Source organism: Rhizobium sp. 01N447_2, assembly GCF_056399245.1.
Genome location: NZ_JBFTQY010000010.1, coordinates 1 through 56,067, shown reverse-complemented (window position 1 = coordinate 56,067; position 56,067 = coordinate 1). Strand labels below are relative to the sequence as shown.

Sequence of the window (56,067 nt, the reverse complement as noted above, 5' to 3'; positions counted from 1 at the left end):
TCATCGACTATCCCGAGGAGAAGTTCGGCGGCTTCCTCGCCGAAACCGACTATCGCTCCTCGGTCATTGCGGATGAAATCAATGCCAATGGCTGGATGATCTGGCCGCCGATCCGCTATTCCTATCGCTCGGTCAATTCCAACATTCCGCATTCGGCGCCGACTGCCCCCTTCTGGCTGATGACGAAGGAGGAGCGTTGCGCCGGTTATCCGCAAGGGGTGAACGATCCGGACTGCACTCCCGGTAATCTCAACTGGCTCGGCACCGACGACCAGGCGCGCGACGTGTTGGCGCGCGTCATCTACGGTTTCCGCATATCGGTGCTCTTCGGCCTGGTGCTGACCATCTGCTCGGCTGTTATAGGCGTGACGGCGGGTGCGGTGCAGGGTTATTTCGGCGGCTGGACCGACCTGCTGCTGCAGCGCTTCATCGAGATCTGGTCGTCGATGCCCGTACTCTACATCCTGCTGATCATCGCCGCACTCCTGCCGCCCGGCTTCTTCGTGCTGCTCGGCATCATGCTGCTCTTCTCCTGGGTCGGCTTCGTCGGCATCGTGCGCGCCGAATTCCTGCGCGCCCGCAATTTGGAATATGTCCGCGCCGCCCGCGCGCTCGGCGTCAACAATCGCACCATCATGTGGCGCCACCTGCTGCCGAACGCCATGGTCGCGACACTGACCTTCCTGCCTTTCATCCTCTCTGGTTCGATCACGACGCTGACATCGCTCGATTTCCTCGGCTTCGGCATGCCGCCAGGCTCCCCCTCGCTCGGTGAGATGATCGCGCAGGGCAAGACCAATCTGCAGGCGCCATGGCTCGGCCTGACGGCCTTCTTCGCCATGTCGATCATGCTTTCCCTGCTGATCTTCATCGGCGAAGCCGTGCGTGATGCCTTCGATCCGAGGAAGACGTTTCAATGAGTGACATGACAGAACCGCTGCTTTCCGTCCGCGATCTCTCGGTTGCCTTTCATCAGGGTGGCGAAACCTCGCTCGCCGTCGATCACATCTCCTTCGATATCGCCAAAGGCGAGGTCGTGGCGCTCGTCGGCGAATCCGGCTCCGGCAAGTCGGTTTCGGCCAACTCGATCCTTCGGCTTTTGCCTTATCCCTCGGCAAGCCATCCCTCCGGCGAAATCCTGTTCAAGGGTAAGGACCTCTTGAAGGCGTCGGAGCGGGAACTGCGTGAAGTGCGCGGCAACGACATCACCATGATCTTCCAGGAGCCGATGACCTCGCTCAATCCGCTTCATACGATCGAGAAGCAGATCGCCGAGATCCTCGCCCTCCACCAAGGCCTCACCGGCCAGCCGGCGCGTGAGCGCGTGCTGGAATTGCTGAACCAGGTCGGCATCCGCGAGCCGGAGAAGCGGTTGAAAGCCTATCCGCACGAACTCTCCGGCGGCCAGCGCCAGCGCGTCATGATCGCCATGGCGCTCGCCAACCGGCCGGAATTGCTGATCGCCGACGAGCCGACCACCGCCCTCGACGTCACCGTACAGGCGCAGATCCTCGAATTGCTCCGGCAGTTAAAGGCCGTACACGGCATGTCGATGCTGTTCATCACTCATGATCTCGGCATCGTGCGCAAATTCGCCGATCGCGTCTGCGTCATGACCAAGGGCAGGATCGTCGAAACCGGAGCCGTCGAGGACGTCTTCTCCAATCCGAAGCACGATTATACCCGGCACCTTCTTGCCTCCGAACCGCGCGGCGAGCCGCCGCTGGTCGATCCGTCGAAACCGATGGTGATGGAAGGTTCGGATATCCGCGTCTGGTTCCCGATCAAGGCTGGGCTGATGCGTCGCGTCGTCGATCACGTCAAGGCGGTCGACGGCATCGATCTTTCGCTACGCGCCGGCCAGACGCTCGGCGTCGTCGGCGAGTCCGGCTCCGGCAAGACCACGCTCGGCCTGGCGCTTACACGGCTGATTTCCTCGCAAGGACGGATCGCCTTTGTCGGCAAGGATATAGCCGGCTATTCGTTCAGCGAGATGCGGCCGTTGCGCAATCAGCTTCAGGTCGTCTTCCAGGATCCCTATGGCTCGCTGAGCCCCCGCATGTCGGTCGGCGATATCGTCGCCGAAGGGCTGAAGGTGCATGAGCGCTCCCTGACTGCTGAAGAACGCGACCAGCGCGTCTGCTGGGCGTTGGAAGAGGTGGGTCTTGATCCGCTGACCCGCTGGCGTTATCCGCACGAATTCTCCGGCGGCCAGCGCCAGCGCATTGCCATTGCCCGCGCCATGGTGCTGAAGCCGCGCTTCGTCATGCTTGACGAGCCGACCTCCGCACTCGACATGAGCGTCCAGGCCCAGGTGGTCGATTTGCTGCGCGATCTGCAGAAGAAGCACGACCTTGCCTATCTCTTCATCAGCCACGACCTGAAAGTGGTGAAGGCGCTCGCCAACGACGTCATCGTCATGCGTTTCGGCAAGGTGGTGGAACAGGGTCCGTCAGCCGACATCTTCCGCGCGCCGAAGGACGATTACACCAGGGCGCTGATGGCCGCCGCTTTCAACATCGAGGCGGTGCCGACGCCCGCCGTGCAGCAATAAAGAAGATCATGCCCGCAAGCCCTCCCGTTCTCGTCGATATCAAGTTCAATCACGAAGGCGTCGCCCGCGTGCTGAAGACGGCCTTTGCCGACCGCGGCAGCATCAATCTCGCCGATCCGGCCAATCAGGCACGCGATCTCCGCGCGGTCGAATACGCGCTTCTCTGGAAGCCGGATGCTGACCTTTTCGCGCGGGCGCCGAACCTGAAAGTGATCTTTTCGGGTGGCGCCGGCGTTGACCATATCATCGGCATGGCCGGCCTGCCCGAGATCCCGATCGTCCGCTTCGTCGACCGCAGCTTGACGACGCGCATGAGCGAATGGGTGGTCATGCAATGCCTGATGCATCTGCGCGGGCAATACGCCCATGACAGCCACCAGCGCCAGCGTGAGTGGGCCAAGCTGATCGCGCCGGAGGCGGCGGAAGTGACGGTCGGTGTCATGGGCCTCGGCATTCTCGGGCAGGATGCGGTCGCCAAGCTGAGAGTCATGGGTTTCAATGTCATCGGCTGGTCGCGCAGCCGCAAGCAGATCGACGGTATCGAAACCTTCGACGCCAGCGCATTGGACAGCTTTCTCGCAAGGACCGACATCCTCGTCGGCCTGCTGCCGCTGACGCCTGAAACATCGGGATTCTATAACGCCGAGCTGTTTGCGAAGCTGCGTCGTAACGGCGCGCTCGGGCAGCCGGTTTTCATCAATGCCGGCCGCGGTAAGAGCCAGGTCGAGGCCGATATCGCCTCCGCCATTCGTGACGGTACCCTTGGCGGCGCTTCCCTCGATGTCTTCGAGGCGGAGCCGCTTGCATCAGACAACCCATTGTGGGACTTGCAGAACGTCTTCCTTACGCCGCACGACGCGGCCGTTTCCGAAGAAAACGCGCTGTTCCGGCATGTCGAGACGCAGATCGCCCGTTTCGAGCGCGGCGAGCCGCTGCAATTCGTGGTCGACCGCGCCGCCGGCTATTGAGCTTTCGGAACCTTCCAGACAGCCACCCGTTTCCTTTGCGGAAATTCTTCACAGCCGGATCGGCCGGTCAAGACAGCGGAAGGAGACGATGATGGCGCATCAGACGGAAACACGCTGGGAAAAGTCCGATGGCAAGCTTCACAAGGAAGAGATGATCCCGCCGGTGAAGGCAAGGCAGGGACGCACGGGTTATCGCATCCTGACGGTGCTGATCGTTGCGCTGGTGCTTGCCTTCGTGGTCTGGATACCGGTCGAGATTTGGGGCAAGCGCGAGGCGAACGAGGTGGCACCGCAGCAGCCCGGCCAGCAGCTTCAGTCGCAGCAGCCTGCTCCGGCCGCCGCGCCGGCGCTACAGAACGGTACTGCCGTTCCAACCGAAACGCCGAACAGCACGCCGGCCGCTCCGAATGTGGCGCCCGCAACGCCGGCCCAATAATCGTGAGCAAAACCATGTTCCCGTCCCGCCGCCACACTGCGGCGGGACGTTCATTGTTTTGTCTGGACTTTAGCCGCCGATTTTTCGATAAGAAGGCACACGAGCCGGTTTCGTGCGCCGGCTGGGAACTTGGCAGTACCCGGGAATTTGGCAGCACCTGACCGGAGTGGACAGGGGCGGGAGTTTCATGGCCAGGACCGATATCGCAAGACGCGTCTACAATCACGCCTGGAAACTCGATCCGATCATTCGCAGCCTGATCGATACCGACTTCTACAAGCTTTTGATGCTGCAGATGATCTGGAAGCTCTATCCGGACGTGAACGCGTCCTTCACCCTGATTAACCGCACCAAGCGCGTGCGTCTGGCCGACGAGCTCGATGAAGGCGAATTGCGCGAGCAGCTCGATCATGCCCGCACGCTGAGGCTCTCCAAGAAGGAGATGATCTGGCTGGCGGGTAACAGCTTCTATGGTCGCGCCCAGATCTTCGAACCGGAATTCCTCGCCTGGCTTTCCAATTTCCAGCTGCCCGAATACGAGCTGTCGAAGAAGGACGGGCAATATGTGCTGGATTTCCACGGATCGTGGAAGGAAACCACCATGTGGGAAATCCCGGCGCTTGCCATCGTCAACGAGCTGCGGTCGCGCTCGGCGATGAAGGCGCTCGGCCCCTTCACCCTCGATGTGCTCTATGCCCGCGCCAAGGCGAAGATGTGGTCGAAGGTCGAACGGCTAAAGGAATTGCCGGGCCTGCGCATCTCCGATTTCGGCACCCGCCGCCGCCACAGTTTCCTCTGGCAGCGCTGGTGCGTCGAAGCGCTGAAGGAAGGCATCGGCCCGGCCTTTGCCGGTACCAGCAACGTATTGCTGGCGATGGATTCCGATCTCGAGGCCGTCGGCACCAATGCCCACGAGCTGCCGATGGTGGCCGCCGCCCTTGCCGAAACCGACGAGCAGTTGCGCAACGCGCCCTACAAGATCCTGCGCGACTGGAACAAGCTCTATGGCGGCAACCTTCTGATCGTGCTGCCTGACGCCTTCGGCACCGCCGCCTTTCTGCGCGACGCGCCGGAATGGGTCGCCGACTGGACCGGCTTCCGCCCGGACAGTGCCCCGCCGATCGAAGGCGGCGAAAAGATTATCGACTGGTGGAAGAAGATGGGCCGCGATCCGCGCCAGAAGCTGCTGATCTTCTCCGACGGCCTCGATGTCGACGCCATCATCGATACCTACCGGCATTTCGAAGGCCGCGTGCGCATGAGCTTCGGCTGGGGCACGAACCTGACGAATGATTTTTCCGGCTGCGCGCCGATCGAGATCTCCGGCCTCAACCCGATCTCCGTCGTCTGCAAGGTCAGCGACGCCAACGGCCGTCCGGCAGTGAAGCTCTCCGACAATCCGCAGAAGGCGACCGGTGAACCGGCCGAGGTCGAACGCTACCTGAAATTCTTCGGCGCCGAGGACAGGGTCGATCAGACCGTTCTGGTGTAGGTCTGGGGCAAGGCGCCGCCATCCCGGGGCATATTGATGTGCCCCGCCATCGCATCTTCGATCGACCAACCGAAGCGCCAGGCATCGAACATCGAGTACCATTCCTGGAAGTCGGTTATCGGCAGGATATCCGGCTTCGACATCGGATTGTCGGCTAGGCTGCGGCCACGGGCACGGTCCCGTGCGCCACGCTCCTGCATCTCAAGCAGATTCTCGAACATCATGACCCCCGTCTTTATCCCGATTTATGCAATCATGCTAATAAAGCGTTGTCGAGTCCGGATGCGATAATTCGAGTTTTTCACAGGATTAACCCCAATTCGCTAGCCCAGGGATGATCAGGTCGCAACCGGCCCGGGGTCATCTCAATCAGACAAGCAGAGCATGACGGCGTCCGAGAGCCGCTCATGCGCTTCGTCATCACGCTCACCGAGCACCCGTGACGGGGAGGCTCGGCTTCYTGGCTGGGGTCCGCCGCCGAGCCTCCCGGCTGGCCGACCTTGAACAGGCCGCCAGCGCCGACACGTTGCCGCTTTCCGGCAAGGGCGATCCAACCGAGATGATATCGAAGGCTAACAGCCGGTTAATATCCACCGGCCTCGTCCCGATCCCGCACAATCCCGCAATGCGTGCTGTCGCTATCCGCTCGGGTTTTCAGGCTGCCAATCTGCGAAACCGGGTTCTGATCCGGTCGAGATAATAATGGCCGGGAGACGGCGCCACCGTCATCGCATGCGCTTCCGAGGAGGGAACGCCTTCGAACAGACGTTCCTCGCCATTCTTGAAACAAATCCTGAGCCGTCCGTCTTCCTGGCTGAAATAGACGGATTTGATGATCTTCGACGTTACCGAAAGTTCTTCCACCTGTTTTACCTCTGTTTTTTAGTTTGGCAGACGGTAAACCCAAACGTGCAAAGACGCGGTGAAGCCGCATGGTAAAAATTCAGGAATCTTTCGACGTTTAAAACCTCGTAGCGTCATCGGAGCGACGGGTCGAGAGCCTCGAACATACGCTTGCGAGCGGGGCATTTCGTTGCTCCGTCTCGCACACGTCCGCCGCAGCAAAGGCCTGTTTCCGCTATTTGGTCGGGAACTCGAAATAAGATCAAACCCGATCAGATTTCGCCAATCCGGCAGAGAAGGCCGTCAGCAAGGCCTTTCCTGGGATCCAGTCCTCAAGGCCGCTTTGCCCGTTGATATGGCCGAAAGGTCCGATCGCGACAAGACCGCTGCCCCACAGATCCGCTCGCGCATGGGCATGGTCGAGCGTGCCGAAGGGATCATCGGCGCTTGCGATAATCAGAGTGGGGAAGCGTATTTTTTGCGATGGCGGATTTGCGAATGCGGCCGCCTCCTCAGGAAATGAATCGGACTGCGGATCTGGAACCGCCACAAGAAATGCTCCGGCAACGGCAAGCGAAGAAACCTGCTGCCAATGAGCAACCAGCAGACAGGCAAGGCTATGGGCGACCAGCAGGGGAGGGGTCGCCGATGCGCCGACGGCGCGTTCCAGAGCTGAAACCCAGTCTGCCAAGTCGGGCTTTTCCCAACTAGCCGGTTGGAAACGCCGCATGTCCGGGTTCGACCTTTCCCAGCGTGTTTGCCAATGAGTCTCGCCCGAACCACCAATTCCCGGCAATATGATGATGTCCTTCATGTGTTTTCCTTTGATCATCCGCGCAGGTGAAAATGATGCATTTTCATTTGCTTCGGAATGAATGATCATCGGAAAACCGCATCCCTCTCCGATGATATTAAGGTGATCCCATGGCTTTTCAGGAAAACAATCGGGTACTGCTCGATCCAACCGATATCGCCATTATCGAAGCGATGCAGGAAAATGGACGCATTGCGATTTCCGAACTCGGTCGACGGGTCGGGCTCTCTCAGCCGGCAGCATCAGAACGGGTCAAGCGGCTGGAAGATCGCGGCATCATTGTCGGTTACGCCGCCCGGATAGACCCCACCGCTTTGGGAATTGGAATGACGGCTGTGCTTCGCTTGCGCACGACGCATGAGCATATCAAGGCCTGTCTGAAACAGTTCGCGGAGATGCCGCAAGTCATGGAAGTATTGCGCCTCACCGGAGAGGACTGTTTTCTCTTGAAGGTGCTGGTTCCGTCGCCTGGAGAACTGGAAACGATCGTCGACACGATTGCGCGATTTGGGGCTGTGACGACATCTCTGGTATTGCGCAGCGAGAATCCGAAACCGATTGGACGCGCCCTGCTGCAACGCCCTTGAGAATAACAAAGCTTCCGCGTCCCGATCGAGATGCGGTTTGAATCAATATTGAAAAAGAGGGTATGGCGGACAGGGTGGGATTCGAACCCACGGTACGCTTTCACGTACACACGCGTTCCAGGCGTGCGCCTTAAACCACTCGGCCACCTGTCCTTTTTTGGCGTTCGCGCCCGGATAGGAGCAAATCGTCGGAACGGCGCGATATATACCGATGAATTTTTGTCGATCAACCGAAATCTAACAGTTTTTTGACTTCTTCCGATAAAACTCGCCTCGGCCACTCCATTGTGCTTCACCTCATCGACGACTATGTAATTCTCTAAGGTGGAGAATGGCGCGGCCGGCCGGAATTGTCCGGCATATTGAGCGTCGGAGGAATTGATGCGTTTCCTGTTGCGTCTGGCGAGTCTTGTCGCGCTTGCGGCGGCCGTGATTGCCGGGACCATCGATTCGATCCAATCGGTTGCGGCGTCCTCTGTGGTGATGACGCCGATCTCCGATGCCTGGCAGGATGTGAGCCCGACAACCCTGACGTCGCTGCAATCCTCCCTTTCCTATTATATCCACCCGCGTTTCTACACCTTCATCTTCCAGTGGCTGATGCTCCAGCCGGCCTTTGCCGTTTTCCTGGTGATCGCGCTGCTTCTGTGGATGATCGGCTACAAGAAGCCGCCAGTGGCGGGTCGCTTCACCGCATAGCAAGGTGGTTCTGCCAACACGATCCGGCGAGAAATCCGGGTGGGCATCGCCCGCTCTTCTATCTCTATATTTGCCGCCGGATTGGCTAGAAAATCCGCATTCCCATGCGAGGAATGTCCAAAAATCAGCCCCGAAGAGCTGATTTTCGGCAATCGCTGCAAATCTTTACCAGCTGAAAAATTTCTGGTGAATTTTTCTGTGAGCCATGCAAGGATGCGCGCAGCCAGGCCTCCGGGGGGAGGTCGGTGGTTCCGCAGACATGCCCGAAAAGGGCTTGCGGGAGGACCCCTAACGAATAGCAACAACAGGGCTGCACAATGAAAAAATCCCTTCTCACTCTCTTTGCCGTGGCTGCCATGTCGACGACGGCGCTTGCTGCCGATGTCAAGCCGGCGCTGGTTTACGGCACCGGCGGGAAGTTCGATAAGTCCTTCAACGAGGCGGCCTACAACGGTGCCGAGAAGTTCAAGGCCGAGACCGGCATTGCCTATCGCGACTTCGAGCCGACGGGCGACACCCAGGGCGAACAGGCCATCCGCAACTTCGCCAGCCGCGGTTTCAATCCGGTGGTTGCCGTTTCCTTCGCCTGGACTTCGGCCATCGAGAAGGTTGCAGCCGAATTCCCGGATACCAAGTTCATCATCGTTGACTCCGTCGTCGACAAGCCGAACGTCCGCTCGGTTGTCTACAAGGAAGAAGAAGGCTCCTACCTCGTCGGCGTTCTCGCCGGCATGGCGTCGAAGTCAGGCAAGGTCGGCTTCGTCGGCGGCATGGACATTCCGCTGATCCGTAAGTTCGAATGCGGCTACGAGCAGGGCGCACGCTCCGTCAAGGCCGATATCGAAGTCTTCCAGAACATGACCGGCACGACGGGCGCTGCCTGGAACGACCCGGTCCGCGGCGGCGAGCTCACCAAGAACCAGATCGACCAGGGCGCTGACGTCGTTTATGCGGCAGCCGGTGCCACCGGTCTCGGCGTTCTGCAGACGGCCGCTGACAACAAGAAGCTGTCGATCGGCGTCGACTCCAACCAGAATTATCTGCATCCGGGCTCGGTCCTGACCTCGATGGTCAAGCGCGTCGACCTCGCCGTCTACAACGCCTACAACGACACCAAGAACGACAAGTTCACCGGCGGCGTCCAGGCGCTCGGCGTCAAGGAAGACGGTGTTGGCGCCGCGATCGATGAGCACAACAAGTCGCTGATCACGCCGGAAATGCAGGCTGCCGTCGACAAGGCCAAGGCCGACATCATCGCGGGAACCATCAAGGTTCACGATTACACCTCGGACAACGCTTGCCCGAAGTGATCCGCGCCCGAATGTGATCGACGATTGAGATCGGGCGTATGGCGGAGGGGATTTTCGCCATACGCCCTTTTCTTATTTGGAGCCTGCAGTGACAGATAAGCCCGCTATCGAGCTTGTCGGCATCGACAAGAAATTCGGTGCCGTCCACGCCAACAAGGACATCAACCTTACCGTTGCCAGGGGGACGATCCACGGCATCATCGGCGAAAACGGCGCCGGCAAATCGACCTTGATGTCGATCATCTATGGTTTCTACCATGCCGACAGCGGCGAGATCCGCGTCAACGGCAATCCCGTCACCATCCGTGACAGCCAGGCGGCGATCGCCACCGGCATCGGCATGGTGCACCAGCATTTCATGCTGGTCGATAATTTCACGGTGCTCGAAAACATCATGCTTGGCGCCGAAGGCGGCATGCTGCTTGCGAGGGGCGTCGCCTCGGCCCGTGCCGAGCTCAAGCGGCTGGAAACGGAATATGGCCTGGAGGTCGATCCCGACGCGCTGATCGAGGAATTGCCGGTCGGCCTGCAGCAGCGTGTGGAGATCCTGAAAGCCATGTATCGCGGCGCCGAGATCCTGATCCTCGACGAGCCCACAGGCGTTTTGACGCCGGCGGAAGCCGATCACCTTTTCCGCATTCTCAAGGTGCTGCGCGACCAGGGCAAGACGATCATCCTCATCACCCACAAGCTGCGCGAGATCATGGCGATCACCGATACCGTCTCGGTTATGCGCCGCGGCGAAATGGTCGCGACCCGCAAGACGTCGGAGACGACGGTGGAGGAACTCGCCGAACTGATGGTCGGCCGCCGCGTGCTGCTGCGCGTGCAGAAGGGCGAGGCGAACCCTGGGGCCGCCGTGCTGTCCGTCCGCAACCTCACGGTCAAGGACAATCGCGGCGTCACCATGGTCGACAATGTCTCTTTCGACGTGCGCGCCGGTGAGATCGTCGGCATCGCCGGTGTCGCCGGCAATGGCCAGTCCGAATTGCTGGAGGCGATTGCCGGCATCCGCAAGCCGACCTCCGGCGAAATCCTGCTCGACGGCCAGACGATCGACAAAGCCGATCCCGCCCGCCTGCGTGATCTCGGCCTCGCTCATATTCCAGAGGACCGCCACCATATGGGCCTGGTGCTGAAATTCGAGGAATATGAAAATTCCGTGCTCGGTTACCATCGCCACCCGGCCTACAGCAAAGGCCCGCTGCTCGATCTCGAAGCGATCCGCAAGGATGCGATGGAGAAGATCGAGAAATACGACATCCGCCCGCCGAACCCGCGGCTGAAGACGGCGAATTTCTCCGGCGGCAACCAGCAGAAGATCGTCGTCGCCCGCGAGATCGAACGCGATCCGAAGATGCTGATCATCGGCCAGCCGACACGCGGCGTCGATATCGGCGCCATCGAATTCATCCACCGCCGGATCATCGAGATGCGCGACGCAGGCAAGGCGATCCTGCTCGTCTCCGTCGAACTCGATGAGATCCGCTCCCTTTCAGACCGTATCCTTGTCATGTTTGCCGGCCATGTCGTCGGCGAGAAGACGCCCGATGCCGGTGAACAGACCCTCGGCCTGATGATGGCCGGCATTGCCGCATGAGGCCTTTATGAGCACTGCTTCCGTTCCGCTACCAAATTGGATCAATTACGGCCTCATCCCGATTTTGAACCTCATCGTCGCCTTCCTGATCTCCGGCTTCGTCGTCTGGTTGATCGGCGAGAGCCCGCTTGATGCGCTGTCGCTGCTGATCCAGGGCGCGCTCGGCAATGGCGAAGGCATCGGCTTCACGCTGTATTACGCGACGAGCTTCATCTTCACCGGTCTCTCCGTCGCGGTGGCGATCCATGCCGGCCTTTTCAACATCGGCTCGGAAGGCCAGGCCTATGTCGGCGGCCTCGGCTGCGCGCTGGTGGCGCTGGCGCTCGACCGCTACGTGCCGTGGTATGTAACGATGCCGATCGCCGTCGTCGGCGCCGGCCTATTCGGCGCAGCCTGGGCCTTCATCCCGGCCTTCCTGCAGGCAAAACGCGGCAGCCACATCGTCATCACGACGATCATGTTCAACTATATCGGCGCAGCGCTCATGGTGTATCTCCTGGTGCATGTGCTGATCGTGCCGGGCAAAATGGCGCCGGAAACCCGCACCTTCCTCGAAGGCGGCCAATTGCCGAAGCTCGGCTGGGTCATGCAGCTGTTCGGCGCAAAGCTGGGGGCTGCCCCGTTCAACGTCTCCTTCATCATTGCGCTCGTCGTCAGCTACCTCGTCTGGTTGCTCATCTGGCGCACCAAGCTCGGTTTCGAGATGCGCACGCTGGGCGTCAGCCCGACGGCGGCGGCCTATGCCGGCATCCCCTATGCCCGCACGGTGATCATCGCCATGCTGCTCTCCGGCGCGCTCGCCGGCATGATGGCGCTGAACCCTGTCATGGGCTCGTCGGCCCGTCTGCAGGTGGAGTTCGTCGGTGGTGCCGGCTTCGTCGGCATCGCCGTCTCGCTGATGGGCCGCAACCATCCGCTCGGCATCATCGTGGCGGCGATCCTCTTCGGTATTCTCTACCAGGGCGGCGACTGGATTTCCTTCGAAATGCCGAACATCACCCGCGAGATGATCCTCGTCATCCAGGGTCTGGTGATCCTCTTTGCCGGCGCGCTGGAATATATGTTCCGGCCGGCGATGGTGCGCCTCTACCAACAGTTCAAGCGCGGTTAAGGAGCGGGCGATGGATTATTATGACATCTTCATCAGCGTTCTGAGCTCGACCATCCGCCTGTCGATCCCGCTGATCTTCACCGCCCTTGCCGGTCTGTTCTCGGAACGCGCCGGCATCTTCGATATCGGCCTCGAAGGCAAGATGCTGGGCTCGGCCTTCGCCGCCGCCTGCGTTGCCTATCTCACCGATTCGGCCTGGCTCGGCCTCGGTGCCGGCATCCTCTGTTCGGTGGCGCTGAGCCTGGTGCATGGCTTTGCCTCGATCACCAATCGCGGCAACCAGATTGTGTCAGGCGTCGCGATCAACTTCTTCATCGCCGGCATCACCATCGTGCTCGGTCAGGCCTGGTTCGGCCAGGGCGGACGCACGCCGCAGCTGTCGCCGGAGTCGCGCTTCGCGCCGATCATCCTGCCAGGCGCCGATGCCGCCCGCGAGATACCGATCATCGGCCCGATCTATGCCAATGTCATATCGGGCAACAATGTCCTCACCTATCTCGCCTTTCTCGCCGTGCCGTTTTCCTGGTGGGTGCTTTACCGCACACGCTTCGGCCTGCGGCTGCGCGCCGTCGGCGAAAACCCGGGTGCGGTCGATACGGCCGGCATCTCGGTCGCCTGGCTGCGTTACCGCGCCGTCATGTGTGCCGGCATTCTCTGCGGCTTTGCCGGCACCTATCTGGCAATCGCCCAGTCCGCCGCCTTCATCAAGGACATGTCGGCCGGCAAGGGCTATATCGCGCTTGCCGCTCTCGTCTTTGCCAAGTGGAAGCCGGTACCTGTCATGTTTGCCTGCCTGCTCTTCGGCTTCCTCGATGCGCTGGCAAATTTCATGCAGGGAAAGCAGGTGCCGCTGATCGGCGAAGTGCCGGTTCAGGTCTTCCAGGCGCTGCCCTATGTTCTGACCTGTGTCCTGCTTGCCGGCTTCATCGGCGTTGCGACCCCGCCAAAAGCTGGTGGCGTGCCCTATACGAAGGAGCGTTGATATGTCTCACGATCTGTTCGAAGCCGCCCGCGGCGCCATGGCCTTTGCCCATGCGCCCTATTCGAAATTCCCGGTCGGTGCGGCGATCCGCGCCGAGGACGGTAAGGTTTATACCGGCGCCAACGTCGAAAATCTCTCCTTTCCGCAAGGGTGGTGCGCCGAGCCGACGGCGATCGGCGCCATGATCATGGGCGGCGCGAAGAAGATCGTCGAGATGGCCGTCATTGCCGAGAAGCTGCCGCTTTGCCCGCCCTGCGGCGGCTGTCGCCAGAAGATCTCCGAATTCGCCTCCAAGGAGACGAAGATCTACCTCTGCGATGAGGCGGGCGTGAAGAAGACCATGACGATGGAAGAGCTTCTTCCCTTCAGCTTCGAGACTGAACTCGGATGAAGGCGACGGTCAGCCTGCTCGCCGCATTGCTCGGGGGCATCAAGCCGCGCCACGGTATCGTACTCGGCTCCGGTCTCGGCTCCCTCGTCGGGGAGCTGGACGGCGCCGTTCGTGTTCCCTATCGCGACCTGCCGGGCTTTCCCGTCAGCGCCGTMTCCGGACATGCAGGCGAAGTCGTCGCCGGCCGCCTCGGCGGCGTGCCCGTTATCATGCTCTCCGGCCGCGTGCATTATTACGAGAAAGGCGATGCCAACGCCATGCGCCTGCCGATCGAGGTGCTGAAGGCGCTCGGCGTCGAAGCGCTGATCCTGACCAATTCGGCCGGATCGTTGCGTGACGACATGCCGCCCGGTTCGGTGATGCAGATCATCGATCACATCAACTATTCCGGCATGAACCCGCTGATCGGCGAGGAAAGCGATCACCGTTTCGTCGGCATGACCAATGCCTATGATTCAGGCCTTGCCGCGGCGATGCAAAGGGCAGCGGCAAAACTTGAAATCGACCTGGCACAGGGTGTCTATATGTGGTTCTCCGGTCCCAGCTTCGAAACGCCGGCCGAAATCCGCATGGCGCGCATCCTCGGCGCCGATGCCGTCGGCATGTCGACGGTGCCCGAGGTCATCATCGCAAGAATGCTCGGCCTGAGGGTTGCAGCCGCCTCCGTTATCACCAACTATGGGGCAGGCATGACCGGCAATGAGCTCAGCCATGAAGAAACCAAGGACATGGCGCCCATTGGCGGCGCCCGTCTCGCCGCCATATTGAAAGACATGATTGCGGCTGGAACAGGATGATTTTTGGGCCGGGTCGGCCTAAAATCTGAATCCTGTTCTACATTATATAGTGAGAGCATGACGTCGTCCGAAAACCGCTCACATTTTCGGCATCATGCTCTAGAGGAAGCAAAGATGAATGGCCATTCCAACCGGGAAACGGCGGCTGTCGCCCTTTCTCTTCTCGATCTCACCAATTTGAAGGATGATTGCACCGAGGCGCAGATCGACACGCTCTGCGCCCGGGCGCAGACGCCCTACGGCAACAGTGCTGCGATCTGCATCTGGCCGCGGTTCGTCGCCCAGGCTCGCAATATCCTTGGCACCGGGCATGCCGTGCGTATCGCGACCGTCGTCAACCTTCCCTCCGGCGATATGGAAGTGGCCGATGTCGCTGCCGAAGCACGCGAGGCGATTGCCGATGGCGCCGATGAGATCGATCTGGTCATCCCTTACCGCAAGCTGCTCGCCGGCAATGAGAAGGCGGTGACCGACATGGTCAAGGCCGTGCGCGCAGAATGCGCCGGCCCCGTCCTGCTGAAGGTCATCATCGAGACTGGCGAGCTGAAGGATGCGGCATTGATCCGCCATGCCTCCGAACTCGCCATCGATGCCGGCGCCGATTTCATCAAGACCTCCACCGGCAAGGTCGCCGTCAATGCGACGCTCGAAGCCGCCGACATCATGATCCGCGCTATCCGCGAAAGCGGCCGCAAGGTTGGCTTCAAGCCGTCAGGCGGTATCGGCTCGGTGGCCGATGCCGCACTCTATCTGAGCCTTGCCGAAACCATCATGACACCGGACTGGCCGATGCCATCGACGTTCCGCTTCGGCGCTTCCGACCTGCTCGACGATAYCCTGGCGGTTCTGAGCGGAACACAGTCGGCATCGGCTGCGGCGTCGGGCTACTGAAATGATTCCGCAGGAGATCATCCGTCGCAAGCGCGATGGCGACGAACTCGACGCCGCCGATATCAGCTCCTTCATCGCGGCACTCGCTGCCGGCCAATTGTCGGAAGGCCAGATCGGCGCGTTCGCCATGGCTGTTTGGTTCAAGGGCATGTCGCGGGCCGAAATCGTGGCCTTGACGCTGGCGATGGCCGATTCCGGCAACAGGCTGCAATGGACCGATATCGACCGCCCGATCGCCGACAAACATTCGACCGGCGGCGTCGGCGACAATGTTTCGCTGATGCTGGCGCCGATCGCTGCTGCCTGCGGCCTGGCCGTTCCGATGATCTCCGGACGCGGTCTTGGCCACACCGGCGGCACGCTGGATAAGCTCGAATCCATTCCCGGCTATCTAATCACCCCGGATGCTGACCTGTTCCACAAGGTCGTGAAGGAGGCGGGATGCGCCATCATCGGCCAGACCGGGACCTTGGCGCCCGCCGACGGCAGGCTCTATGCCGTGCGCGATGTGACCGCCACCGTCGATTCCATTCCCCTCATCACCGCTTCTATTCTCTCGAAGAAACTTGCGGCCGGGCTCGAGACGCTGGTGCTCGACGTCAAGGTCGGCAACGGCGCTTTCATGGCTGACCGCAGCCAGGCGGAGACCCTGGCGCAGTCGCTGGTCGAGGTGGCCAATGGCGCCGGCGTGAAGACCTCGGCCCTGATCACCGACATGAACCAGCCGCTCGCCGATAGTGCCGGCAACGCCGTCGAGATGCGCAACTGCTTGGACTTCCTGGCGGGCAGAAAAAAGGACACGCGGCTTGAGACCGTCGTTCTCGCCTTCGCCGCCGAAATGCTGGTGAAATCCGGCATTGCCGCTTCGTCTGATGAAGCCGAGACGATGGCGCGTCGAGCCCTGTCATCGGGAAAGGCGGCAGAGGTCTTCGCGCGCATGGTATCGATGCTCGGCGGCCCGGCTGATCTCATCGAAAACCCCGACCGATATCTGGCCAGGGCACCTGTGGAAAAACCTGTCCCGGCCGCCCGGTCCGGCTGGCTTGCCGCCTGCGATGCACGCGGGATCGGCGTCAGTGTCATCGACCTCGGCGGCGGAAGACGCCATCCGGCGGACCGGATCGACCACCGCGTCGGCTTTTCCGAACTCCTGCCGCTCGGCACCCGTGTGACCGCGGGCGAACCGATTGCTCTCGTTCACGCCGCTGACGAGGCCGCAGCGGAGAGGGCGGCTACAGCACTTGCCACGCACTACCGCATCACCGAGGACAGGCCGGAGCTGACACCGGTGATTGCGGGGCTGGTCTAATGCGGTTTACTGCTTGAGGCTGAGCGAGCCGTCGGCGACGGAATAGGAGGCGAGCTTCTGCAGGAAGCTCATGCCGACCAGCGTCGTCGTCAGCGCATCGTCCCTCAGGACGAAGGCTTCGACATCGCGCACGCGAATACCGCCGATTTCGACCCGGTCGAGTGTCACATGCGCGGCCTTCGTCTGACCGTTCGCAGTGTTCACGCCATAACGGAAATCGAGCTGGTTGGCCGTGAAGCCCAGTCGGCGGGCGAGTGTCTCGTTGAGCGCCACATAGGTGGCGCCGGTATCGATCAGGCCCTGCACCGGCTTGCCGTTGATCTTGAAGCTGCCGGTATAGTGGCCCTGCGCATCGGCCTGCAGGCGGATCGCATTGCTGCCGGATACCGGCGCGGGTACTGCGGGCTCATTGCTTTCGGTCGATACGTAATTGGCGGAGAGGGCGTCAGCAGGTTGCTGGCTGGTGCTTCCGAAGAAGGAAGGCACCTGTGTGGCGAGCACCGCGGCGATGCTGGCGAATAGGACGGTACGCACGAGCATGAAACAGAAATCCTTCCTGTATAAACCCCGCTTCATGCGGGGCCTCATGCTTCAGGCTTCCTAAACCTCAAGTGCTGATAAGTTGCTAATATCGACGACAAAAGGCCCGGATTGAACCACCGGGCCCTAAAGTCTTTCGAATTGGTAAAAGAAGGCTGAAATTACTTGGTGCCGTACATGCGGTCGCCGGCATCGCCGAGGCCGGGCATGATGTAGCCCTTCTCGTTGAGATGACTGTCGATCGATGCGGTGAAAACCGGAACATCGGGATGCGCGGCGCGGAAGTTGCGGATGCCTTCCGGGGCGGCAAGCAGGCAGAGGAAGCGGATATTGTGGGCGCCGCGTTCCTTGAGTTTGTCGATCGCCGCGATCGAGGAATTACCGGTCGCAAGCATCGGGTCGACGACGATGATCAGGCGCTCGGCCACGTCCTCCGGCGCCTTGAAATAATATTCGACCGGCTGCAGCGTCTCGTGGTCGCGGTAGACGCCGATATGCGAGACGCGGGCGGAGGGCACGAGATCGAGCATGCCTTCGAGCAGCCCGTTGCCGGCACGCAGGATCGAGGCGAAGACCAGCTTCTTGCCCTCAAGGATCGGCGATTCCATCGTCTGCAGCGGCGTCTCGATCGTTTCCATCGTCAATTCGAGATCGCGGGTCACCTCGTAGCAGAGCAGGGTCGAGATTTCGCGCAGCAAGCGCCGGAAACTTCCCGTCGATGTCTCCTTGCGCCGCATGATGGTGAGCTTGTGCTGCACAAGCGGATGATCGATGACCGTGACGCCGTCCATGGGGAAGCCTTTCATTCTTTCTATCGGATGTTTCTTTCACGGAAATCGGCCTGACCGCAAGAGTGGCGGTCAATTTGCGTCGATCTTCCCCAGTCTCTCGAGTCTTTTAAAGCCGGGCGAGCAAAGTCTTTCGTGTCTCATCGTCGACGAAGGCGGCCTCGATCGCAGTGCGCGTTATGGCGTCGATCTCCGCGTCGCCGAAGCCGAAAGCCCCGGCGGCAAGCTCATATTCTCGCTTGAGCGAGGTATGGAAGAAGGGCGGATCGTCTGAGCTGATCGTCACCCGCACGCCTGCTTCCTTCAGATGACGCAGCGGATGGGAGGCGAAATCGGGAAAGACCCCGAGCGCGATATTGGAGCCCGGGCAGATCTCGAGCACGGTGCCGAGATCAGCAAGCCGCTTCACCAGATCGAGATCCTCGATGGCGCGCACCCCATGGCCGATGCGCGAGGGGCGCACCGCGTCGAGCGCGTCGGCGACGCTGAAGGCACCGCAGACCTCGCCGGCGTGGATCGTGAGCCCGAGGCCGGCGTCGCGGGCGATATCGAAGGCGCGGGCATAGTCGGCGACGCGGCCCATGCGCTCCTCGCCGGCAAGGTTGAAGCCGGTAATCAAAGGATTGCCAGCCTTTGCCGCATATTCGGCAGCACCAATGACGCTCTCAGGACCGAAATGCCGCTCGCCGGTGACGATCAGCCGGGCCTCGATGCCGTTCTTTTCCTTGGCCCGCCGGATGCCTTCGCAGACACCGGATATATAGGCATCGGCGCCCAGCCCGATGCGCTTGCCGTGATCGGGCGAAACGATGAGCTCGCTGTAGATCGTATCGATGCGGGCCAGTTCGTCGAGATAGGTTTCGGTCAGAAGCGCATAGTCCTCCTCGGTCCTGTAGACCTCGGAAACCTTGTCGTAACATTCGAGGAAGCTTGCGAAATCATGCCAGACATAGGCTCCGTCGCGAAGCTCGGCGCTGATGTCGACCCCATACTTCCGCGCCTGCGCCGCGGTCAGAGCTGGAGGTGCCGCACCCTCCAGATGGCAGTGCAGCTCGACCTTTTTCAGATGCGACGTCACAGAAAACTCCTTCCATGCGGTCCGGCCGGGATGCCGAGATGCCGGGCGATGCTCTCGCCGATATCGGCATAGCTGCGGCGCAGGCCGATCGAACGCGACCGGATACCGGGGCCATAGGCGATAACAGGCACGCGCTCGCGCGTATGATCCGTACCGCGCCAGGTCGGATCGCAGCCATGATCGGCGGTGAGCACGACGAGATCGCCGGGCTTCAGTTTCTTGTGGACTTCGGGCAGGCGCGCATCGAAGGCTTCGAGTGCCGCGGCATAACCCGGCACATCGCGGCGATGGCCGTAGATCATGTCGAAATCGACGAAATTGGTGAAGACGAGATCGCCATCCTCAGCCTCGTCGATCGCCGAGAGCGACGCATCCATCAGCGCCTCGTTGCCGTTCGCCTTGATGACCCTCGAAATGCCCTGATGCGCGAAGATGTCGCCGATCTTTCCCACAGTATGCACGTGCCGGCCATGCTCGATCAGCCGGTCGAGCAGCGTTGGCTCCGGCGGCAGCACGGAAAAGTCGCGCCGGTTTCCGGTGCGCTGGAAGGAAGAGGTAGACTGGCCGATAAAGGGCCGGGCGATGACGCGGCCGATATTGTAGGAATCGAGCAGTCCCCGGGCCAAACGGCAGAAGGCGAGCAGACGATCGAGGCCGAAATGCACCTCGTGCGCCGCGACCTGGAAGACCGAATCCGAGGAGGTATAGCAGATCGGCTTGCCGGTGCGGATATGGTCCTCGCCGAGCCGGGCGATGATCTCCGTTCCCGAGGCATGGCAGTTGCCGAGAATGCCGGGCACATCAGCCTCCCTGCATAATGTCTCGATGAATTCTGGAGGAAAGGCGTCGCCCTCCGTCGGGAAATAGCCCCAATCGAAACTGACAGGTGTTCCCGCGATCTCCCAATGGCCCGACGGCGTATCCTTGCCGCGGGAGATTTCGGTGGCCGCGCCATAAATACCGTAGACCTTCTCCGGGACGGGCATGCCGGCCGGAAACCGGCCAGAGGCCGACCGCGCAATGTGCATCAGCCCAAGTTCCGACATGTTGGGCAGGGAAAGCGGCCCTTCGCGCAACCCGGCGCGGTCCCCGGCTCCGGCTGCGCAGAACTCGGCGATATGGCCGAGCGTATCAGCGCCTTCGTCGCCATAGGCAGCCGCATCTGGTGCTCCGCCAACGCCGAAAGAATCCAGAACGAAAAGAAAGGCACGCGCCATTTTACACCCGAGAGAGCCGATCGCTGGCCTCTGGAATGTCGGAGGCCGCTGAGATCCAGCCATATAATGCCGCGGCCGGCTTGGCAAATTACAGCGCCGCGCGTCTTTTCCAGGGATGCTGTAACACCTTGAATTGCTGCATGACGCCGTAAATCCATTTCGTTCTAGGGCGTTATGCAGCAGAGAGGAGCGGGAAGGGGCCGTCAGCAGTCGCCGCAGGGAATCGAGTCGCCTTGTCGCTGGCGGTAGAAATAACTGCGGCCGATGGTGATCGTGCGCATGCCGTCCGGCATGAAGTTCGGGGCAAACAGGAACATCGTATAGGGGATGCTGAGCTCGGTGCGAACCAAGAAACTGTTCGCCGTCTTCATGTCCGCTGGCACGTTGCTCACTGTGGCGTTCTTGGCATAGGGCACCGTCCCGTCCTGCGCCCAGGACCAGAGCACCTTCGCATTGGCGCCGGCATCGATGGTAACCCCGGTGATCTTCAGCGTCAGCGCCGTCGAATTGTAGGGCACGAAGATCGCCGTTGCCACCGAAGGCATCTGCGCGAGCGCGCTCTTCGTGACGGATTGCTGCTGGGTGATGAGGTCGGCCACCGTTCCTGCGGCGCGTGTCACGCGCTTGCTGACGCTGAGGCCGATCGTGATCTCGAAAGCGCCAATATAGAGCATGATGAGCACGGGAAAGAGGATCGCGAATTCGATCGCTCCGGCGCCCTTGCGATCTCGGATGAGCCGCCGCGCCGTCAGGACCAGTCTTGTGAACGGATTGCGCAACGCCATTATGGATACTGCTCGTTCTGGAAGGCCGCGGTGGCGACGATCAGATATTGGCTCGGCATCGAACCGTCGGAGGGACGTATCGTGGTGATGTAGGGCCGGACCAGATCCGTAATGATTTCCCAGCGATAATAGGCACGGACCATGTTGATCGTGCCGGCGCCGCCCGGCGTATATTTGAAGACCGCCGTATTGATGTCGGCATATTTGTCGGTGGAAAGCTTGGGGATCGTCGTCGGAATGGCCGAAAACGTGCTGAACGTCTGCACATCCAGGTAGAGCTTGCTCGGCGTGGCGACTTCACTCGCCGAGCAACGGATCAGGATCGATATCTCATCGCAGAAAGCCTGGCGGAATTGCGCCTGGTCCATATCGGTCGTGCGGCCGAGATTATAGGTGACCTGCCCGGTTCGCATCCGGCGGCTCATCGTATCAACGCCGTTGGAAACGAGTTCCTCGGCGGCGAAGGCGACGAAAGTTTCGAGAATTGCGAAAATCACCAGGAAATAGGGAATGGCAAGCAGCGCGAACTCGATCGCCGCTGCGCCGTCGCGCGAGCGGGCGAGAGCGCGAAACCGTAAGAAACGGAATGGCATAAAGGCACGCGCCTTATCCGTCTTCTGATCAATTACCGTCATTGCCTGGACCTAAGCGACATTCTCCGTCCGTCACACTAGGATCCGTTCGTTGATTTTCCGTTTCAACCTGACACGATGATTTTAACGAATGGTCGAGGAAGCTGCGAGACATGCTCAGGGTGAGGCGGTCGCGGTGGCCGCTTGCTGCGCATGCTGCTCGCAATTCGGCGTGCAGGACAGCACGGAGCGCTCGGTCTGCCGGTAGACGCGCACCGTATTGCCCTCATCGATCGACACCAGGATGCGTTCGTCGAGGATCGCATTGCCGTCGGCATCGAGAAGCACCAGATTGGTGGTGCCGAAACTGCGTCCTGTCAGCACGATGGTCTTGGCGTCGGCAACCGTCGCATCGGCGACCTTGGCATTGCCGACGATCACCTTGCTGACGGGGCGGTCAAGCTTCAATACGCGCGCGTGATCCATGTAGACGCGCAGCATGTCATCGTCTGCGGCCGCGGAAACTCCCGAAATACCGAAAACGGCGATCATGCCGGCAAAGAAAATGGTTTTGCCGCTTGATGACATTTGGTCCTCTTTCACGATCACAGCGCAATATGCGCATAGAATGGAAAAAAATGGTGAACGAAGCCTTAAGCCGACCGCTCTGTTCCAGGATGAAGCGTAATGCTCCGATCTGGCACGGTTTCGGGGCGGCGCACGCCCCGGTTGGAGACGCAATTTGTGCTATTTCCGGATGAATGCAGCAGTTATTCCCGGAATATTGTTAAATATTGAGGGAAGTGCGTAAGAAAATACTGACTCTACAAAGGCCTGTTGTCTCGTTCAGATGTCGTTAACTCTTTTCCTTAAGCCGATGGAAACGGCCATTCGCTAGGTTGCAGTCATCCGATCAACGGCAAACAGTTGGCGGACGTGCTGAACATCAACTGGAGTTAGGAGTTATCATGACCAAGCTTTTTAGCCGTTTTCTGAAGGACGAATCCGGCGCGACCGCAATCGAATACGGCCTGATCGCCGCCCTCATTTCCGTAGCGCTCATCACCGGCGCAACGACCCTCGGCGGCAAGATCGGCGATACGTTCAACAACTTGGGCACCAAGATGAATACTGCGGCCACTGCGAGCGGCAGCTAAGCAGCAGCATCTGCATAATGCCGGCCGGATTTGCTCCGGCCGAGAACTATTCGAGCGGGCTCACAGGCTGAACGGCCGTGAGCCTTTTCGCATCATGTCATGATCGGGTATACGCATGTTCGCAGCTGCAGTTTTCCTAATACTGCCACTCTGCCTAGCCATGGCGGCCTTCTCGGATCTGTTGACCATGACGATCCCGAACCGTATTTCCTTGATCCTTGTTGCCTCTTTCCTTCTCCTCGCGCCATTCTCCGGCCTGGGCCTGGAAATGATCGGCATGCATCTCGCCGCTGCTGCCATCGTCTTTGGCGCCTGCTTTGCCCTTTTTGCCTTTAATGTGATGGGCGGCGGCGACGCCAAGCTGTTGACCGCGACCGCGCTCTGGTTCGGTCTGAACCAATCCCTTGCGTTCCTCATGACCGACGTTGCCATGATCGGCGGCCTCATCACCCTGTTGATCCTGCTGGTGAGAGCGCAATCGGACACCATCCTCGCCATCGGTTTGCCGGTGCCGAACTCGATCCTGCTCGCCAAGAAGATCCCCTATGGCATCGCGATCGCGATCGGCGGTTTCATGGCCTTTCCTTCCTCGCCGCTCTTTCTCGTCGCGCTGGAAAGCCTGAAATAACGGTATTTTAAATGCCCGTTAACTTAAAATGTAAGCGTTCCATTAACCATAATTATACCAATTGCTGAGCATTCTACAGGGCGAACATATCGTGCCCTGAGGAATGATCGATGAAACCGGCCCGCCTTATAATCCTAGCTGTCGCCGTGGTGGCAGCCGGCCTCGCCGGCCTCCTGGCAATGCGCATGGCTGGCAGTGGCGGTGTCGTCACCCAGGTTCAGTCGGTCATCGAGAAGGAACCGACCGTCAACGTCCTCGTTTCAAGCGCCAATCTGCCGGTCGGCGCAAGGCTGGACGACAAGTTGGTGCACTGGATGGCCTGGCCGCAGGGCGGCGTCGTCCAGGGCCTCATCACCGAAGCCGACAAGCCGGATGCGATCAAGGATCTGCAGGGCGCCGTCGTGCGCCTGCCGATCTTCGAAGGCGAACCGATCCGGCCGGAAAAGATCGCCGATTCCAGCAGCCGCATCCTCTCCTCGCTGTTGCCGGCCGGCAAGCGCGCCGTCGCGACCGAGATATCGGTGGCAACAGGTGCCGGCGGTTTCATCCTGCCGAACGACCGCGTCGATGTCATCATGGTCCGCAAAGGCACCGAAGCCGACAAGCTCATCACCGAAACCGTGCTGAGCAATGTCCGCGTCCTCGCCATCGACCAGCAGATCCAGGAAAAGGACGACGGCTCGAAATCGGTGGTCGGTACGACCGCGACGCTCGAACTCACCCCTGATCAAACGAAGGTTCTCGCTGTCGCCCAGCAGATGGCGGACCGGCTGTCGCTCGCGCTGCGCTCGGTCGCCGATGCGCAGGAGCAGGATACCAGTGCCGCCGACTATCTCCTGAGCGGTGACAACGGCAGTGCGATCATCCAGGTCATCAAGTCGGGCGCCATCGTCACGGATGCCAGCGCAGCGCCGAAGGCGGAGTAAAAGGACGTGCAAATGGGCAATTCAACGCGGCGCGCCGGACCTCTCCTGACAGGCTGCCTTTCGCTGGCAATAGGCGTCTCCGGTATAGTGCCGACCTCTTTCTCCCCGTTTCTCGGCGCCGGCGAGGCGCACGCCGATTCCGATAGCCTGGTCCGGATCTCTCAGACCGGCCCCAATGCCCATCGCCGGCTGAAGCTCGGGCTCAACAAGGCCGTCGTCGTCGATCTGCCGGACGACGCGCACGATATCCTCGTCTCCGATCCGACCATGGCCGATGCCGTGACCCGCACCTCGCGGCGCATCTACCTGTTCGGCAAGAAGGTCGGCCAGACCAATATCTTCGTCTTCGGTGCCGGTGGGCAGGAGATCGTCAATCTCGACATCGAGATTGAACGCGACGTCTCCGGCCTCGAAGTCAATCTCCGCCGCTTCATTCCCGACTCCAACATCAACGTCGAAATCGTCTCCGACAACATCGTGCTGACCGGCACCGTGCGCACGCCGCAAGATGCCACGCAGGCGGCCGATCTGGCGCAGGTCTTCCTGAAGGGCGGCGAGGCGACGACCAGAACCGAGACCGCATCCGGCACCGGCGGCGATAGCTCGGTGGCGYTCTTTGCCGAAAACCGTCAGGCCTCGCAGGTCGTCAATCTTCTGCAGATCGAGGGCGAGGACCAGGTCACTCTCAAGGTGACGATCGCCGAGGTCCGCCGCGAAGTGTTGAAGCAGCTTGGCTTCGACAACCTCGTTTCCAGTTCCTCCGGCATGACGGTCGCCCAGCTCGGCAGTCCCACCGCCGACAGTGCCACATCGACGGTTGGCGGCGGTCTGGCGGCGCTCTTCAAGAGCTCGATCGGCAAATACGACATTTCGACGTATCTCAACGCGCTGGAGCAGGCCAAGGTCGTCAAGACGCTCGCCGAGCCGACGCTGACGGCGATATCGGGTCAGGCCGCGACCTTCAATTCCGGCGGTCAGCAGCTCTATTCGACGACCGACAGCAACGGCAACGTCACCGTCACGCCGTTTAACTATGGTATCAACCTCGCCTTCAAGCCGGTCGTGCTGTCATCGGGACGCATCAGCCTGCAGATCAAGACCAATGTCTCCGAACCGGTGGCCGGCAGCGGCAACGCCACCTATCAGCGCCGTTCGGCGGAGACCTCGGTGGAGCTGCCCTCGGGCGGCTCGATCGCACTCGCCGGCCTTATCCGCGATAACATTTCCCAGACGATGGGCGGCACGCCAGGCGTCTCGAAGATCCCGCTGCTCGGCACRCTCTTCCGCCAGAAGGGTTTCGAGCGTCAGGAAACCGAGCTCGTCATCATCGCAACGCCCTATCTGGTGCGTCCGGTGGCGCGCAATCAGCTCAACCGGCCGGACGACAATTTTAGCCCTGAGAACGATGGTGCAACCTTCTTCCTCAACCGTGTCAACAAGGTCTATGGCCGCCGCGAGGCGCCCGTCGCCGACGCGCAGTTCCACGGCTCGATCGGGTTCATCTACAAATGAGCGGGACACGATCGGCAGCAATGGCACAGAACAGAGATCAGGCGATGGCCCACATGAATTCGACGACACCCCGCTTCGGAATCTCGAAGGCGTTTTTTGCGACGGCTGCCATTTCGGTGGCCGTCCTTTCCGGATGCGCCGGCCCGCACGACCAGCTGACGACCGGCGGCATTCCGGACGATTACCGCGCCCGCCACCCGATCATCGTGACGGAGGCGGAGCAGACGGTTGATATACCCGTCGCCTCCACCGATCGCCGCCTGACCATCGCCCAGCGCGATCTGATCCGCGGTTTTGCCGCAAACTACATCTCGCGCGCCTCAGGCCCTGTTTACGTGCTGTCGCCGCAAGGTTCGCCGAATTCGGCGGCAGCCTATCAACTGCGCAATCAGGTCCGTGCCGAGTTGGCGTCGCGGGGGATCGCAAGTTCGAAAATCGTCAACACTTCCTATGCCGCGGCCGGCCCCGGTGATGCGGCGCCGATCCGGCTGAGCTTTACCGGCACCACCGCGATCACCACGCAATGCGGCCAGTGGCCGAAGGATATCTCGAACGATCTCACCAACCAGAATTACTATAATTTCGGCTGTGCCTCGCAGAACAACCTTGCTGCCCAGATCGCCAATCCGGAGGATCTGGTGGCGCCCCGCGGCATGACCCCGATCGACGCACAGCGGCGCAACAATGCCATCCAGGAATACCGGACGACGACGACGACGATCGAAGATGTCGGCAGCGACAGCAGCTTCTGAGGCGGAACGAGACGATGAGCGCGATCGAATACGAAATCAGGAATCCCAGCGAGCTTCGCAACGCCGAGGAGGCGGTGCGCATGGCGGATCTGGAAAACATGCGGCCGCTGCCGCGCATCTCCGTCCACGCCTTCTGCGAGAGCGAGGCCCTGCAGCATGTCATGGAACGCTGCGCCAATGATCGGCGCGTGGCGAAGGTCAGCATGCGCATCACCAGCGGCGGCACCGCCGCTGCCGCCAACATGTTTTCCGGCGCCCCGACACCGAACCTCATCATCCTTGAGACCAAGGCGAATGCCGCGAACCTGCTCGCCGAACTCGCGCCGCTCGCTGCGGTCTGCGATCCGACGACCAAAGTCGTCATTATCGGATATTACAACGATATCGGGCTTTATCGCGAGCTCATCCGCAACGGCATTTCCGAATATATGGTCCAGCCCGTCGCCATGCCCGATATCCTTGCGGCGATGGCCTCGATTTTCGTCGATCCGGACGCCGAGCCGCTCGGTCGCAGCATCGCCTTCATCGGCTCGAAGGGCGGCACCGGCGCCTCGACCATTGCGCATAATTGCGCTTTCGGCATTTCCAATCTCTTCTCCACCGAGACGATTCTCGCCGATCTCGACCTGCCCTATGGTACGGCGAACATCGATTTCGACCAGGATCCGGCCCAGGGCATCGCCGAAGCGGTCTTCGCGCCCGATCGTCTCGACGAGGTCTTCCTCGACCGCCTGCTGACGAAATGCTCCGAGCATCTGTCGCTGCTTGCGGCACCCTCGCTGCTCGACCGTGCCTATGATTTCGACGGCCAGGCTTTCCAGCCGGTGCTCGATGTCTTGCAGCGCAGCGCGCCCGTCACCGTGCTCGATGTTCCGCATGCATGGTCGGAATGGACGCGCTCGGTGCTGTCGAGCGTCGACGAAGTGGTCATCGCAGCCGTTCCCGACCTCGCCAACCTGCGCAATGCCAAGAACATGCTGGATGCACTGCGCAAGATGCGGCCGAACGACAGGCCGCCGCATCTCATCCTCAATCAGGTCGGCATGCCGAAACGTCCGGAGATTTCGCCGTCGGATTTTTGTGAGCCGCTGGAGATTGATCCGATCGCGATCATTCCCTTCGACATCAATCTTTTCGGCAACGCCGCCAATAGCGGCCGGATGATCTCGGAAGTCGACCCGAAGTCGCCGACGGCGGAGACCTTTTCGCAGATATCGCACATCGTCACCGGCCGTGTCGCGATCAAGAAGGCGAAGAAGGGCGGCCTGATGGGCCTCCTGAAGCGCAAGTAGATGATGAGCAATTCCAGCAAAACTGTGCAGCGGTTTTGCGTCAGGAATTGCATGAAAACAAAAAGATAGAGCATTTCCGTGACTCGGAGAGATCGGGAAATGCTCTAGAATGAGCAGATTGGATCGACTGGCATGTTTGGAAAACGCGGAAACGAAGGTTCCGGAAAGGTCGGAGGAGCGATTGCGCCCCCGCCGCCGGCTCCGGCCGCCGCCCCTGCGGTCTCTTCCCCCTCCATTCTGGTCGAACCTTCGCGCGAGTCCGCACGCCAGCAGGTGACGCCACCGCCGATGCAGACGCCGCAACGCAAGCGCCCGGCCCGCACCGATGAATATTACGACACCAAGGCGCAGGTCTTTTCCGCGCTGATCGATACGATCGATCTCTCGCAGCTTTCCAAGCTCGACGGCGAAAGCGCCCGCGAGGAAATCCGCGACATCGTCAACGACATCATCACCATCAAGAACTTTGCGATGTCGATCTCCGAGCAGGAAGAGCTGCTCGAGGATATCTGCAACGACGTCCTCGGTTACGGCCCGCTGGAGCCGTTGCTCGCGCGCGACGATATTGCCGACATCATGGTCAACGGCGCCGGACAGACGTTCATCGAAGTCGGCGGCAAGACGATCGAATCGGAGATCCGCTTCCGCGATAACGCGCAGCTTCTCTCGATCTGCCAACGCATCGTCAGCCAGGTCGGCCGCCGTGTCGACGAATCGAGCCCGATCTGCGACGCCCGCCTGCCGGATGGCTCGCGCGTCAACGTCATCGCGCCGCCGCTGTCGATCGACGGGCCGGCGCTCACCATCCGCAAGTTCAAGAAGGACAAGCTGACGCTCGATCAGCTCGTCCGTTTCGGCGCGATCACGCCGGAAGGCGCAACCGTGCTGCAGATCATCGGACGTGTGCGCTGCAATGTCGTCATTTCAGGCGGCACCGGCTCGGGTAAAACCACGCTTCTGAACTGCCTCACCAATTATATCGACAGGGACGAGCGCGTCATCACCTGCGAGGATACGGCCGAACTGCAGCTGCAGCAGCCGCATGTCGTCCGTCTCGAAACGCGCCCGCCGAATATCGAAGGCGAGGGCGAGATCACCATGCGCGATCTCGTCAAGAACTGCCTGCGTATGCGTCCCGAGCGCATCATCGTCGGCGAAGTGCGCGGACCGGAGGTTTTCGACCTGCTGCAGGCGATGAACACCGGTCACGACGGCTCGATGGGCACGATCCACGCCAACACGCCGCGCGAATGCCTGAGCCGTATCGAATCGATGATCGCCATGGGCGGCTTTACCCTGCCGGCAAAGACGGTGCGCGAGATCATTTCCAGCTCGGTCGACGTCGTCATTCAGGCGGCACGCCTTCGTGACGGTTCGCGCCGCATCACCCAGATCACCGAGGTGATCGGCATGGAAGGCGACGTCATCATCACCCAGGATCTGATGCGCTACGAGATCGAAGGCGAGGATGCAAACGGCCGCCTGATCGGCCGGCACATGTCGACCGGCGTTGGCAAGCCGCATTTCTGGGATCGCGCCCGCTACTTCAACGAGGAAAAACGTCTTGCCGCTGCTCTCGACGCGATGGAAGCGAAAACGAAGGAATAGGTGAGATGTTCGGGTTCGATCCGGTAGTGTTGRCAATCATCATCCTCGCCGCCGTCTCCGCGGCGGCGGTCGCCTATGCCCTGTTGTTTTCGAAGATCGAGGCCGACAAGAAATCGGCAAGCCGCATCAACCGCGTCAAATCGGCCGAAAGCGACCGGGTCAAGGTCAAGGCTGCCCGTGACCGGGTGCAGGAGCTGTCGAAGCGCCGCAAATCGGTGCAGGACAATCTGAAGGATCTGGAAAAGCGCCAGCATGAAAAGACCAAGAAGACCTTGTCGATGAAATCCCGGCTGGTGCAGGCCGGCCTGACGATCACACCGGCGAAATTCTATCTCATCAGCGCCATCTTCGCCTCCGTGCTGCTGTTCGTCGCCCTCGTCGTCGGTGTGTCGTTGATGGTCATGGTCGGTATCGCCGTCGTCGCCGGTCTCGGCCTGCCGCGCTGGGTCCTCGGCTTTCTGATCAAGCGGCGCCAGACCAAGTTCCTCAACGAACTCCCCAATGCACTTGACGTCATCACGCGCTCGATCAAATCGGGTCTGCCGCTCAACGATGCCATCCGCCTTATCGCCACCGAAGGCACCGACCCGGTGAAGAGCGAATTCCGGCGCGTAATCGAGGCGCAACAGGTGGGTCTCAGCATCCCCGACGCCTGCGCCCGCATGACGATCCATATGCCGCTCCAAGAGGTCAACTTCTTCGCCATCGTCATCGCCATCCAGTCGCAGGCCGGCGGCAATCTGTCGGAAGCGATCGGCAATCTCTCCAAGGTACTGCGCGAGCGCAGGAAGATGAAGGCCAAGGTCCAGGCGCTGTCAATGGAAGCCAAGGCATCGGCCGTCATCATCGGGGCTCTGCCGTTCATCGTCGCGACCCTCGTCTATCTCACCTCGCCGAATTACATGATGATCCTTTTCACCGATCCGCGCGGCCATTTCATCATGGGTTTCTCGGCGATCTGGATGTCGATCGGCATCTTCGTCATGCGCAACATGGTCAATTTTGACATCTAGCCGGAAGGAAGCACCATGTCGCAGGACCTTGCCGCAACGCTGACCAATTCGAGCATGCTGATCGCCGTCTTCGTTGCGATCGCGGTTTTCGCCACCTTTTACACGATCGCCATTCCCTTCTTCGAGCGCGGCGATCTCAACAAGCGCATGAAAGCGGTTTCGACCGAGCGCGAGCAGATCCGTGCCCGCGAACGCGCCCGCATGAACATGGAAACCGGCGCCAACAAGGCCTCGCTCCGGAACCAGAACAATCGCTCGGTCCGCCAGATCGTCGAGCGCTTCAACCTGCGCAAGGCGCTCGTCGACGACAATACGGTCAACAAGCTGCGTGCCGCTGGTTTCCGCTCGGAGAATGCGCTGAATACCTTTCTCGTGGCGCGTTTCCTGTTGCCCTTCCTTTTTCTGACGCTTGCCGCCGTCTGGGTCTTCGGGCTCGGCAATCTCGCCGGAAGAGGCATGCCCATCCGTCTCTTCGCCGTCATCGGCGTCGGTTATCTCGGCTTCTACGCGCCGAATATCTATATCTCGAACCGCATGGGCAAGCGCCAGCACTCGATCAAGCGCGCCTGGCCGGATGCGCTGGACCTGATGTTGATCTGCGTCGAATCCGGCATCTCGATCGAGGCTGCGATGCGTCGTGTGTCCGAAGAACTCGGCGAGCAGTCGCCGGCACTCGCCGAGGAGATGGTGCTGACCACGGCCGAGCTCTCCTTCCTGCCGGATCGCCGCGTGGCGCTCGAAAATCTTGCCACGCGCACCCAGATCGAGTTGGTACGTTCGGTGACTCAGGCGCTGATCCAAGCCGATCGCTACGGTACGCCGGTCGCGCAGGCGCTGCGCGTTCTCGCCCAGGAAGGACGCGACGAACGCATGAACGAAGCGGAAAAGAAGGCGGCTGCCCTGCCGCCGAAGCTGACGGTGCCGATGATCCTGTTCTTCCTGCCGGTGCTGATCGCCGTCATTCTCGGTCCGGCTGGCATCCAGGTGTCAGACAAGTTCTGACGGTTGAGCCGGAAAGAGGCGACCGCTTTCGGCAGAAGACGACGATGTGCATCAAGGACCATCGGTCCGATCCGCAGCCTTAAACGCGCGTGACCGCCGCCTGTAGAGCTGATAAATGGGATGGACGACCATCGGCAAGCGCAGGCGCGCCCCGCGGCGCCCCTGACGTTCGTTCAATCCAAAAGAGAGGTTTCCGATGTCTTCTGCGGGCATTTTCATCAGCATCATGGCAGCCTTGGCCGTCGGCGCGATGAGCCCCGGCCCGAGTTTCGTCGTCGTCTCCAGGATCGCCATCTCGCGTTCGAGGCTGGATGGCCTTGCGGCCGCACTTGGCATGGGCGCCGGCGGTGTCGTTTTTGCCGTGCTGGCGCTTGCCGGGCTGACGGCGCTGCTGTCTCAGTTCGAATGGCTCTATGTCCTGCTGAAGGTCGCGGGAGGCGCCTATCTCGTCTATATCGCCGTCAATATCTGGAGGAGCGCCGGTCAGCCGCTCGAGGTCTCCGACACTGTCAACGGCAATCGTGCGCCGAGGCTGAGCTTCATGACCGCGCTGCTGACCCAACTCAGCAACCCGAAGACCATCATCGTCTATGCCAGCATCTTTGCCGCACTTTTACCGAGGACGGTGCCGCTCAGTCTCATCGTCGCGCTGCCGCTCGGCGTCTTCGTCGTGGAGGCGGGGTGGTATTCGATCGTCGCCTTCGCTTTTTCGGCCCGCCACCCGCGGCGGCTCTATCTTGCAGCCAAGAGCTGGATCGACCGCACTGCGGGTGTCGTCATGGCCGGCCTCGGCCTCCGGCTCATTCTCGCGGGCGTAAGTGATCGATAGGCTGTCGCACGTGACTTCGGACCGCTCTCAAGCACAGAGGAGATCCGGTCAGTTGGTATTGCTGCTGTCCGCTGTGCCCGGCGTCTTGTCCTTGGCGGCGAGTTTCTGCCAGGAATTCTGCTGTGAGAGCATGCCTCTGAGATAGGCGACATTGGCATCGGCCTGTTGCGGCGAAAGTTCGCGCCGGGCGATCTGCTCGGCTTCCGGGAAACGTCCTTGCAGACCGACGACGAGGGCAAGGTTCTGCCTGACGCGGCTGTCGGCCGTCGGCTGGCTGGCGGCGGAGCGCAGATAGGTTTCGGCCGTGCGCAGATCGCCGGTCAGCACGTAGGACATGCCGAGGTTGGAAAGGATGGAGGGCTCGTTCGGCTGGATGTCGAGCGCGTCGCGGTAGCGCTGCCTGGCATCGCTTGCCCGGCCCATCTGGTCGAGAATCGCGCCTTGGGCCGAGATCAGCTTCCAGTCCGGACGGTCGGGTGTCTGGGCGCGACCGATCGTGTCGAGCGCCTGCTGGAACTGGCCGGCCGCCGCCTGCGCCTTGCCGTAGGCGGCCAGCACGTTGCGGTCGCCGGGATTGGCGATCGCCACCTGCTGCATGACGGCGAGCGCCTGTGTGTCGCGGCCGTTCATGCGCAGCAGATTAGCATAATTGACGCCGGTGACGGGATCACGCGGGTTTTTTTCATAGGCCTGGCCGAGCCGGTCCGTCGCCGAGCGCAGCTCGGTCGCGTCCATCTCTTCGACCGGCTTGGTGAGCTTCGGCACCGAGCCGGTTGTCATCCGATCCTTGGTCGTCGAGCAGCCGGCAAGCGCCAGGACGATCAGCGAGGCCGCAGCGCCCTGCAGGATACGATTCGTGAATATGGTGGTGAGCGAGGCAGGCATGACGCGTTCCTGGATTCCGAAATCGGCGCCTGACCTCGAAGCGGAACAGGGAAAGGTTTGACGCAATCTTCGCTCCAGCAATAGTCTGTTAACCCTAACAGACCGTTAAGGAACGATTCCTTACGACCGCCGAAGGACAATCATGGCCCCCTACCAGTTCATCGAGAGACCGACTCCTTTCAACACGAAGGGCGGTTCGACGCTGCCGATCTTTGCCGTCACGCCTGCCCATATCGAGACCGGCACGATCGATCCGATCGCGCTCGATTGGGCGCGCAGAGCAGGCTACAAGGCCGAAAGCGGGTCGCTGCTGCTGATTCCGACGGCTGAAGGCCATCTCGGCGGCGCGCTTTACGGCCTCGGCACCAATCCATCCGAGCAGCCTTACATCACCGGCAGGCTCGCCCGCGCTCTGCCGGCCGGCGACTGGCACATCGAGACCGCGCCGCTGACGGCAAATCGCCTGGCCCTCGGCTTTGGGCTCGGCAGCTACCGTTTCGACCGTTACAAATCCGAAAAATCGCCGGCGGCGACGCTGATGATCCCCCGCGATGCCGACGCCGCCGACATCAAGCGCCAACTGGCCGGCGTTTTTCTCGCCCGTGACCTCATCAATACGCCGACGAATGATATGGGGCCGGTGCAGCTCGAGGCCGTTTTCCGTAGCTTGGCCGAACATTACAAGGCGGAGATATCGGTGATTACGGGCGACGACCTGCTCACGCAAAACTTCCCGCTGGTCCATACCGTCGGCCGCGCCAGCGCCGATGCGCCGCGCCTTCTCGAGCTGCGCTGGGGCAAGAAGGGCCATCGCAAGGTGACGCTCGTCGGCAAGGGCGTCTGCTTCGACACCGGCGGTCTCGACATCAAGCCTGCCGCCTCCATGCTGCTGATGAAGAAAGACATGGGCGGCGCGGCGAATGTCATGGGGCTTGCCCTGATGATCATGGACGCCAAGTTGAAAGTCGACCTGCGCGTTATCGTCCCGGTCGTCGAAAACGCGATCTCGTCCAATGCCTTCCGCCCCGGCGACATCTATCGGAGCCGCAAGGGCCTGACCGTCCAGATCGACAATACCGACGCCGAGGGCCGTCTGATCCTTGCCGATGCGCTTGCCTATGCCGACGAGGAAGAGCCCGAGCTCTTGATCGACATGGCGACACTGACCGGCGCTGCCCGCGTTGCCCTCGGTCCGGACCTCCCGCCCTTCTTCACCGATGACGCCAATCTGGCGCATGACCTCACCGAAGCGAGCCTGGAAACCGACGATCCGATCTGGCGTCTGCCACTCTATTCCGGCTACGAAAAGGATATCCGCACAAAGTTCGCCGACCTTACCAACGCGCCCGCCGGCGGCATGGCGGGGGCGATCACTGCGGCCCTCTTCCTCAAGCGCTTCGTCAGCAAGGCGAAGAGCTGGGCGCATTTCGACATTTACGGCTGGGCCCAGGCCGAACGACCACATTCGCCGGGCGGCGGCGAGGCACAGGCGATCCGCGCGCTCTTTCATCATATCCGTGAGAGCCTGCGCTGACGCCATACTAAAGCGCGTCGCTGAGGCGCATCGCATGATCCCTGTTCACGCGCTGCGCCTCGCTACCGATCGTTAAAATTTTATTCACCTTGCCGGGCGGCAATTTCCAGCGCCCCTTGCATGTGCATGGCAACTGCCGGAAAATGAAACGTTAGCGTAACGATCTTCCGGAGGGGCCGTGCCGATCGAACTGACCGCCTCGCAGGCGCTGGGGCTCTGGCATGGCGCGGCGCTCGATCAGGTCCGCCACGATGACCGCGATTTGACGTTGCGCCAGATGGCGATCCTGCTGCATATTTATCTGGTGCCGCCACCGCACACGGTGCGCGGGCTTGCCGCCACGCTTGATGTCACCAAGCCGGTCATTACCCGCGCCTTGGATACGATGGGCGAGATGGGCCTGGTCGATCGTGTGCGTGACGATGCCGACCGGCGCAACGTGATCATCAAGCGCACCGTCGGCGGCGCGCTCTACCTGGAAAAGCTCGGCGATCTCATACGAGATCAGGCCCGCCGGCTGCCGATCTGAAAGGAATGCGAATGACGATGCTCGACCGCCGCCTGCATGCCTACAGACCTGATCTCGCGGAAGCGAGGCTTGAAGGCAAGGTCGAGGCGTCGCGCTTTGTGGAAGGCGCGCCGGCGCGTGTTGCCGTTCCCGTCGTGGGTTTGCGCCCTGAACCGGTCCTTGCGCGCGGCATCGATACCGAGTTGCTTCTCGGCGAGGACGTGACGGTTTTCGATCGCGCCGATGGTTGGTGCTGGGTGAAAGCCGTCTCTGACGGCTATGTCGGTTATGTGGCGGCAGACGCGCTCTTGGAAGGCAAGCCGGCGCCGACCCATATCGTCACCGTGCAGCGCAGCTTCGTCTATCCGGAACCGGAACTGCGCAAGCCCCACCAGGCCACGGTGTCGATGGGAAGCCGCGTTCATGTCGCCGGCGAAGCGGAAGCGCGGGGCAACCGCTACGTCGTGCTCGAGGACGGAACGGCGATCTTCGCCAAGCACGTCCAGCCGATCGGCGCTCTCGATGGCGCCGATTACGTTGGCATCGCAGCCCGTTTCCTGGAAACGCCCTATCTCTGGGGCGGACGCTCCGGCCTCGGCATCGATTGCTCCGGCCTCGTCCAGTTGGCGATGCTGATGGCGGGCAGAGCTGCGCCGCGCGATACCGACCTGCAGGCGGCAGGCCTCGGCCAGCCGATCGATCGCTCCGAAGTCCGCCGTGGCGACCTCGTATTCTGGAAGGGCCATGTCGCCATCTTCGAGGATCCGGAAACCATCCTCCATGCCAATGGCCACAGCATGACGGTGGCGCGCGAGAATTTCGCGGCCGCGGTCGAGCGCATCGGCTGGCTCTACCAGCAACCGACCGGCTATCGCCGCCCGATCAACTGATCAGCTGATCGGAGGCCGCGGCCAGGATCTCACCCCGCCCGTCCAGTCCTCGAAGGCTTTCGACAGCCTCAGCACCCGCATGTCGTCGAAACGCGGCCCGACGATCTGCAGGCCGATCGGCATGCCCGATCGGGAGAAACCGCAATTGATCGAAGCGGCCGGCTGCTCCGACATGTTCCAAGGCACCGTGAAACCGATATGCTCGAAGGGCAGGGCCGGATCGTTGGTCGGCGATGCCCATTCGGCCGGATAGGAGATGATCGGWTTGGTCGGCGAAAGCAGAGCGTCGATCTCGGTAAACAGCCGTCCGCAGCTCTTGCGCATCTCGATCGTCTGGTTGAAGCCCCTGACCGCATCGACGCCGCTGATATCGGCGCCGCCCATCGCCCAATCCCTGATATAGGGCAGGATGCTGTCGCGCCTGTTATCGTCGAGCTCGGCGATATCGCCCCAGAACCGGGACCGCCAGAAATTGTCGAGGCCATCCAGCATCGCGCGCGTCAGCACCGGCTGGACTGATACAATGGTCGCGCCGGCCTTCTCGAAATGTTGCGCCGCCGCTTCGACCGCGACCCTGATCTCATCCTCCACCGCAAGCCCGCAGCCGGCATCGAGCATCAGCCCGATCTTCATGCCCGACACGTCGATATCGAGATCCATCCAGTTGAAATCGTTCGGCGGCAGGCTAGTGCCGTCGCGCCAGTCCGGGCGTGACAGCGTCGCCATCGAAAAGGCCGCATCCTCGACCGTGCGCGCCATCGGCCCGACGCAGCGCCCGACATAATAGGGATCGGCTGGAATGCGCCCATGGCTCGGCTTGAAGCCGAAGATGCCGGTCCAACCGGCGGGAAGGCGCACCGAGCCGCCGATATCGGTGCCGATATGCAGTGGTCCGTAGCCGGCGGCCGCCGCTGCGGAAGCCCCGGCGCTCGATCCGCCGGGATTTTGCGTGGTGTTCCAGGGATTGCGGCTGAGAGGATGAAAGCTCGAAAGCCCGGAGGAAAGCATGCCGTAATCGGGGCAGGTGGTCTTGGCGAAGATCACCGCGCCGTCTTCCCGCAGTCGGGCGGCCGCCGGTGCGTCGGCCTCTGCCGGCTTCAGTTCCACGGCCCTCGTGCCTGATGGCACCGGCTGGCCCTTCGTGGCGATCAGCTCTTTCAGCGTCACCGGGATGCCGTCCAGGGCGCCGAGCGTTTCTCCCTTCGCCCAGCGCTCCGTCGATGCTTTCGCCTGCGCGCGCGCCGATTCCGGATCGTAGAGGTAGAGTGCCGAAATCGAAGGCTCCCAGGCCGCGATATGGTCTTCGAGGGAAAGCCAGTATTCGAGGGGGGAGAGGCTTTTATCAGCGAAGCGCTGCCTGAGTTCGCGAATGGTAAGGTCGGTTTCGGTCATGGCATGGTCTTTCGGGCTTTTCGTCTTGGGAGGACATCAGCGGCGCGGATCGAGCAGATCGCGCAAACCGTCGCCGAGCATGTTGAAGCCGAAGACGGTGAGCGCGATGGCAAGGCCGGGCAGGATCGCTAGCCAGGGGGCGAGCGCTAGATAGGTTTGCGCATCGGCAAGCATCCGGCCCCAGGTCGGCGCCGGCGGCGCCATGCCGAGTCCGAGGAAACTGAGACCCGCTTCGGTGAGGATCGCCAGCCCCAGCTGGATCGCGCCATGCACGATGATCTGGCTCATGATATTCGGCAGCACATGGCGCAGCGAAATGGTCAGTCGCGTATTGCCGATGGCGCGCGCCGCCGTCACATAGTCGCGGCTCCAGGCCTGCAGCGAGGTCGCGAGTGTGACGCGGGCAAAGACCGGGATCATGAAGACGGCAATCGCGGTGATCGCGGTGAACCGCCCTGGCCCGAGAAAGGCGCCGAGCATCATGGCGGACAGGATCGGCGGCAAGGCAAAGATGACGTCGCAGATGCGCATCAGCAGCGCTTCGAAGGGACCGCGGATCGCCGCGGCTGAAATACCTGATATCGAACCCAGCGTCCCGCCGATCATAACCGCTGTGATGGCGATCGACAGTGAATTCCAGCAGCCTGCCATCAGCATCGAAAGCACGTCGCGGCCGAACTGGTCCGTGCCGAGCAGGCCGAAGGCAAGCGGCGGCTGCAGCTTGTGGATGATCTGCATTTTCGCCGGCGGCAGCGGCGTCCAGACGAGCGACAGCAGCGCAACCGCGACCAGCAGGCCGATGATGACAGTCCCAGCAATCAGGTTCATTCGCCGGCTAAGTCTAAAGACTCGATGGCGGCTGGCGATCGCGGGGGATGCAATCGGTACCATGTTTCAGGCCGCCTTTCTCATCCTGGGATCGATCGCCAGATAGGAGAGATCGACAATGAAATTCATCACGATGACGAGGCCTGCGAAGAACAGCACGACATCCTGCATGACGATGACGTCGCGCTGGGAGAGCGCCTGCAGTGCGAGCCGCCCGAGGCCGGGCAGGTTGAAGACGTTTTCAACCAGCACCGCGCCGGCGACGAGAAAGGTGAATTGCAGCCCGATCATCGTCAGGATCGGGATCATCGCATTCGGCACGATATGGCGCCACAGCACCGCACGGTGTGACAACCCCTTGGCCACCGCGGTGCGGGCAAAATCCTCATGCATCGTGTCGAGCACCGCCGAGCGCGCCACCCGCGTCAACACGCCCGCCTGCGGCATCGCCAGCGCGACGGCGGGCATAACCAGCGCCTGCAGCGCCGGCAGCAGGCCGGCACTCCAGCCCGGGAAGCCGCCAGCCGGCATCAGCCCGAGCATCGTCGAAAACAGAATGATCAACAGCAGCGCCACCCAGAAGGCGGGCACCGCAATGCTGATCTGCGAAAACAGGGTTGCGATGATGTCGAAGATGCCGCCGCGGCGCGAGGCGGCCAGCACGCCGAGCGGCAAGGCAATCGCCACCGAAAGCATAATCGCCATCAGCGCCAACGGCAGCGTCACGGTCAGCCGCTCGACGATCAATCCTGCGACCGGTACGCCATAGGTTAGCGAATTGCCGAGATTGCCGGATAGCACGCCGGTCAACCATTGCCCGTAACGCAGCAGCAGCGGCTGATCGAGCCCGAGATCGTGGCGTAGCGCGGCAAGCGTTTCCGGTGTCGCCGAGGTGCCGAGCAGGATCGAGGCGGGATCGCCGGGCAGAAGGTCCATGATGGTGAAGATCAGCAGCGAGACGATGACGAGCGTGACCAGGAGACCAGTGAAGCGGCGGGCGAGGAGCGGGATCATGCGTGCCACACTTTTGATGTGGAACGGCGAAGGCTGCGACCGGCATTGAACGGCTCGCTATGCGGCTTCCCCTCGCTCATCGTGCCTCTCAATCCGCCTTAACTGTTCGCTCACTCGTCCCAGGAGACGCCGGAGAGCACGTTGGAGGGGATTGGCTCGTTCTCCCACAGCCCTTTCAGGTGTCTGTCCCAGACGCCGAGTTTCGGCATGACGAAGAGGTAGAGCGCCGGCACGTCCTCGGCGAGGATCTTCTGCGCTTCGCCATAGATCGTATTCTGCGCGACCGGATCGGTCGTCTCCTGGACCTTCTTCATCAGCGCGTTGAAAGCGGGGTTCTTATAATTGAAATAATAGGGATCGCGCCCATAGATGTCGATGTCGAGAGGTTCGGCATGGGCAACGATCGTCATGTCGAAGTTGCGGTCCTTCATGATGTCCTGGACCCATTTCGCCGGAAATTCGGTCGGCTCGATATTCATCGTCACGCCGATTTCGGCAAACATTGCCTGCATCACCTGGGCACTGCGCGGCGCATAGGCCATCTGCGGCGATTTGATCGTAAAGGTAAAGCCGTTGGGGTAGCCGGCTTCGGCGAGCAGCGCCTTCGCCTTTTCGACGTCATAGGGCAGCACATTGGTCATGTCCCGATAGCCCGGATCGTTCGGCGTGTAGTGACTGCCGATCGGAGTGCCGAGGCCGGACCAGGCGCCGTCGATCACCGTCTTGCGGTCGATCGCCATCATCAGCGCCTGGCGGACGCGTTTGTCGTCGAAAGGCTTCTTGGCATTGTTCATGCCGGCAACGACCTTGAGCTCGGTATTGCCGATCCTGGTGACGAGCCGCGCATCGCCGTCGAAGGAACTCATCAGTTCGGGTGCGGCAAATTCCGGAAAGGCATCGAGATCGCCGGATTTCAGCGCAGCCGCCTGCGCCTGCGGATCGGCGATGAAGCGGAAGGTCACCTTGTCGAGCTTGGCGGCCGCATCCTTGTTCCAATAATCGGCATTCCTGGTGAGTTCGACCTTGTCGCCCTTCGCCCAGCTGGCGAATTTGAACGGACCGGTGCCCACTGGCGTCGTCTTGTCGTCGGCAGCCGTCTTCGGTGCGACCATCACCGAGGCCGGCCAGCCGAGCCAGTAGATCAGGCTGCCGGTCGGTGCCGAGAGATGCAGCACCAGCGTTTCGGCATCGGGCGTGTCGATCGAGGCGATCGAGGCGAAGAAGCGCTTCTGTGGATTGACCGAATCGGCGCCGCGGGCGCGATCCAGCGAAAACTTGGCGCTCGCGGCATCGAAGGCCTCGCCGTCATGGAATTTGACGCCGGTCTGCAGCTTGAACGTATAGGTCAGGCCATCGGGCGAGATTTCCCAGCTTTTCGCCAGCTGCGGCTGGATCTTGCCGGCCTGGTCGATCGTCACCAGTCCCTCGAACATGTTTTGCCAGGTCACCTGGCCGATCGCGACCGGTGCTGCGATCGTCGGGTCGAGACCGGCCGGCTCGACGCTCATGCCGAGATTGAGGGTAGTCTTTGCCGCCTCGGCCGGCGTCATCGCCGTCATCACCAGGCCGGCCGAAAGTGCGGCACCGAGCGAAAGCCGCCGGGCGAAACGCGCTGAAGGCGCAAACGAAAGCTTGATCATCATGTTCCCTTGTCCGGCCACGCTGCGATGGCAGGCCCTTTTGCGAATAGAATGGCACTATGCCAGTGCACACACAATGACGATTTTGTGTGCTCAGTGTAGCCGAAAAAGCTACACCGCAAATCCGCGGGCAATGCAAGCTCGAAGCGTCAGTCTTTCGTCTCGGCCCGGCGGCTCGTGCGCTCGCGCATGAATCTCTCGATGAAGTCGAGCAGTTTCGTCGCAGCGAAGGACAGCTGCCGGTCCGGCGCGACGCAGAGATCGACATGGGTGCGGATGCCGGTCTTGCCGGCGAGCGGAATAGCAAGGAGCTGACCCGCTTCGATCTCACGGCGAACAGTCAGCGCCGGCAGCAGCGTGACCGCAGCCCCACTGAGCACGAGCTCCTTCAGCATTTCGAGCGAGCTGGTGACGAAGACCGGATCGAGGCTCAGCCCCTCCTTCTCGAACAGCGCGTCGAAGGCCTGGCGGAAGCCGAAGGATTGATCCGGCAGCGCCAGTGCATAGTCGGCGAGCTCCCGGACGGCGATCTCGGCATGCGCTGCCGCAGGATGCTGCGGCGCGGTGATCAGATCATAGACGATCTCGGAACGCAGCCGTACCTTGGTGCCGGACATAGGAGGCGCAAACAGCGTCACCGCGATATCCGCCTCGGCGCTGTTGACGGCGTCGACCGCCTGCCGCGCGCTGGTGATCGTCACGGCAAAGCGCAGCTTCGGATATTTCAGGCTGAATTCGGCGAGCGCCGGCGCCAGCAGATTGGCGACAGTCGCGCCATTGGCATAGATGCTGACGCGGCCGCGTTGCAGGCCCTTCAGGTCTTCGATCAGCTGCTGGACGTGATCGAGTTCGCGCAACGTCCGGCCGGCGCGGGCGGCAAGCAGCTCGCCGGCGGCCGTCAGCTTGACGCCGCGGGCGCTGCGTTCGACGAGCGGCGCACCGAAATGATATTCGAGGTTCTCGATCTGCCGGCTGATCGCCGTCGGCGCGACATTGAGATTCTCGGCCGCCTGGCGCATCGAATTGGTCCTGACCAGCTCGTCGAAATACATCAGCGCCCGGATCTGCATTCACGTCTCTCCGCCATTCGGCATATTAGATCTGTAGAGAGTCTGACCCTATTCAATCAGCCGCTGCTCGCATAGCGGTCGCGCCAGGCCTTTTGAGCGCCCTCGACCGGCAGCGCGGTCGCAGCGTAGACGCCACGGGCGATCGCCCGCGCCATGACGATGGTCGCAAGGTGGCAAAGCTCCATCAGGCTCGCCATGTCGTCTCTTCGATGCTTGGCCGTCGAAGCGGCAAAGACAGTATCGCCGTCGAGCGGCAGGTGCGCCGGCAGCAGTGCCCGGGCGAGGCCGTCATGGCCGGCGAGCGAAAGCCGGTGCGCCTCGGCCTTCGTCAGCTGCGCATCGGTCACCACCGCGCCGATCGTCGTCGCAGGCGTGTTCATGCCCTTGAGCCGCATGCGGTGGTCAGCCACATCAGGCATGCCGAGCCCACCGAATTCCGCATCTTTTTCGAAAGGCGCCGCCCAGAAATGAGGCCCGTCGCCGATCGTTGCGGAGCCGAGCGCATTGACTGCGACGATCGCCGCGATGCGATGCCCGGTGCTGCTGACGGCGCTGGCCGAGCCGAGCCCGCCCTTGACGGTGGCCGTCGTCGCCCCTGTGCCGGCACCTGTCGTGCCGAGTGCGAATGTGCCCTTGGCAGCCGCCTTCAACGCCGCATAACCCATGTCGCGGTAGGGAGAATGAAGGCCCCAATCCTTGGCGCCGCCGTTCAGCAGGTCCATCAGGATCGCCTGTGGCACGATTGGAATGCGCACTGGCCCGACGGCAAAGCCGCGGCCGAGTTCGCGCAGGCCCGCCTGCACGCCGCCGGCGGCATCCAGCCCGAAGGCAGAGCCGCCGGAGAGCACGAAGGCATCCACGGCATTGACGGTCATTGACGGATCGAGCAGGCCGGTGTCGCGCCCGCCGGGCGCACCGCCGAGCACGGTGCCGGATGCGACGGCCGGCTCGTCGAAGACGATGACCGTGACGCCGGAACCGAGCGCAAGGTCGGTCGCATGGCCGACGGAAACGCCTTCGATGTCGGTGATAAGGTTGAGAAGATCGGGCAAGGGCAGATCCTTATGCGGAAAGGCGGCCGATAGGACTGTACTGCATAATTCCTTAAATCGGAATCCATTTAAGGATAAAATTATGCAGCAATTCAAAGTGTTACAGCGTCCCTTGCGCGTCTGACAAAGACGCGCGGCGCTGTAATGCCCTCAAAAAACAAGACCGGCCCCATTTGGCGGGACCGGTCGGACATCGGGAAAAGCCGCGAATGCTAATCGCGGCCTCATGCCCTCAGGCATGAAGCGGCTTCGGATGACGGCGGGTCATCAGGTCATGGATGGCCAGCCGCACCTCATCGGGCGAGCCGAAACGCTGCTCGTCGAGGTCGTGGACATGAAATTTCACGGCGATGAACTTCAGCCGATCTTCGTCGGGAATGACGATCCCGACGGGAACGCCTGCATATTCGATAACTTGCTTCTTCATAGATAGAACTCCTGCCGCACAACATGCGCAGCCATGGCGAATTGACTTGTCTGGTACCGTTGAAAGGAGGACGAACGTCACATTCGACAGTTCGGGCGGGAGAGGGCGCCCGGACGGTCATTGCCAAGCACAGATCGCCCAAGGAGATCGGCGAGAATATCGATGTCTATCATGCTCGTTCCCTATGTTGGCGTTGCACTTGAGGGGTCCCGGTAGAGCCCGGGGCCGGTGATGCTGTCTTTGATAATCTACTAACTTGGTAGAGATTACCCCATAGCCTGTCAGAAACATATTCCGAAACATGTCAAAATATCGACGATCCGAAAAAATTCATTCCGTCGTAGCCCGAACTTACAGAAAGAAACATATCAGTCCTTCGTTAAATTCGCATGACAGAATCGGAAGTTCGATCGATCACCGCGGCAGACATAGGAAGCCTTGCTGTATCCGGCAATGGTCGTTTCATTAAAAATCGACATGCCTCGAAATGACCGATTTGGTTAATGCTGGAAGCCCTGGATCACCAGCCTTCTTCGAGCACCTTCTCCAGCATGTCCGCGAAAAAATCCGCGCTGTCGATGCTGAGGCAGAGCGGCGGTTTGATCTTCAGCACATTTTGGTGATCGCCGGTCGGCTGCATGATGACGCCGAGTTCGAGAAGCCGGTCGCAGATTGCAGCCGTCTCTTCCGTCGCCGGCTCCAGCGTCGTTCTGTCGCGGACGAATTCGAGGCCGAGATAGAGGCCCATGCCGTGCACGGCGCCCGCAATCGGATGGCGGTCGATCAGCGCGGCGAGCCGCGCCTTCAGATGATCGCCGACCGTCCGGGCATTTTCCTGCAGCTTTTCCTCGGCCATGATGTCGAGCACCGTCATGCCGGCGATGCAGCTGACGGGGCTACCGCCGGTAGAGGAAAAGAAAGTGCCCTCCTTCTCCAGCGATTGCGCAATCTCCCGCGTGGTGATGACGGCGCCGAGCGGATGGCCGTTGCCCATGCCCTTGGCGACGGTGATGATATCAGGCACGACCCCTTGCTGCTCGAAGCCCCAGAAATAATGTCCGAGCCTGGAATAACCGACCTGCACCTCATCGGCGATGCAGAGGCCGCCGCGGGCGCGCACCTGCGCGTAGAGCTCTTTGAGATAGCCTTCCGGCAATGGAATGCCGCCGGCATTGCCGTAGACCGATTCGGCGATGAAGCCCGCAAGGCCTTCGCCCGCAGCATCAATTGCCTCAAGCACCGGTGTCGCCATGCCGAGATAATCCGCTGCCGTATCGGGACCACGGAAGTCGCCGCGATAGGTGTTCGGCGAAACGACGGTATGCACCCAGTCCGGCCGGGTGGTCGGTGCCTGCGGATTGTCGGCGATCGAGGTGGAGACGGCGTCGCTCGCCGCTGACCAGCCATGATAGGCTTCGAGCAGGCAGAGCATGTTGCGCGCGCCGCTATGGGCTTGCGCCAGCCGAAGCGCCAGATCGTTCGCCTCCGAGCCGCTGTTGACCAGGAAGACCGCGTCGAGCCCGTCCGGCGACAGGGCGGCGAGGCGTTCGGAAAATTCCGTGATCGCGGCATAGTGGAAGCGCGAATTCGTGTTGAGCCGCAGCCATTGGGCGTGGATTGCTGCCGCGAACCTGGGGTGGCCATGGCCGAGAATGGTGACGTTGTTGACCATGTCGAGATAGGCGCGGCCCTCGACATCGAACAAATGCTCTCGCCAGCCGCGCTCGATCTGCGGCGCCGCCGCGTAATAGTTCTTCTGCGGCCTTGCGAGATGCGCCTGCCGCCTGGCGAAGAGCGCGGCGGTATCAGGTTTCGGTGCATCTGCTTGCGGGCTGAGAAGCAGTGAGGGCGAAGGGCAGAGCACCGACCAGGCCGCCGCCGCGCGCGGTGTGGCAAAGAGTGGCGGTTCGAGACCTGCGACGTTGCAAAGCTGGACGCGCAGCCCGCCGAGCGACGAAGCCTCTCCGATAACCGTGCCGAGCGGATCGCCGCTGGCAACCTCGGCTCCATCCTCGACCGAGAGATCGAGCCCATCGAGATGCAGGGTCATGCTGTCGCTGGCAAGCGTCAGATGCTGGTCCTTCCAGCCGATGCGGCCGGCAAAGGGTGCTGCAATCGCGCTGCCTGCCGCGAGACATATGTCGATATGCAGGGCACAGGTCGCCTGTCCCGTCGCATTTCCCAGGCTCGCGCGGGAAAGCCGATATTCGCCGTAGCGTGTCGCTGCCGTGCCGTTTTCGGTTGCCACGCGGGCAAGCAGCCGCCAGTCCATGTCGGTATTCAGCCAGTTGCCGGCGGAAAAATGCGGGCTCCGCACCCCAAGATCGACATAGGCGATCCCGGCGGGATCGATGTTGGGCAGCAACGGTAGCCATCCCGATGCTTCCGGGGCGGCGACATTTGCGCCGGCCGCCTTGAGGATCGCGGCTTCCATGAGTTCGAAGGGAACGGACATCGCCGTATCGAAGATCGTCCGCTCGTGCTCGAGATTGCCGCGGACATAGTCATTATCGGGATCGACCGAAATCTGCTGCTCGCTGCTGGCAACTAGAATGACCGCGCGTGCGACGGTCAACGGCCAGAGCGCCTTCAGCTCCTCCCCGGTCAGTGGATAGATCGCCTGGTAGGCGGTGACGGCTGGCAGGATATGAAAAGGGTCGCCATCCGCCTGATGCAGCAGCGAAGCGCATGTGACGGCGAGGTCGCCGACCAGCCAGCCGCGGATGATGTCGCCGAAATCGATCACCCCGTCGGGGATCGTATGGCCACGGGCGTCGCGGTGGCCGACGACATTGTCGCCGGTGACGTCATGATGCACGGCCTGCAGCCGAAGCGATGGCGCCAACGGCTGGATGCGGCGAATGGCCATGACCATGGTCTTGGCGATCCGGTCGCGCGCCGCACTGTCGGTGATCGCGGACAGCAGCTGCACCGCGACCGGCCCGGCGCGCCTGAGATCCCATTGCAGGCTGCGGTCGAGACCGGGATGGTTGAAATCGGCAAGCGCCAGCGCCAGCCTGGCGCAGAGCGCGCCGAGGGCTGCAACGGAAGCCGGCGCCAGATAGGTCAGCTCCGTCAGCCCCTGGCCCTCCAGATATTCCAGCAGCCGGACCTGATAGCCCCGCCCGCGCACGGTCAGGACGACGATCTCCCGCCCCTCATTGGTGGGGATCACCTGCGGAACGCGCGGCGCATCCTGCCGGCTTTTGAGGTGATGGATCGCCGCATTCTGCGCTTCGAGCTCGCGGATCTCGTAGGCTGCATGGCAGATCTTCAGGACGTAGCGGCCACGATCGCTATCGACGCGATAGTTTCGATCCTGCTGGCTGCCGAGTTCGGTTAGCGTGCCGGAGAGGCTGTAATGAGCAAGGAGGATCTCTTCCGCGTCGCTGGCGGTGACGTCGGGACGCGGCAGCGCCATGCGATCAACAAGCGCCTCGTCGGTCATGACACCCCTCCCGCTGTATGATTCGATTACCTATTGAACGAGATAATCGAGTACTTGCCGTTGGCAGGCAACGGGAGATTGTCATTCGCCAGCAAAAGAGATGCAGGGTCTAGGCGACGCTCAACCCATGCGTTCGGAGGCGTAACCGCCGGGGCTTGCCGGGAAGACCACGGTGCGGTTGCCGTTCAGGAAGGTGCGGTGGTGGATATGGGCGTGGATGGCACGCGCCAGCACCTGGCTTTCGACGTCGCGGCCGATCGAGACATAGTCGTCGGGCGACTGCGCATGGGTGATGCGCGCCGTGTCCTGCTCGATGATCGGACCTTCGTCGAGATCGGCAGTGACGTAATGCGCCGTCGCCCCGATCAGCTTCACGCCGCGTTGATAGGCCTGCTTATAAGGATTGGCGCCCTTGAAGCTCGGCAGGAAGGAATGGTGGATATTGATGATCCGGCCGGACATTTTCTGGCACATCGCATCCGAAAGCACCTGCATGTAGCGGGCCAGCACGATCAGCTCCGTGCCGGTCTGTTCGACGATATCCATGATCTGGCCTTCGGCCTGCAGCTTGTTCTCCTTCGTCACCTTGATGTGGTGGAAGGGGATGTCGTGGTTGACCACGACCTTCTGGTAGTCGAAATGATTGGAGACGACGCCGACGATATCGATCGGCAGCGCGCCGATCTTCCAGCGGTAGAGCAGGTCGTTGAGGCAATGGCCGAAGCGCGACACCGTCAAGAGCACCTTCATGCGGGCGTTGCCGTCATGGATCTCGGCATCCATGGCGAACCGCTTGCAGATCGGCTCGAAGCCTTCCTTGAGTTCGGCAAGCGGCACGCCTTCCTCGGAGATGAAGCTCACCCGCGTGAAGAACCTGCCGGTATCGAGATCGTCGAACTGGGAACTGTCGACGATGTTGCAGCCCTTGTCGGCCAGATAGCTCGAAATCGCCGCCACGATGCCGCGCGTCGACTTGCAGGATACCGTCAATACGTAACTTGTCATGTCTTTCCCTCTTCCCTCTCCAAGGCCGCCGCTGTGCTTAGATCAAAGCCCGGGCCGCGAATAGGCCGGCGCACTTTCATTCATGCGACAAATTGCAAGAGAAACCATCACGTTTGCGCAAGTTCTCTCATTGCTCAGTCTGAAGCTTAGGAGAAGTTGCGCGAAAAACTGTACCGTCAGCGCCGCTTGGATGCGTATTCTCGCCTTCGGTGCTGAAGTTGGGCATGTCCGCAAAAATGTGCGGCGGTTTTGCGATCGTGACATGCGGAAACAACGAGCTAAAGCGCGGCAAGAGAATCTGATGCGACGCGCTTTAGGCCGGCGGACGGCTCGCCACCGCAACCTTGCGGCGCGGCGTGGTGATCTCATGGATGATCGCGCCGCCGATCGACGAGAGCACCAGCGAGAGGATCACGAAGAGCACCGGCTGCTGCAGGATGCCGATTGGCAGGCGATCGGCGGCGACCCTGAGAAAAGCCAGCGTGAAGGCGTGGGTGATATAGATGCTGTAGGAGCAGTCGCCGAGATAGTTCAGCCATCCGATCAGCGGCAGCCTGGAAAAATCGATGGAGATCGCGCCGTAGACGATGAAGATCGCCGGGATTCCCCAGGCATAGAACCGGCTTTCCGGCGGCATCAGCGCCTCGTTGATGAAGAGAAAGGCAAAGCCCAAGGCCGTTTCCGGCAGCAGCCGGCAGGCAATCAGGATGACGGCAAAGACGGCAAACATCGCCGGGATGCGGCGAGCTTCCTGCAGCGGCAATAGCAGCGCAAAGACGAAGTAGAAGAACATTTCGTAATTCAGCGTCCAGCCCGGAACGACCACCGGCGTGATCGTGCTGGGATCGGCGGGGTTGCTCCATGGCAGGAAGAACAGCGAGGCTGCGAGATGCGGCAGGTCGAACACCGTCGATTTCAGCAATGACGGGGCCACCAGCGCCACCGTCGCCGAAAACAGCGTCGCCAGCCAGTAGAGCGGCACGATCCTCCTGATGCGTCGGCGGGCGAAATCGACCGGGCTCATGGCGCGTCCGCTCGTTGTCAGCCACATCACGAAGCCGCTCAGGACGAAGAAGATGTCGACGCCGGTTTCGCCATAGATGACGGCGGTGGCGTCGACCGCGGGATTGACTTTGGCGAGCTGCAATATCGCGTGGAAATAGACGACCATCAGCGCCGCGATGGCGCGCAGATACTGAAGCTGGACAAGCATCGAGCGTCTTGCTCCCTCGAGCATGATGCCGAAAAGTGTGGGCGGTTTTCGGACGACATCATGCTCTATTTCTTTGATTTAGAACAGGATTCAGATTTTAGGCCGATCCGGCCTAAAATCATCCTGTTCTAGGCTCGCGCGGGCCTCGGTCTCAGCCGTGCCGCTGCGGTCAACTCAATACATCTGCCGGACGACCCTGCCGGATGCGCGGGCTGTCGTGGAAGCGCATATATCCGACGACGAACCACAGGAGACCGGCGATCTTCATCGAGAAGACCGCGGTTCCCCCGATCATCATATTCAGAAAAATGAAAAGAGAAAGTGAATGGGCGCAGCGCCGCTGCGCCGCCGTGCGCCCGGCGGGAAAGAGGCAGACGAACAGCCATAAGGCGATGACGCCGAAGATCGTCGCCGCGTAGATCAGGTAGACATAGCCGCTGTCGGCGAATTCGGCCACCCGGTCGACCGAAAGCCCAAGGATGGCGAGCGGATCGAGCTCCATGATCTTCTTCATCGTCAGATTGATGCGGCCGGTGAAATTGTCGCCGGTCGCATTGGGTTTCAGCACGTAGACGAGGAAGCCGGCGGCGACGATCAGCGGCATCAGCGCCAGATTGAAATTCTTCGGGATCTTCGGAAAGACGAAGTAGCCGACGATGCAGGCAAAGCAGAAGATCAGCATCGTGCGCGTGTCGTTCGTCACCAGGATCAGCACGGCCGTGCCGATCATCAGCAACCGGTCCCAGCGGCCAAGCTTCTCCCACATCGAAATCAGGTAGACCGCGATCACGCCGCAGAAATTGGCCAGCGACACCTGTTCGAGGAAGATCGAGGAGGAACGATGGTCGATGATCCCGAAGGAGAAGCGCTCGGGAAAGCCGAGCGCGTTCTGAAAGAGGCCCGTCGTGTTGTAGCTCAGCGGCAGCAGCCCGCGTGTATTGGCGAAATAGTCGGACGGGTGGACGATGCTGACGTAGAACGGCACGCTGACGATCTCGAAGATCAGGAAGATCATGACGGCAAAACTTGCCCAGCGAAAGGCGAGCTTCATCGTTTTCTCGTTGCTCCAGCCGCCGAGCCCGGTAAAGCAGAAGATAATCAGCACGTTGCGGAAGTGATCGATGAACAGCATGCGGTTGAGCACGCTGACATAGATGGTCACGATGAGCGTGAACAGCAGGAACAGGAAGGCCGGAAGGTCGGTCTCGTAGATCCCCTTGTGCAGGATGTAGATGATGGCGCTCGCCATGATCAGGCCTTCGCTGGCGGCGACATGCGTTATCGACAGCGGCACGATGTTGTGGTTGATGAAGGCGAGAATGCCGTTGTAGAGCACGGAGAGCAGGCCGAGCCAGAGCACCGTATGATCGGTGCGTGATGTCTCGCGGGCAGCATCGAGCCGGTTGCCGGCTACAATGCCGGCTACAGTGAATGTCGCTGTCCTGTGATCGACGACTGCCATGCTCATTTCCCCGCAGGCTTGACGGCCGAGCAAGTGCCGGCATCGGCTTTTGCCGCCTCGGCAAGAAGCCGCATCTGCGGCCGCTCGATGCCCTTGCGCGGCTGGACGTTGAACGGCTCGTCCGCCGGCCACCATTCGCCCGCCGCCCAGTAGGACCAGCCGAGCCAGACATCGCTATTCCCGGACATGGTGGCGTAGATCTCGGTCAGCCCGCTCATGCAATCCTTGTCGGCGGAGGCGCCGAATTCGCCGAGAAAGCCGCGTTTGTGGTTCTGCTTCAGCCAGGCAGTGACGCCGTTGATCGCCGCGACTGCGGCGCCTGCACCTTCGCAGGTCGGATGGGTTCCGGAGGAATCGGCGTCGAGATACTGGTGGACCTCATAGGCGTAGAAGTCGAGCGGATCGCGCACGCCGAGCATCACCGTGCCGTTGGCGCCGCCGATCACATCCTTTTCCCAGCTGCCCGCGCCGCTCCATGCCGTGCCCGGCACCAGGATGAGGTTGCGCGCGCCGACGGCGCGGATGCTGCGGATCGCCGCATTGGCGGCATCCAGCCAGTCCGTTGCCTTGATGTCGTGCGGTTCGTTCATCAGGCCGAAGAGAACGCCGTCCTGATTGGCAAATTCGACGGCAAGCCTTGCCCAGAAATCCCCGAAGGCGGCATCCGTCGCCGGCGCCGTGCCGACCTGGGTCTTGTCGTAATAGCCGAAATTATGCGGGTCGAGCAGAACCGTCATGTCGTGCTTGCGGATCAGACCGATCGTATCTTTGATCCGCTTGAGCTCATCCTCGTCGAGCCGTCCGCCGAGCGCCGGCTGCAGCCGCTCCCAGCGGAAGGGCAGCCGGATGATGGTCATGCCCTTCTTGGCGAAATAGCCGATCGTGTCTTCGCCGGGATAGGTATAGTTGGTGCCGTAGATGCCGCCGCGTTCGCCATATTCACCGCCGGACAAATTAACGCCGCGATAACAGGGAGCCTCGGTCGCAAAGGTCGGCGACGGGATCAGAGCGGCCGCAAGCAGCAGCGCTGTCAGATGTCGTGTCGTCCTCATGGCATCCTCGCAATCGCGGCAAATCGCAACATCGGCGTCGCTGAAGTTATTTTAACGGTCCGTTAGCTAAGAATTTCTAAAGTATCTGCACCTCGGCTTCAGTCTTTCACGCTGGGCGGGACACGAGTGCGCGTATGAACCAGCATGACAGGAACAGGGTAAGCCGGCTCCCTGGCTGGCGCAGTTTTGAGCCGTCTCAGACTGCGCCGGAAGGCGTGCGCATGCGCAGTCCTGTCGTCCGTCCGGATGATTTCGTCCGGCCATCGCCCGAACCCGCCCCGCCACCCGTCGTGCCGCCGGCAAGCATTGCCGAAAGCCGCCAAAATGAGCGTCCGGCGCCTCCTCCAAAACAGCCTGTCGTCGACGCGCCGTTGAATGCAGCGTCGGCACCTGCCGCCCCGCTTCTCGACCTCCGCTCCAGTATCGCCGCGATCTGGAGCCGGCGGTTGGTCGTGCTGGGGCTGGGCCTTCTCGGAGCTGTGGCCGGCGGGGCGGTGGCGCCGCTGATCGCCCAGAAATTCACCGCTGTCAGCAGCCTCTATTTCGACCCACGCCAGATCGGCCTTGCCGACGCCAGCGCGCAATCCTCGGGCCCCTCGCCGGAAATGATCTCGGCGCTGATCGACAGCCAGGTGCAGATCCTGACTTCGGGCAATGTGCTGCGCCGCGTCGCCGAAGCCATGAAGCTCGGCCAGGATCCCGAATTCACCGGCGGTCGGACGGATGGCGCCGCCGTGATCGGCACTCTGCAGAAGGCGCTGGTCATCACCCGCGAGGCCAGCACCTATGTCGTCTCGCTTGCTGCCAYGACCAACGATCCCGAAAAATCCGCAAGGCTTGCCAACCAGGTCGTCACCTCCTTCACCGAGGAGGAGAACAGCGCTTCGAACGGCATCTACGAAAACACCTCGTCGACACTTGATGGACGGCTCAACGACCTGCGCCAGAAGGTGCTGGAAGCCGAGCAGGCTGTCGAAACCTTCCGCGCCGACAATGACATGGCCGCGACCGAGGGCAACCTGATCTCCGACCAGCGGCTCGTCTCGCTGAACACGATGCTGGTGACGGCACAGGAAAAGACCATCCAGGCGAAGGCGCGCGCCGATGCCGTCGCCAATCTCCGCGTCGAGGACATTGTCGCCGGCAACCAGGCGGAGGGCGGCGTCACCTCGCCGCTCGTCAGCCTGCGTCAGCAATATGCCACCCAGGCCGCCGCCGTCGGCAGCCTCGAAAGCCAGATGGGCACGCGTCATCCGCGCCTGCAGGCGGCCCGCTCCTCGCTGCAAAGCATTGGCGGCGAAATCAAGGGCGAATTGCAGCGTCTCGCCACCTCGGCAAGGGGCGAATACGAGCAGGCAAAGGCGGCCGAGGACAGCATCGCCAAGGAGCTTGCCGTGCAGAAGGCGCTACAGGCGAGTTCGTCGGACAAGCAGGTGGAACTGAACGAATTGCAGCGCAAGGCGACGGCGGCGCGCGATATTTACGAGACGGTGCTGAAACGCTCCAGCCAGACGAGTGAAGAGCAGAATTTCAACCAGAGTAACATTCGCGTCATCTCGCCGGCCGAGCCGCCGGTCAAGGCCGATGGTCCGGGAAAGAAAATCCTGCTGGTCGCCGGCATTATCGGCGGTTTTCTTGCCGGTTTCGTCGTCGGCGCGGGTTTTGCGATCCTTGCCGGTCTCTTCGGCCATCCCGTCATCAGAAGTTATTTCAGGAAGTCGCCCGCTGCGGCCGCTTGATGACGGTCGTCGGTTTTCCTACATCGGAAGAACGGCCTATTGCCGGCAGGAGAGTTCCCATGCGGCTGTTGATGATGCTTCTGATATCGCTCGTTGCCGTGCCGAGCCTCGCCCCGGCGTCCGCCTTTGCCGTCGACTGGACGAAATCCGTCGATTCGGGCGTTCAACCCCTCTATCCCTACAAGGGTCTTCCCGGCGTCAAGGCGCAGCCGGACAAGAAAGAGGAGGAATCCTACAATTGCCGCACCGAAACCGTGCAGATCCGCCGTCGTTATGACGAAATCTTCCGTTCCGGCGGCATGCCGACGCTGATGTATGTCTGCGAACGCGACGGCTTCGTTACCACGGGTGGCAAAGTTCCGCTCCGCGGCCACTATCAGCCGGTGCGGTGAGGGGCTTCAGGCGGTCAGCAAAGCCGCTGGATGCGCCTGCCGGAAACGTCCGATCGGAAGCTCCATCCTCAGATAGTCGAAGCCGGCATTTGCTTCCGATCGATCGACGACCGAATATTTGACCATGCCCTCTTCCTCCGTGCGCCGCAGCGGCAGGCTTTCGGCCGCCGCAAAGCCCAGCCGCTTGTAAAGGCCGATCGCTTTTTCATTGTGGGAGAAGACATGCAGCTCGGCGGTTTCGACTCCGAGCCCGGAAAACATCCACTCCAGCAGTGCCCTGCCGCAATGGAACATCAGGTTTCGCATATCGCTCGCCCGGCCGCGGATGACGTTGTCGAATTCGGCCGAACCGGGCCGGATGTTGCAGATGCCGAAATTGCCGAACCGGTTTCCGCCGGGATCGCAAATGACGAATAGGATTCGGTCGGCGGCGGGCAGGGAGATGGTTTCGAGCCACTGCCGCGTGCGTTCCTGGGTGGCGTTAAACTGGCTGAGGAAAAACGGCATCGACTGGTTGCGCCACGTCGTCAGGTCGTCGATCAGGCCGGGCTCGTCGAGCATCGACCTGTCGATGCATTGCAGGTCGCCCACGTGCCTGCCGCTATCGTCCCTGATCGCAAGTCGGAGCCGTCTGGCCGGATCCGCATTGTCCTTGAGGCTGACGATATCGACCTGCGCCATGAACGACTATCCCTGAGTGTCCGCTCACGCCTTGCGGCAGATGCAGTAGCCGCCCGGCGAGGAAGACAGCACCAGCTTGCCGTTCAGAACCGGATCGACTTCGAAGCGGTCGGTTTCCGCCAGATAATCGGTGACGGCCTTCAGCGGCTCGTTGCCGCGCAGCCAGACCTTGGAGCGTTTTGTGAAGGCCTGCTCCTCCGTCAGGTGGCCGATGAGCGTGTCGGCGACGACGAGGTAGCAGCCTTCCGTCACCAGTGGACCGTAGGCGCGGCATTCCGCCAGGACATGCTCGTAGGAATGGTCGCTGTCGAGTACCACCATCACGCGGGCGCCCGGCGGGATCTCGGCCTTCACGGCGGCAAGCACGTCGTCGTCGACTGAACCGCCCTGGATCATCTTGATCCGGTTCGACATCGGATGGGATTCGATCGACTCGCGATTATGGGCGCGGATGTCGATGTCGACGCCGACAACCTTGGCCTTGTCGTTGCCCATGGCGGCGAGGATCGACGCCATGAAGATCAGCGAGCCGCCGCGCGCAATGCCGGTTTCGATGATGACATCGGGCTTGGTCGCCCAGATGACTTCCTGGGTCGCCAGGATATCGACCGGAAGCTGGATGATCGGCACGCCCATCCATGACCAGAGATAGAAATAGTCGAACTTGTCGAGCCCGATGAGTGTGTTCAGCGATTGTTGAAAACTTGCCTCATCCTTGCCGAGCGCAAGCGACATTTCCCGCTTGTGGGCTTCGAATTCGAGACGATCGTCCTTCGTGGTCATGACTGTTCTTTGTCCTTCGCTGTAGGGCTGTCTTAAACCGACTGCCGCAATGCCGTGCTGTTGTGGTAGATCCGCCCGGCCGCCATATCGAGCAGCGTTACCGCTACCCGGTCGATATCGGCTTCGCTCATGTCATGATAGCTCGGCAGGTTGATCGCGCGACCCGGAATGCTCCAGGCGTTCACGTTCTGGGGCCGATCTTCGAACATGGAGAGGCTGGAGAGGGGATAAAAGAAGACGCGCGCATCGATATTGGCGGTCTCGAAGGTCTGCTGCATCATCTCGCGGGTAATGCCCGTCGACGGATGGAAGACGGCGGTCGGCATCCACGCGCCGTTGATCGTGCCGGTGTATTCCGGGTTCATCGTGATGCCGGGCAGCGCCGAAAGCCGGATCATGTAGGAGGCCAGAATTTCGCGCTTGCGGTTGACGAGTTCCTCGATGCGCTCGAGTTGGGCGCATCCGATGGCCGCCTGGATGTTGGACATCTTGTATTTGAAGCCGATCGCATCTGGCCAGAACTGCTTCGTCTGTCCCCGAGCCCGGCCGTGATTGCTGAGCGTCAGCAC

56 protein-coding genes and 1 tRNA gene (1 of these 57 only partly in view) are annotated in these 56,067 nt (G+C 61.5%); 30 read left to right on the top strand and 27 right to left on the bottom strand.

Annotation, left to right across the window (positions count from 1 at the left end):
• The 5 genes from AC1ECN_RS08250 to pncB form a co-directional block, all read left to right on the top strand.
• Positions 1–920, top strand: the 3' portion of a protein-coding gene (locus tag AC1ECN_RS08250; protein WP_130673369.1) for an ABC transporter permease. The gene continues 229 nt to the left of window position 1, outside the view; the window shows 920 of its 1,149 coding nt (coding positions 230–1,149); its start codon lies off the left edge, out of view; its stop codon occupies positions 918–920.
• Entirely contained in the window at positions 917–2,554 is a 1,638-nt protein-coding gene (locus AC1ECN_RS08245; protein WP_130673370.1) for an ABC transporter ATP-binding protein, read from the top strand. Before AC1ECN_RS08250 ends, AC1ECN_RS08245 begins: the two co-directional genes overlap by 4 nt.
• A gap of 8 nt (positions 2,555–2,562) precedes the next feature.
• Positions 2,563–3,522, top strand: coding sequence for a 2-hydroxyacid dehydrogenase (locus AC1ECN_RS08240; RefSeq protein WP_130725926.1), 960 nt, complete (start codon positions 2,563–2,565; stop codon positions 3,520–3,522).
• 88 nt (positions 3,523–3,610) lie between these two features.
• Positions 3,611–3,958, top strand: a complete 348-nt coding sequence (locus tag AC1ECN_RS08235; protein WP_018070339.1) for a hypothetical protein — start codon at positions 3,611–3,613, stop codon at positions 3,956–3,958.
• Between the two features lie 187 nt (positions 3,959–4,145).
• Positions 4,146–5,450: a nicotinate phosphoribosyltransferase gene (gene pncB, locus AC1ECN_RS08230; RefSeq protein WP_024323203.1), complete on the top strand. Its 1,305-nt coding sequence runs from the start codon at positions 4,146–4,148 to the stop codon at positions 5,448–5,450.
• Here pncB and AC1ECN_RS08225 read toward each other — a convergent pair.
• The 3 genes from AC1ECN_RS08225 to AC1ECN_RS08215 form a co-directional block, all read right to left on the bottom strand.
• On the bottom strand, positions 5,432–5,671 hold the full coding sequence (locus AC1ECN_RS08225) for a CrpP-related protein (protein ID WP_024323204.1): 240 nt from the start codon (positions 5,669–5,671) through the stop codon (positions 5,432–5,434). The two genes, pncB and AC1ECN_RS08225, sit on opposite strands and share 19 nt — an antisense overlap.
• Before the next feature lie 433 nt (positions 5,672–6,104).
• Positions 6,105–6,314, bottom strand: coding sequence for a KTSC domain-containing protein (locus tag AC1ECN_RS08220; protein ID WP_018070336.1), 210 nt, complete (start codon positions 6,312–6,314; stop codon positions 6,105–6,107).
• 241 nt (positions 6,315–6,555) lie between these two features.
• On the bottom strand, positions 6,556–7,176 hold the full coding sequence (locus AC1ECN_RS08215) for an RBBP9/YdeN family alpha/beta hydrolase (RefSeq protein WP_130673373.1): 621 nt from the start codon (positions 7,174–7,176) through the stop codon (positions 6,556–6,558).
• A 41-nt stretch (positions 7,177–7,217) separates the two neighbouring features.
• Between AC1ECN_RS08215 and AC1ECN_RS08210 the strand changes: the two genes are divergently transcribed.
• Complete coding sequence (locus AC1ECN_RS08210) at positions 7,218–7,694, top strand: Lrp/AsnC family transcriptional regulator (RefSeq protein WP_130673374.1); 477 nt, start codon at positions 7,218–7,220, stop codon at positions 7,692–7,694.
• Positions 7,695–7,757: 63 nt separating this feature from the next.
• On the opposite strand, the gene AC1ECN_RS08205 is transcribed toward AC1ECN_RS08210, so the two are convergent.
• Positions 7,758–7,847 (bottom strand) — tRNA-Ser (locus AC1ECN_RS08205).
• 228 nt (positions 7,848–8,075) lie between these two features.
• Between AC1ECN_RS08205 and AC1ECN_RS08200 the strand changes: the two genes are divergently transcribed.
• From AC1ECN_RS08200 to deoA, 9 genes are all read left to right on the top strand, one after another.
• A complete protein-coding gene (locus AC1ECN_RS08200; RefSeq protein WP_018070333.1) occupies positions 8,076–8,393 on the top strand; it encodes a hypothetical protein in 318 nt (105 codons plus the stop codon).
• Positions 8,394–8,710: 317 nt separating this feature from the next.
• Entirely contained in the window at positions 8,711–9,703 is a 993-nt protein-coding gene (locus tag AC1ECN_RS08195; RefSeq protein WP_018070332.1) for a BMP family lipoprotein, read from the top strand.
• A gap of 88 nt (positions 9,704–9,791) precedes the next feature.
• On the top strand, positions 9,792–11,303 hold the full coding sequence (locus AC1ECN_RS08190) for an ABC transporter ATP-binding protein (RefSeq protein ID WP_024323206.1): 1,512 nt from the start codon (positions 9,792–9,794) through the stop codon (positions 11,301–11,303).
• A 7-nt stretch (positions 11,304–11,310) separates the two neighbouring features.
• Positions 11,311–12,414 (top strand): ABC transporter permease, encoded by a 1,104-nt coding sequence (locus AC1ECN_RS08185; protein WP_130673375.1) that lies wholly within the window; start codon positions 11,311–11,313, stop codon positions 12,412–12,414.
• 10 nt (positions 12,415–12,424) lie between these two features.
• Positions 12,425–13,396 carry an ABC transporter permease gene (locus tag AC1ECN_RS08180; protein ID WP_018070329.1) on the top strand — a complete coding sequence of 324 codons (972 nt, stop codon included), beginning with the start codon at positions 12,425–12,427 and terminating at the stop codon, positions 13,394–13,396.
• A gap of 1 nt (position 13,397) precedes the next feature.
• Positions 13,398–13,787, top strand: coding sequence for a cytidine deaminase (locus AC1ECN_RS08175; RefSeq protein ID WP_130656747.1), 390 nt, complete (start codon positions 13,398–13,400; stop codon positions 13,785–13,787).
• A complete protein-coding gene (locus AC1ECN_RS08170) occupies positions 13,784–14,584 on the top strand; it encodes a purine-nucleoside phosphorylase (RefSeq protein ID WP_130673376.1) in 801 nt (266 codons plus the stop codon). Before AC1ECN_RS08175 ends, AC1ECN_RS08170 begins: the two co-directional genes overlap by 4 nt.
• A 114-nt stretch (positions 14,585–14,698) precedes the next feature.
• Positions 14,699–15,475 (top strand): deoxyribose-phosphate aldolase, encoded by a 777-nt coding sequence (gene deoC, locus AC1ECN_RS08165; RefSeq protein WP_477952686.1) that lies wholly within the window; start codon positions 14,699–14,701, stop codon positions 15,473–15,475.
• Between the two features lies 1 nt (position 15,476).
• Entirely contained in the window at positions 15,477–16,784 is a 1,308-nt protein-coding gene (deoA, locus tag AC1ECN_RS08160; protein ID WP_130673377.1) for a thymidine phosphorylase, read from the top strand.
• Positions 16,785–16,790: 6 nt separating this feature from the next.
• On the opposite strand, the gene AC1ECN_RS08155 is transcribed toward deoA, so the two are convergent.
• From AC1ECN_RS08155 to AC1ECN_RS08125, 7 genes are all read right to left on the bottom strand, one after another.
• A complete protein-coding gene (locus AC1ECN_RS08155) occupies positions 16,791–17,360 on the bottom strand; it encodes a TIGR02281 family clan AA aspartic protease (RefSeq protein ID WP_130673378.1) in 570 nt (189 codons plus the stop codon).
• A gap of 125 nt (positions 17,361–17,485) precedes the next feature.
• The gene (gene upp / locus AC1ECN_RS08150; protein ID WP_003544477.1) at positions 17,486–18,115 is read right to left on the bottom strand and encodes a uracil phosphoribosyltransferase; all 630 of its coding nucleotides are present in this window, start codon (positions 18,113–18,115) and stop codon (positions 17,486–17,488) included.
• 106 nt (positions 18,116–18,221) lie between these two features.
• Positions 18,222–19,190 carry an adenosine deaminase gene (locus AC1ECN_RS08145; protein ID WP_130673379.1) on the bottom strand — a complete coding sequence of 323 codons (969 nt, stop codon included), beginning with the start codon at positions 19,188–19,190 and terminating at the stop codon, positions 18,222–18,224.
• Positions 19,187–20,407 carry a phosphopentomutase gene (locus tag AC1ECN_RS08140; protein WP_130673380.1) on the bottom strand — a complete coding sequence of 407 codons (1,221 nt, stop codon included), beginning with the start codon at positions 20,405–20,407 and terminating at the stop codon, positions 19,187–19,189. The genes AC1ECN_RS08145 and AC1ECN_RS08140 overlap by 4 nt, the downstream gene beginning before the upstream one ends.
• A 203-nt stretch (positions 20,408–20,610) precedes the next feature.
• Positions 20,611–21,192 (bottom strand): TadE/TadG family type IV pilus assembly protein, encoded by a 582-nt coding sequence (locus AC1ECN_RS08135; protein ID WP_130673381.1) that lies wholly within the window; start codon positions 21,190–21,192, stop codon positions 20,611–20,613.
• Positions 21,192–21,827, bottom strand: a complete 636-nt coding sequence (locus AC1ECN_RS08130; RefSeq protein ID WP_130673382.1) for a TadE/TadG family type IV pilus assembly protein — start codon at positions 21,825–21,827, stop codon at positions 21,192–21,194. Before AC1ECN_RS08130 ends, AC1ECN_RS08135 begins: the two co-directional genes overlap by 1 nt.
• A 114-nt stretch (positions 21,828–21,941) precedes the next feature.
• A complete protein-coding gene (locus AC1ECN_RS08125; RefSeq protein WP_024323514.1) occupies positions 21,942–22,352 on the bottom strand; it encodes a pilus assembly protein N-terminal domain-containing protein in 411 nt (136 codons plus the stop codon).
• A gap of 380 nt (positions 22,353–22,732) precedes the next feature.
• Here AC1ECN_RS08125 and AC1ECN_RS08120 point away from each other — a divergent pair, with 380 nt between their 5' ends.
• From AC1ECN_RS08120 to AC1ECN_RS08075, 10 genes are all read left to right on the top strand, one after another.
• Positions 22,733–22,921 carry a Flp family type IVb pilin gene (locus AC1ECN_RS08120; protein WP_018070319.1) on the top strand — a complete coding sequence of 63 codons (189 nt, stop codon included), beginning with the start codon at positions 22,733–22,735 and terminating at the stop codon, positions 22,919–22,921.
• 115 nt (positions 22,922–23,036) lie between these two features.
• Entirely contained in the window at positions 23,037–23,549 is a 513-nt protein-coding gene (locus AC1ECN_RS08115; RefSeq protein WP_018070318.1) for an A24 family peptidase, read from the top strand.
• 110 nt (positions 23,550–23,659) lie between these two features.
• Positions 23,660–24,475, top strand: a complete 816-nt coding sequence (gene cpaB / locus AC1ECN_RS08110) for a Flp pilus assembly protein CpaB (protein ID WP_018070317.1) — start codon at positions 23,660–23,662, stop codon at positions 24,473–24,475.
• Positions 24,476–24,487: 12 nt separating this feature from the next.
• Positions 24,488–25,987, top strand: a complete 1,500-nt coding sequence (locus AC1ECN_RS08105) for a type II and III secretion system protein family protein (protein WP_477952682.1) — start codon at positions 24,488–24,490, stop codon at positions 25,985–25,987.
• A complete protein-coding gene (locus AC1ECN_RS08100) occupies positions 25,984–26,739 on the top strand; it encodes a CpaD family pilus assembly protein (RefSeq protein WP_130673384.1) in 756 nt (251 codons plus the stop codon). Before AC1ECN_RS08105 ends, AC1ECN_RS08100 begins: the two co-directional genes overlap by 4 nt.
• A 14-nt stretch (positions 26,740–26,753) precedes the next feature.
• A complete protein-coding gene (locus AC1ECN_RS08095; protein ID WP_130673385.1) occupies positions 26,754–28,031 on the top strand; it encodes a CpaE/TadZ family protein in 1,278 nt (425 codons plus the stop codon).
• Positions 28,032–28,163: 132 nt separating this feature from the next.
• Positions 28,164–29,639: a TadA family conjugal transfer-associated ATPase gene (locus AC1ECN_RS08090; protein ID WP_130673386.1), complete on the top strand. Its 1,476-nt coding sequence runs from the start codon at positions 28,164–28,166 to the stop codon at positions 29,637–29,639.
• Positions 29,640–29,644: 5 nt separating this feature from the next.
• On the top strand, positions 29,645–30,652 hold the full coding sequence (locus tag AC1ECN_RS08085; RefSeq protein WP_477952679.1) for a type II secretion system F family protein: 1,008 nt from the start codon (positions 29,645–29,647) through the stop codon (positions 30,650–30,652).
• Between the two features lie 15 nt (positions 30,653–30,667).
• Positions 30,668–31,654, top strand: a complete 987-nt coding sequence (locus AC1ECN_RS08080) for a type II secretion system F family protein (RefSeq protein ID WP_130673388.1) — start codon at positions 30,668–30,670, stop codon at positions 31,652–31,654.
• A gap of 196 nt (positions 31,655–31,850) precedes the next feature.
• On the top strand, positions 31,851–32,483 hold the full coding sequence (locus AC1ECN_RS08075) for a LysE family translocator (protein WP_130673389.1): 633 nt from the start codon (positions 31,851–31,853) through the stop codon (positions 32,481–32,483).
• A 48-nt stretch (positions 32,484–32,531) separates the two neighbouring features.
• Here the strand turns inward: AC1ECN_RS08075 and AC1ECN_RS08070 are convergent, their stop codons facing one another.
• A complete protein-coding gene (locus tag AC1ECN_RS08070) occupies positions 32,532–33,368 on the bottom strand; it encodes a tetratricopeptide repeat protein (protein WP_130673390.1) in 837 nt (278 codons plus the stop codon).
• 142 nt (positions 33,369–33,510) lie between these two features.
• On the opposite strand from AC1ECN_RS08070, the gene AC1ECN_RS08065 reads away from it, so the two are divergent.
• From AC1ECN_RS08065 to AC1ECN_RS08055, 3 genes are all read left to right on the top strand, one after another.
• A complete protein-coding gene (locus AC1ECN_RS08065) occupies positions 33,511–34,902 on the top strand; it encodes a leucyl aminopeptidase family protein (protein ID WP_130673391.1) in 1,392 nt (463 codons plus the stop codon).
• 178 nt (positions 34,903–35,080) lie between these two features.
• On the top strand, positions 35,081–35,431 hold the full coding sequence (locus tag AC1ECN_RS08060; RefSeq protein WP_003544522.1) for a MarR family transcriptional regulator: 351 nt from the start codon (positions 35,081–35,083) through the stop codon (positions 35,429–35,431).
• An 11-nt stretch (positions 35,432–35,442) separates the two neighbouring features.
• Complete coding sequence (locus AC1ECN_RS08055) at positions 35,443–36,300, top strand: C40 family peptidase (protein ID WP_130673392.1); 858 nt, start codon at positions 35,443–35,445, stop codon at positions 36,298–36,300.
• On the opposite strand, the gene AC1ECN_RS08050 is transcribed toward AC1ECN_RS08055, so the two are convergent.
• The 12 genes from AC1ECN_RS08050 to AC1ECN_RS07995 form a co-directional block, all read right to left on the bottom strand.
• Positions 36,301–37,692, bottom strand: coding sequence for an amidase (locus tag AC1ECN_RS08050; RefSeq protein ID WP_477952677.1), 1,392 nt, complete (start codon positions 37,690–37,692; stop codon positions 36,301–36,303).
• Between the two features lie 36 nt (positions 37,693–37,728).
• Entirely contained in the window at positions 37,729–38,583 is an 855-nt protein-coding gene (locus AC1ECN_RS08045) for an ABC transporter permease (protein WP_130673394.1), read from the bottom strand.
• Between the two features lie 3 nt (positions 38,584–38,586).
• Positions 38,587–39,534 (bottom strand): ABC transporter permease, encoded by a 948-nt coding sequence (locus tag AC1ECN_RS08040; protein ID WP_130673395.1) that lies wholly within the window; start codon positions 39,532–39,534, stop codon positions 38,587–38,589.
• 110 nt (positions 39,535–39,644) lie between these two features.
• The gene (locus tag AC1ECN_RS08035; RefSeq protein WP_197727430.1) at positions 39,645–41,174 is read right to left on the bottom strand and encodes an ABC transporter substrate-binding protein; all 1,530 of its coding nucleotides are present in this window, start codon (positions 41,172–41,174) and stop codon (positions 39,645–39,647) included.
• A gap of 149 nt (positions 41,175–41,323) precedes the next feature.
• Positions 41,324–42,244, bottom strand: coding sequence for a LysR substrate-binding domain-containing protein (locus AC1ECN_RS08030; RefSeq protein WP_130673397.1), 921 nt, complete (start codon positions 42,242–42,244; stop codon positions 41,324–41,326).
• Between the two features lie 56 nt (positions 42,245–42,300).
• A complete protein-coding gene (locus AC1ECN_RS08025) occupies positions 42,301–43,296 on the bottom strand; it encodes a P1 family peptidase (protein ID WP_130673398.1) in 996 nt (331 codons plus the stop codon).
• Between the two features lie 232 nt (positions 43,297–43,528).
• Complete coding sequence (locus tag AC1ECN_RS08020) at positions 43,529–43,723, bottom strand: hypothetical protein (protein ID WP_003544544.1); 195 nt, start codon at positions 43,721–43,723, stop codon at positions 43,529–43,531.
• Between the two features lie 520 nt (positions 43,724–44,243).
• On the bottom strand, positions 44,244–47,171 hold the full coding sequence (locus AC1ECN_RS08015) for an aminotransferase (RefSeq protein ID WP_130673399.1): 2,928 nt from the start codon (positions 47,169–47,171) through the stop codon (positions 44,244–44,246).
• Positions 47,172–47,291: 120 nt separating this feature from the next.
• The gene (gene purU / locus AC1ECN_RS08010; RefSeq protein ID WP_130673400.1) at positions 47,292–48,176 is read right to left on the bottom strand and encodes a formyltetrahydrofolate deformylase; all 885 of its coding nucleotides are present in this window, start codon (positions 48,174–48,176) and stop codon (positions 47,292–47,294) included.
• Positions 48,177–48,489: 313 nt separating this feature from the next.
• Positions 48,490–49,389, bottom strand: coding sequence for an acyltransferase family protein (locus tag AC1ECN_RS08005; RefSeq protein WP_477952673.1), 900 nt, complete (start codon positions 49,387–49,389; stop codon positions 48,490–48,492).
• A 169-nt stretch (positions 49,390–49,558) separates the two neighbouring features.
• Positions 49,559–50,851 carry a hypothetical protein gene (locus tag AC1ECN_RS08000; protein WP_130673402.1) on the bottom strand — a complete coding sequence of 431 codons (1,293 nt, stop codon included), beginning with the start codon at positions 50,849–50,851 and terminating at the stop codon, positions 49,559–49,561.
• Between the two features lie 2 nt (positions 50,852–50,853).
• Complete coding sequence (locus AC1ECN_RS07995; protein ID WP_130656760.1) at positions 50,854–51,903, bottom strand: glycoside hydrolase family 5 protein; 1,050 nt, start codon at positions 51,901–51,903, stop codon at positions 50,854–50,856.
• Between the two features lie 134 nt (positions 51,904–52,037).
• On the opposite strand from AC1ECN_RS07995, the gene AC1ECN_RS07990 reads away from it, so the two are divergent.
• Entirely contained in the window at positions 52,038–53,642 is a 1,605-nt protein-coding gene (locus tag AC1ECN_RS07990; RefSeq protein ID WP_477952671.1) for a GumC family protein, read from the top strand.
• A gap of 59 nt (positions 53,643–53,701) precedes the next feature.
• On the top strand, positions 53,702–54,034 hold the full coding sequence (locus AC1ECN_RS07985) for a hypothetical protein (RefSeq protein WP_018070294.1): 333 nt from the start codon (positions 53,702–53,704) through the stop codon (positions 54,032–54,034).
• Between the two features lie 6 nt (positions 54,035–54,040).
• Here AC1ECN_RS07985 and AC1ECN_RS07980 read toward each other — a convergent pair whose 3' ends face one another.
• From AC1ECN_RS07980 to AC1ECN_RS07970, 3 genes are all read right to left on the bottom strand, one after another.
• A complete protein-coding gene (locus AC1ECN_RS07980) occupies positions 54,041–54,715 on the bottom strand; it encodes a GNAT family N-acetyltransferase (RefSeq protein ID WP_018070293.1) in 675 nt (224 codons plus the stop codon).
• 24 nt (positions 54,716–54,739) lie between these two features.
• A complete protein-coding gene (locus tag AC1ECN_RS07975) occupies positions 54,740–55,498 on the bottom strand; it encodes a cephalosporin hydroxylase family protein (RefSeq protein WP_017962832.1) in 759 nt (252 codons plus the stop codon).
• 32 nt (positions 55,499–55,530) lie between these two features.
• Positions 55,531–56,067 (bottom strand): DegT/DnrJ/EryC1/StrS family aminotransferase (locus tag AC1ECN_RS07970; protein WP_477952668.1); only part of this gene is annotated, 537 nt, incomplete at its 5' end.

What these genes read in the sequence shown, in the direction of transcription:
- AC1ECN_RS08245 (WP_130673370.1), top strand. Translation starts at nt 917, where the DNA reads ATGAGTGACATGACAGAACCGCTGCTTTCCGTCCGCGATCTCTCGGTT.
- AC1ECN_RS08240 (WP_130725926.1), top strand. Translation starts at nt 2,563, where the DNA reads ATGCCCGCAAGCCCTCCCGTTCTCGTCGATATCAAGTTCAATCACGAA.
- AC1ECN_RS08235 (WP_018070339.1), top strand. Translation starts at nt 3,611, where the DNA reads ATGATGGCGCATCAGACGGAAACACGCTGGGAAAAGTCCGATGGCAAG.
- pncB (WP_024323203.1), top strand. Translation starts at nt 4,146, where the DNA reads ATGGCCAGGACCGATATCGCAAGACGCGTCTACAATCACGCCTGGAAA.
- AC1ECN_RS08225 (WP_024323204.1), bottom strand. Translation starts at nt 5,671, where the DNA reads ATGTTCGAGAATCTGCTTGAGATGCAGGAGCGTGGCGCACGGGACCGT.
- AC1ECN_RS08215 (WP_130673373.1), bottom strand. Translation starts at nt 7,176, where the DNA reads ATGATCATTCATTCCGAAGCAAATGAAAATGCATCATTTTCACCTGCG.
- AC1ECN_RS08210 (WP_130673374.1), top strand. Translation starts at nt 7,218, where the DNA reads ATGGCTTTTCAGGAAAACAATCGGGTACTGCTCGATCCAACCGATATC.
- AC1ECN_RS08200 (WP_018070333.1), top strand. Translation starts at nt 8,076, where the DNA reads ATGCGTTTCCTGTTGCGTCTGGCGAGTCTTGTCGCGCTTGCGGCGGCC.
- AC1ECN_RS08195 (WP_018070332.1), top strand. Translation starts at nt 8,711, where the DNA reads ATGAAAAAATCCCTTCTCACTCTCTTTGCCGTGGCTGCCATGTCGACG.
- AC1ECN_RS08185 (WP_130673375.1), top strand. Translation starts at nt 11,311, where the DNA reads ATGAGCACTGCTTCCGTTCCGCTACCAAATTGGATCAATTACGGCCTC.
- AC1ECN_RS08180 (WP_018070329.1), top strand. Translation starts at nt 12,425, where the DNA reads ATGGATTATTATGACATCTTCATCAGCGTTCTGAGCTCGACCATCCGC.
- AC1ECN_RS08175 (WP_130656747.1), top strand. Translation starts at nt 13,398, where the DNA reads ATGTCTCACGATCTGTTCGAAGCCGCCCGCGGCGCCATGGCCTTTGCC.
- deoA (WP_130673377.1), top strand. Translation starts at nt 15,477, where the DNA reads ATGATTCCGCAGGAGATCATCCGTCGCAAGCGCGATGGCGACGAACTC.
- AC1ECN_RS08155 (WP_130673378.1), bottom strand. Translation starts at nt 17,360, where the DNA reads ATGAAGCGGGGTTTATACAGGAAGGATTTCTGTTTCATGCTCGTGCGT.
- upp (WP_003544477.1), bottom strand. Translation starts at nt 18,115, where the DNA reads ATGGACGGCGTCACGGTCATCGATCATCCGCTTGTGCAGCACAAGCTC.
- AC1ECN_RS08140 (WP_130673380.1), bottom strand. Translation starts at nt 20,407, where the DNA reads ATGGCGCGTGCCTTTCTTTTCGTTCTGGATTCTTTCGGCGTTGGCGGA.
- AC1ECN_RS08135 (WP_130673381.1), bottom strand. Translation starts at nt 21,192, where the DNA reads ATGGCGTTGCGCAATCCGTTCACAAGACTGGTCCTGACGGCGCGGCGG.
- AC1ECN_RS08130 (WP_130673382.1), bottom strand. Translation starts at nt 21,827, where the DNA reads ATGACGGTAATTGATCAGAAGACGGATAAGGCGCGTGCCTTTATGCCA.
- AC1ECN_RS08125 (WP_024323514.1), bottom strand. Translation starts at nt 22,352, where the DNA reads ATGTCATCAAGCGGCAAAACCATTTTCTTTGCCGGCATGATCGCCGTT.
- AC1ECN_RS08120 (WP_018070319.1), top strand. Translation starts at nt 22,733, where the DNA reads ATGACCAAGCTTTTTAGCCGTTTTCTGAAGGACGAATCCGGCGCGACC.
- AC1ECN_RS08115 (WP_018070318.1), top strand. Translation starts at nt 23,037, where the DNA reads ATGTTCGCAGCTGCAGTTTTCCTAATACTGCCACTCTGCCTAGCCATG.
- cpaB (WP_018070317.1), top strand. Translation starts at nt 23,660, where the DNA reads ATGAAACCGGCCCGCCTTATAATCCTAGCTGTCGCCGTGGTGGCAGCC.
- AC1ECN_RS08100 (WP_130673384.1), top strand. Translation starts at nt 25,984, where the DNA reads ATGAGCGGGACACGATCGGCAGCAATGGCACAGAACAGAGATCAGGCG.
- AC1ECN_RS08095 (WP_130673385.1), top strand. Translation starts at nt 26,754, where the DNA reads ATGAGCGCGATCGAATACGAAATCAGGAATCCCAGCGAGCTTCGCAAC.
- AC1ECN_RS08090 (WP_130673386.1), top strand. Translation starts at nt 28,164, where the DNA reads ATGTTTGGAAAACGCGGAAACGAAGGTTCCGGAAAGGTCGGAGGAGCG.
- AC1ECN_RS08080 (WP_130673388.1), top strand. Translation starts at nt 30,668, where the DNA reads ATGTCGCAGGACCTTGCCGCAACGCTGACCAATTCGAGCATGCTGATC.
- AC1ECN_RS08075 (WP_130673389.1), top strand. Translation starts at nt 31,851, where the DNA reads ATGTCTTCTGCGGGCATTTTCATCAGCATCATGGCAGCCTTGGCCGTC.
- AC1ECN_RS08070 (WP_130673390.1), bottom strand. Translation starts at nt 33,368, where the DNA reads ATGCCTGCCTCGCTCACCACCATATTCACGAATCGTATCCTGCAGGGC.
- AC1ECN_RS08065 (WP_130673391.1), top strand. Translation starts at nt 33,511, where the DNA reads ATGGCCCCCTACCAGTTCATCGAGAGACCGACTCCTTTCAACACGAAG.
- AC1ECN_RS08055 (WP_130673392.1), top strand. Translation starts at nt 35,443, where the DNA reads ATGACGATGCTCGACCGCCGCCTGCATGCCTACAGACCTGATCTCGCG.
- AC1ECN_RS08045 (WP_130673394.1), bottom strand. Translation starts at nt 38,583, where the DNA reads ATGGTACCGATTGCATCCCCCGCGATCGCCAGCCGCCATCGAGTCTTT.
- AC1ECN_RS08040 (WP_130673395.1), bottom strand. Translation starts at nt 39,534, where the DNA reads ATGATCCCGCTCCTCGCCCGCCGCTTCACTGGTCTCCTGGTCACGCTC.
- AC1ECN_RS08035 (WP_197727430.1), bottom strand. Translation starts at nt 41,174, where the DNA reads ATGATCAAGCTTTCGTTTGCGCCTTCAGCGCGTTTCGCCCGGCGGCTT.
- AC1ECN_RS08030 (WP_130673397.1), bottom strand. Translation starts at nt 42,244, where the DNA reads ATGCAGATCCGGGCGCTGATGTATTTCGACGAGCTGGTCAGGACCAAT.
- AC1ECN_RS08020 (WP_003544544.1), bottom strand. Translation starts at nt 43,723, where the DNA reads ATGAAGAAGCAAGTTATCGAATATGCAGGCGTTCCCGTCGGGATCGTC.
- AC1ECN_RS08015 (WP_130673399.1), bottom strand. Translation starts at nt 47,171, where the DNA reads ATGACCGACGAGGCGCTTGTTGATCGCATGGCGCTGCCGCGTCCCGAC.
- purU (WP_130673400.1), bottom strand. Translation starts at nt 48,176, where the DNA reads ATGACAAGTTACGTATTGACGGTATCCTGCAAGTCGACGCGCGGCATC.
- AC1ECN_RS08005 (WP_477952673.1), bottom strand. Translation starts at nt 49,389, where the DNA reads ATGCTTGTCCAGCTTCAGTATCTGCGCGCCATCGCGGCGCTGATGGTC.
- AC1ECN_RS08000 (WP_130673402.1), bottom strand. Translation starts at nt 50,851, where the DNA reads ATGGCAGTCGTCGATCACAGGACAGCGACATTCACTGTAGCCGGCATT.
- AC1ECN_RS07995 (WP_130656760.1), bottom strand. Translation starts at nt 51,903, where the DNA reads ATGAGGACGACACGACATCTGACAGCGCTGCTGCTTGCGGCCGCTCTG.
- AC1ECN_RS07985 (WP_018070294.1), top strand. Translation starts at nt 53,702, where the DNA reads ATGCGGCTGTTGATGATGCTTCTGATATCGCTCGTTGCCGTGCCGAGC.
- AC1ECN_RS07980 (WP_018070293.1), bottom strand. Translation starts at nt 54,715, where the DNA reads ATGGCGCAGGTCGATATCGTCAGCCTCAAGGACAATGCGGATCCGGCC.
- AC1ECN_RS07975 (WP_017962832.1), bottom strand. Translation starts at nt 55,498, where the DNA reads ATGACCACGAAGGACGATCGTCTCGAATTCGAAGCCCACAAGCGGGAA.